Source organism: Acinetobacter sp. Ac_3412 (genome assembly GCF_013072675.1).
Lineage (GTDB): Bacteria > Pseudomonadota > Gammaproteobacteria > Pseudomonadales > Moraxellaceae > Acinetobacter > Acinetobacter higginsii.
In genome coordinates, this window is record NZ_LXUJ01000004.1 from 115,344 (window position 1) to 173,014 (window position 57,671).

General features: G+C 40.4%; 52 protein-coding genes and 1 pseudogene (1 of these 53 only partly in view). 22 read left to right on the forward strand and 31 right to left on the reverse strand.

The features are described 5' to 3' along the window. Nucleotides 1-71: 71 nt before the first annotated feature. The 4 genes from dld to lldP form a co-directional block, all read right to left on the reverse strand. A complete protein-coding gene (dld, locus tag A7P54_RS03135; protein ID WP_171548616.1) occupies nt 72-1,778 on the reverse strand; it encodes a D-lactate dehydrogenase in 1,707 nt (568 codons plus the stop codon). Nucleotides 1,779-2,067: 289 nt separating this feature from the next. After that, nucleotides 2,068-3,219, reverse strand: a complete 1,152-nt coding sequence (gene lldD / locus A7P54_RS03140; protein WP_004801823.1) for an FMN-dependent L-lactate dehydrogenase LldD — start codon at nt 3,217-3,219, stop codon at nt 2,068-2,070. Continuing rightward, nucleotides 3,216-3,968: a transcriptional regulator LldR gene (gene lldR, locus A7P54_RS03145; protein ID WP_171548617.1), complete on the reverse strand. Its 753-nt coding sequence runs from the start codon at nt 3,966-3,968 to the stop codon at nt 3,216-3,218. The genes lldD and lldR overlap by 4 nt, the downstream gene beginning before the upstream one ends. 19 nt (nt 3,969-3,987) lie before the next feature. Further along, nucleotides 3,988-5,655 (reverse strand): L-lactate permease, encoded by a 1,668-nt coding sequence (gene lldP / locus A7P54_RS03150; protein WP_171548618.1) that lies wholly within the window; start codon nt 5,653-5,655, stop codon nt 3,988-3,990. 382 nt (nt 5,656-6,037) lie between these two features. On the opposite strand from lldP, the gene A7P54_RS03155 reads away from it, so the two are divergent. After that, nucleotides 6,038-7,408 carry a phosphomannomutase CpsG gene (locus tag A7P54_RS03155; RefSeq protein ID WP_171548619.1) on the forward strand — a complete coding sequence of 457 codons (1,371 nt, stop codon included), beginning with the start codon at nt 6,038-6,040 and terminating at the stop codon, nt 7,406-7,408. A 51-nt stretch (nt 7,409-7,459) separates the two neighbouring features. Here the strand turns inward: A7P54_RS03155 and galE are convergent, their stop codons facing one another. The 15 genes from galE to rfbB form a co-directional block, all read right to left on the reverse strand. Next, complete coding sequence (gene galE / locus A7P54_RS03160) at nt 7,460-8,476, reverse strand: UDP-glucose 4-epimerase GalE (protein WP_004801812.1); 1,017 nt, start codon at nt 8,474-8,476, stop codon at nt 7,460-7,462. Beyond that, nucleotides 8,469-10,142: a glucose-6-phosphate isomerase gene (pgi, locus tag A7P54_RS03165; RefSeq protein WP_171548654.1), complete on the reverse strand. Its 1,674-nt coding sequence runs from the start codon at nt 10,140-10,142 to the stop codon at nt 8,469-8,471. The genes galE and pgi overlap by 8 nt, the downstream gene beginning before the upstream one ends. Before the next feature lie 2 nt (nt 10,143-10,144). Beyond that, nucleotides 10,145-11,404 carry a nucleotide sugar dehydrogenase gene (locus A7P54_RS03170; protein WP_171548620.1) on the reverse strand — a complete coding sequence of 420 codons (1,260 nt, stop codon included), beginning with the start codon at nt 11,402-11,404 and terminating at the stop codon, nt 10,145-10,147. A gap of 16 nt (nt 11,405-11,420) precedes the next feature. Further along, nucleotides 11,421-12,296, reverse strand: coding sequence for a UTP--glucose-1-phosphate uridylyltransferase GalU (galU, locus tag A7P54_RS03175; RefSeq protein ID WP_005319906.1), 876 nt, complete (start codon nt 12,294-12,296; stop codon nt 11,421-11,423). A 32-nt stretch (nt 12,297-12,328) separates the two neighbouring features. Continuing rightward, nucleotides 12,329-12,946: a sugar transferase gene (locus A7P54_RS03180; RefSeq protein ID WP_171548621.1), complete on the reverse strand. Its 618-nt coding sequence runs from the start codon at nt 12,944-12,946 to the stop codon at nt 12,329-12,331. Nucleotides 12,947-12,973: 27 nt separating this feature from the next. Continuing rightward, on the reverse strand, nt 12,974-13,798 hold the full coding sequence (locus A7P54_RS03185) for a glycosyltransferase (RefSeq protein WP_171548655.1): 825 nt from the start codon (nt 13,796-13,798) through the stop codon (nt 12,974-12,976). Next, nucleotides 13,798-14,625, reverse strand: coding sequence for a beta-1,6-N-acetylglucosaminyltransferase (locus A7P54_RS03190; protein WP_171548622.1), 828 nt, complete (start codon nt 14,623-14,625; stop codon nt 13,798-13,800). Before A7P54_RS03190 ends, A7P54_RS03185 begins: the two co-directional genes overlap by 1 nt. After that, nucleotides 14,622-15,872, reverse strand: a complete 1,251-nt coding sequence (locus A7P54_RS03195) for a hypothetical protein (RefSeq protein ID WP_171548623.1) — start codon at nt 15,870-15,872, stop codon at nt 14,622-14,624. Before A7P54_RS03195 ends, A7P54_RS03190 begins: the two co-directional genes overlap by 4 nt. A gap of 143 nt (nt 15,873-16,015) precedes the next feature. Then, a complete protein-coding gene (locus A7P54_RS03200; protein ID WP_171548624.1) occupies nt 16,016-17,089 on the reverse strand; it encodes a glycosyltransferase in 1,074 nt (357 codons plus the stop codon). Next, nucleotides 17,086-17,982, reverse strand: coding sequence for a glycosyltransferase (locus A7P54_RS03205; protein ID WP_171548625.1), 897 nt, complete (start codon nt 17,980-17,982; stop codon nt 17,086-17,088). The genes A7P54_RS03200 and A7P54_RS03205 overlap by 4 nt, the downstream gene beginning before the upstream one ends. A 2-nt stretch (nt 17,983-17,984) precedes the next feature. Continuing rightward, nucleotides 17,985-19,241 carry an O-antigen translocase gene (locus tag A7P54_RS03210; RefSeq protein WP_171548626.1) on the reverse strand — a complete coding sequence of 419 codons (1,257 nt, stop codon included), beginning with the start codon at nt 19,239-19,241 and terminating at the stop codon, nt 17,985-17,987. 1 nt (nt 19,242) lies between these two features. Next, complete coding sequence (locus A7P54_RS03215) at nt 19,243-20,361, reverse strand: DegT/DnrJ/EryC1/StrS family aminotransferase (protein WP_171548627.1); 1,119 nt, start codon at nt 20,359-20,361, stop codon at nt 19,243-19,245. Further along, the gene (locus tag A7P54_RS03220; RefSeq protein WP_171548628.1) at nt 20,358-21,215 is read right to left on the reverse strand and encodes a WxcM-like domain-containing protein; all 858 of its coding nucleotides are present in this window, start codon (nt 21,213-21,215) and stop codon (nt 20,358-20,360) included. Before A7P54_RS03220 ends, A7P54_RS03215 begins: the two co-directional genes overlap by 4 nt. Beyond that, nucleotides 21,212-22,087 (reverse strand): glucose-1-phosphate thymidylyltransferase RfbA, encoded by an 876-nt coding sequence (gene rfbA / locus A7P54_RS03225; protein ID WP_004801792.1) that lies wholly within the window; start codon nt 22,085-22,087, stop codon nt 21,212-21,214. The genes A7P54_RS03220 and rfbA overlap by 4 nt, the downstream gene beginning before the upstream one ends. After that, entirely contained in the window at nt 22,087-23,145 is a 1,059-nt protein-coding gene (gene rfbB, locus A7P54_RS03230; protein ID WP_171548629.1) for a dTDP-glucose 4,6-dehydratase, read from the reverse strand. The genes rfbA and rfbB overlap by 1 nt, the downstream gene beginning before the upstream one ends. Before the next feature lie 452 nt (nt 23,146-23,597). On the opposite strand from rfbB, the gene A7P54_RS03235 reads away from it, so the two are divergent. The 4 genes from A7P54_RS03235 to A7P54_RS03250 all read left to right on the forward strand — a co-directional run bounded on the left by A7P54_RS03235 (nt 23,598) and on the right by A7P54_RS03250 (nt 28,572). After that, nucleotides 23,598-24,725: a polysaccharide biosynthesis/export family protein gene (locus tag A7P54_RS03235; RefSeq protein WP_171548630.1), complete on the forward strand. Its 1,128-nt coding sequence runs from the start codon at nt 23,598-23,600 to the stop codon at nt 24,723-24,725. Between the two features lie 78 nt (nt 24,726-24,803). Further along, the gene (locus tag A7P54_RS03240; RefSeq protein ID WP_171548631.1) at nt 24,804-26,924 is read left to right on the forward strand and encodes a GNVR domain-containing protein; all 2,121 of its coding nucleotides are present in this window, start codon (nt 24,804-24,806) and stop codon (nt 26,922-26,924) included. 208 nt (nt 26,925-27,132) lie between these two features. Then, a complete protein-coding gene (locus A7P54_RS03245; protein WP_171548632.1) occupies nt 27,133-27,840 on the forward strand; it encodes an FKBP-type peptidyl-prolyl cis-trans isomerase in 708 nt (235 codons plus the stop codon). A 48-nt stretch (nt 27,841-27,888) separates the two neighbouring features. Further along, complete coding sequence (locus A7P54_RS03250) at nt 27,889-28,572, forward strand: FKBP-type peptidyl-prolyl cis-trans isomerase (protein ID WP_171548633.1); 684 nt, start codon at nt 27,889-27,891, stop codon at nt 28,570-28,572. On the opposite strand, the gene A7P54_RS03255 is transcribed toward A7P54_RS03250, so the two are convergent. From A7P54_RS03255 to ampD, 3 genes are all read right to left on the reverse strand, one after another. Continuing rightward, nucleotides 28,569-29,504 (reverse strand): acyltransferase family protein, encoded by a 936-nt coding sequence (locus A7P54_RS03255; RefSeq protein ID WP_171548634.1) that lies wholly within the window; start codon nt 29,502-29,504, stop codon nt 28,569-28,571. The two genes, A7P54_RS03250 and A7P54_RS03255, sit on opposite strands and share 4 nt — an antisense overlap. 28 nt (nt 29,505-29,532) lie before the next feature. Continuing rightward, nucleotides 29,533-31,083 carry a murein biosynthesis integral membrane protein MurJ gene (gene murJ, locus A7P54_RS03260; protein WP_171548635.1) on the reverse strand — a complete coding sequence of 517 codons (1,551 nt, stop codon included), beginning with the start codon at nt 31,081-31,083 and terminating at the stop codon, nt 29,533-29,535. Between the two features lie 82 nt (nt 31,084-31,165). Beyond that, nucleotides 31,166-31,738: a 1,6-anhydro-N-acetylmuramyl-L-alanine amidase AmpD gene (ampD, locus tag A7P54_RS03265; RefSeq protein ID WP_171548656.1), complete on the reverse strand. Its 573-nt coding sequence runs from the start codon at nt 31,736-31,738 to the stop codon at nt 31,166-31,168. A 413-nt stretch (nt 31,739-32,151) separates the two neighbouring features. On the opposite strand from ampD, the gene nadC reads away from it, so the two are divergent. After that, nucleotides 32,152-32,997, forward strand: a complete 846-nt coding sequence (nadC, locus tag A7P54_RS03270) for a carboxylating nicotinate-nucleotide diphosphorylase (RefSeq protein WP_171548636.1) — start codon at nt 32,152-32,154, stop codon at nt 32,995-32,997. On the opposite strand, the gene A7P54_RS03275 is transcribed toward nadC, so the two are convergent. Next, nucleotides 32,994-33,179, reverse strand: a complete 186-nt coding sequence (locus A7P54_RS03275; protein ID WP_171548657.1) for a hypothetical protein — start codon at nt 33,177-33,179, stop codon at nt 32,994-32,996. The genes nadC and A7P54_RS03275 overlap by 4 nt on opposite strands. A gap of 197 nt (nt 33,180-33,376) precedes the next feature. Here A7P54_RS03275 and A7P54_RS03280 point away from each other — a divergent pair, with 197 nt between their 5' ends. Then, nucleotides 33,377-33,616 carry a hypothetical protein gene (locus A7P54_RS03280; RefSeq protein ID WP_171548637.1) on the forward strand — a complete coding sequence of 80 codons (240 nt, stop codon included), beginning with the start codon at nt 33,377-33,379 and terminating at the stop codon, nt 33,614-33,616. A gap of 64 nt (nt 33,617-33,680) precedes the next feature. On the opposite strand, the pseudogene A7P54_RS03285 reads toward A7P54_RS03280, so the two are convergent. From A7P54_RS03285 to A7P54_RS03300, 4 genes and pseudogenes are all read right to left on the reverse strand, one after another. Continuing rightward, nucleotides 33,681-35,861: pseudogene (locus A7P54_RS03285) on the reverse strand (phosphocholine-specific phospholipase C). A 311-nt stretch (nt 35,862-36,172) separates the two neighbouring features. Beyond that, nucleotides 36,173-36,889, reverse strand: a complete 717-nt coding sequence (rph, locus tag A7P54_RS03290; RefSeq protein WP_004801766.1) for a ribonuclease PH — start codon at nt 36,887-36,889, stop codon at nt 36,173-36,175. Between the two features lie 108 nt (nt 36,890-36,997). After that, nucleotides 36,998-38,140, reverse strand: a complete 1,143-nt coding sequence (locus tag A7P54_RS03295; RefSeq protein WP_171548658.1) for an acyl-CoA desaturase — start codon at nt 38,138-38,140, stop codon at nt 36,998-37,000. Nucleotides 38,141-38,173: 33 nt separating this feature from the next. After that, entirely contained in the window at nt 38,174-39,199 is a 1,026-nt protein-coding gene (locus A7P54_RS03300) for an iron-sulfur cluster-binding domain-containing protein (RefSeq protein ID WP_171548638.1), read from the reverse strand. A gap of 312 nt (nt 39,200-39,511) precedes the next feature. On the opposite strand from A7P54_RS03300, the gene A7P54_RS03305 reads away from it, so the two are divergent. Both A7P54_RS03305 and A7P54_RS03310 read left to right on the forward strand, forming a co-directional pair. Next, the gene (locus tag A7P54_RS03305; RefSeq protein WP_171548639.1) at nt 39,512-40,162 is read left to right on the forward strand and encodes a TetR family transcriptional regulator; all 651 of its coding nucleotides are present in this window, start codon (nt 39,512-39,514) and stop codon (nt 40,160-40,162) included. A gap of 107 nt (nt 40,163-40,269) precedes the next feature. Further along, entirely contained in the window at nt 40,270-40,905 is a 636-nt protein-coding gene (locus A7P54_RS03310; RefSeq protein ID WP_004801761.1) for a TetR/AcrR family transcriptional regulator, read from the forward strand. 50 nt (nt 40,906-40,955) lie between these two features. Here the strand turns inward: A7P54_RS03310 and A7P54_RS03315 are convergent, their stop codons facing one another. Further along, complete coding sequence (locus A7P54_RS03315; RefSeq protein ID WP_004801760.1) at nt 40,956-41,576, reverse strand: thiol:disulfide interchange protein DsbA/DsbL; 621 nt, start codon at nt 41,574-41,576, stop codon at nt 40,956-40,958. A gap of 421 nt (nt 41,577-41,997) precedes the next feature. On the opposite strand from A7P54_RS03315, the gene ubiG reads away from it, so the two are divergent. The 11 genes from ubiG (at nt 41,998) to A7P54_RS03370 (ending at nt 52,202) form a co-directional block, all read left to right on the forward strand. Continuing rightward, nucleotides 41,998-42,714, forward strand: coding sequence for a bifunctional 2-polyprenyl-6-hydroxyphenol methylase/3-demethylubiquinol 3-O-methyltransferase UbiG (gene ubiG / locus A7P54_RS03320; RefSeq protein ID WP_004801759.1), 717 nt, complete (start codon nt 41,998-42,000; stop codon nt 42,712-42,714). After that, on the forward strand, nt 42,711-43,409 hold the full coding sequence (locus A7P54_RS03325; RefSeq protein ID WP_004801757.1) for an HAD-IA family hydrolase: 699 nt from the start codon (nt 42,711-42,713) through the stop codon (nt 43,407-43,409). Before ubiG ends, A7P54_RS03325 begins: the two co-directional genes overlap by 4 nt. A gap of 30 nt (nt 43,410-43,439) precedes the next feature. Continuing rightward, complete coding sequence (locus A7P54_RS03330; RefSeq protein WP_004656765.1) at nt 43,440-44,186, forward strand: YciK family oxidoreductase; 747 nt, start codon at nt 43,440-43,442, stop codon at nt 44,184-44,186. Between the two features lie 181 nt (nt 44,187-44,367). Next, entirely contained in the window at nt 44,368-44,751 is a 384-nt protein-coding gene (locus A7P54_RS03335) for an RcnB family protein (protein ID WP_004801755.1), read from the forward strand. A 112-nt stretch (nt 44,752-44,863) separates the two neighbouring features. After that, a complete protein-coding gene (gene argA, locus A7P54_RS03340; protein WP_171548640.1) occupies nt 44,864-46,216 on the forward strand; it encodes an amino-acid N-acetyltransferase in 1,353 nt (450 codons plus the stop codon). Nucleotides 46,217-46,533: 317 nt separating this feature from the next. Further along, a complete protein-coding gene (locus A7P54_RS03345) occupies nt 46,534-47,526 on the forward strand; it encodes a sulfonate ABC transporter substrate-binding protein (RefSeq protein WP_005200938.1) in 993 nt (330 codons plus the stop codon). 12 nt (nt 47,527-47,538) lie between these two features. Next, the gene (locus A7P54_RS03350) at nt 47,539-48,525 is read left to right on the forward strand and encodes an aliphatic sulfonate ABC transporter substrate-binding protein (protein ID WP_171548641.1); all 987 of its coding nucleotides are present in this window, start codon (nt 47,539-47,541) and stop codon (nt 48,523-48,525) included. Between the two features lie 32 nt (nt 48,526-48,557). Further along, complete coding sequence (gene ssuD, locus A7P54_RS03355; protein WP_171548642.1) at nt 48,558-49,733, forward strand: FMNH2-dependent alkanesulfonate monooxygenase; 1,176 nt, start codon at nt 48,558-48,560, stop codon at nt 49,731-49,733. Then, a complete protein-coding gene (ssuC, locus tag A7P54_RS03360; protein WP_171548643.1) occupies nt 49,730-50,533 on the forward strand; it encodes an aliphatic sulfonate ABC transporter permease SsuC in 804 nt (267 codons plus the stop codon). Before ssuD ends, ssuC begins: the two co-directional genes overlap by 4 nt. Nucleotides 50,534-50,546: 13 nt before the next feature. Continuing rightward, complete coding sequence (locus A7P54_RS03365) at nt 50,547-51,347, forward strand: ATP-binding cassette domain-containing protein (RefSeq protein WP_005186373.1); 801 nt, start codon at nt 50,547-50,549, stop codon at nt 51,345-51,347. 243 nt (nt 51,348-51,590) lie between these two features. Further along, a complete protein-coding gene (locus A7P54_RS03370) occupies nt 51,591-52,202 on the forward strand; it encodes a TetR/AcrR family transcriptional regulator (protein ID WP_005200942.1) in 612 nt (203 codons plus the stop codon). A gap of 180 nt (nt 52,203-52,382) precedes the next feature. On the opposite strand, the gene A7P54_RS03375 is transcribed toward A7P54_RS03370, so the two are convergent. From A7P54_RS03375 to A7P54_RS03385, 3 genes are all read right to left on the reverse strand, one after another. After that, nucleotides 52,383-53,321 carry a bifunctional helix-turn-helix transcriptional regulator/GNAT family N-acetyltransferase gene (locus tag A7P54_RS03375; protein ID WP_171548644.1) on the reverse strand — a complete coding sequence of 313 codons (939 nt, stop codon included), beginning with the start codon at nt 53,319-53,321 and terminating at the stop codon, nt 52,383-52,385. Between the two features lie 166 nt (nt 53,322-53,487). After that, entirely contained in the window at nt 53,488-54,054 is a 567-nt protein-coding gene (locus tag A7P54_RS03380) for a 5'-nucleosidase (protein ID WP_171548645.1), read from the reverse strand. Between the two features lie 62 nt (nt 54,055-54,116). Beyond that, on the reverse strand, nt 54,117-55,250 hold the full coding sequence (locus A7P54_RS03385) for a TDT family transporter (protein WP_171548646.1): 1,134 nt from the start codon (nt 55,248-55,250) through the stop codon (nt 54,117-54,119). Between the two features lie 207 nt (nt 55,251-55,457). Between A7P54_RS03385 and ribF the strand changes: the two genes are divergently transcribed. Continuing rightward, nucleotides 55,458-56,459: a bifunctional riboflavin kinase/FAD synthetase gene (gene ribF, locus A7P54_RS03390; RefSeq protein WP_171548647.1), complete on the forward strand. Its 1,002-nt coding sequence runs from the start codon at nt 55,458-55,460 to the stop codon at nt 56,457-56,459. A gap of 62 nt (nt 56,460-56,521) precedes the next feature. Then, on the forward strand, nt 56,522-57,671 hold the 5' portion of the coding sequence (gene ileS / locus A7P54_RS03395) for an isoleucine--tRNA ligase (RefSeq protein WP_171548648.1). The gene runs 1,688 nt beyond the window's last position; only the first 1,150 of its 2,838 coding nucleotides appear in the window; it begins with the start codon at nt 56,522-56,524; the stop codon falls past the right edge of the window.

Consider the following 57,671-nt stretch of genomic DNA (forward strand, 5'->3'; position numbering starts at 1 on the left):
GTTATCACGCATAAAAAAGGCGCTTGAAGCGCCTTTTTTATTGCCTGTTTGATTTCCTGTTTTATTTAAAGTCAGGACTTGGCCTTGCCCCAATACTTCAATTTAGAGGTCTGTCCAATCCCGACATTAAAACAGTTATTCGGATCAAGTTTCTGATAGAAATTCGCCAAAGCAGGCTTGGCAATATATAGATGACCGACATTATGTTCGGCAGGATATTCCGCACGGCGGGCGTCCAGCAACTGCCACATTTGATGTTCCATCGCTAAAGGATCATTGCCCTTTTTAAGGATGTAATCCTGATGAAAGACATGGCAGAAAAAGTGTCCATAATAGAGTTTATGAATGATCTGTTGTTCCATCTGCGCAGGCAATTGCTCGACCCATTCACGATCATTACGACGTAAGGCAATGTCCAAAGCCACAATATCTTCAACCTCATCTCGATGGGTATCACGATAACGAATTGCTGCACCTGCCACTGCAAAACGATGTAAAAAGGCTTTACGTCCCTCCTCAGTATCGCAAAGGAAGAAATTACCCGAAGCATGTACCGCGAAATAGTCTTGTAAGAATTGCTCGGTCTGGGCTTTGCAATTGTTCTCGACTCGTAACATCAGGTGATGTTCATAACGATCACGATACTCGGTCATCCGTTTGGGTAAATGACTCGGTAACAAGGCCGTGACCGCTTGTAAAAGATGATCCGTCAGCCCTTTGATTTTAAATCTTTCTAGAAAACCATCGACCTTATCCTTGAGCGCAAAGGCTTTGGGCACATTGGCGGTGCCAAATTTCTCAATAAACAGGAAGGTATCTTTACCGTATTTTTCACCGATATGATACGCATCACGATGGATGTATTCCCCTGCAATCGGCAGGCTTGGCAATGACGTGAGTAAATAACGACGAATCGCGGTCAAGTCGTCGGCATCATTGCTGCCAATATAAAAGACACTGCTCTCCACCTTTTCATAAGTATCCAGACGCACCGCAAACACACAGACTTTTCCTGCCGAGCCTGAGGCTTCAAACAGGCGTGAAGGATCGGCATTAAAACGTGCCGGACTGTCGGCATCGACTTGAGTGACGTCTTGCGCATAGCGTTGATCGGATGCCTGCTTTTCAGCATCATCCAGAATATCTGTGGCTTGATAGCGTTGCTGTTCTAAACGAGTCAGGATTTCTTCAGGAGTTGAGCCCAAGTTGACGCCCAGATGATTCACCAATTCCAGCTGACCTTGGGCATTGACCTGTGCATACAGCGCCAGTTCGGTATAGGCAGGGCCACGACGAACCAAGGCACCGCCTGAATTATTACAGACCCCACCCAATACCGAAGCACCGATGCAGGAAGAACCAATCACCGAATGCGGTTCACGATCATAGCCTTTGAGCAACTGTTCCAGATTGTCCAAAGTCGCCCCAGGTAGACAAATCACCTGCTTACCCTCATGAATCACTTGAATGCCTTTTAAACGACGGGTACTCATCACCAACACAGGTCGGTCATAATCATCGCCATACGGTGTTGAGCCACCCGTCAGGCCCGTATTGGCCGCTTGCATGATAACGATACAGTCCGCTTCAATCGCGGCTTGTAGCACCTGCCATTGTTCCAGCAAGGTACCTGGGATCACCACCGCAAAGACTTTACCCTCACCAAACCGACGACCTTGTCGATACTGGCGGGTACTTTGATCATCACTCAGCACATGTTGCCGCCCAACAATTTGCTGTAAACGATCAATCACCACTTTGGGAGAAAATGTTTGCATGATGGCTCCTTTGGATCATCCATTTATAAACTTAGACCAACACGGCAGAATCTTAGTATGTGTCATTCGAGTAGCTCATTCTTCAATTTGAATCAGCCCTTTATTTGCTATCGCGGATAGGCGGCAAGGATGCCGCCTGTTGAGCAACCGTACATGGGAGTACGGTTTGCTCAACAAAAGGTTTTTGGTTACTTTTGACCTTTCAAAAGTGACAAAGGCCTCTACACTAGAAACACGCAAGTCACCCAATGATGAGGCAATGACAACTACATCACTTAGCAAATTATTCTTAAAAACCTTGTTTAATGGCTTGTACCAAACAATCCGCATTAATCTCTTGAATCGACTTAGCACCCGTCAACGTCATTGCTACCCGCATTTCCTTCTCAATTAAATCCAGCAAATTCGATACCCCTTGCCCACCTGCTGCTGCCAAGGCATACACAAAGGCACGGCCCAATAACACCGTATCTGCACCAAGCGCCAACATGCGCACCACATCCAGACCATTACGGATGCCTGAATCTGCCAGAATCGCTAGATCGCCTTTCACTGCATCGGCAATCGCAGGCAAGGCCCGTGCAGAAGACATCACCCCATCCAACTGACGCCCACCATGATTGGATACCACGATGCCATCGGCACCAAAACGCACCGCATCTTTGGCATCTTCAGGGTCCAGAATGCCCTTGATCACCATCGGACCATCCCAAAACTCACGAATCCACTCCAGATCTTTCCATGAAATAGACGGATCAAAATTAGAACCTAACCAGCCGATATAATCTTCAAGCCCAGTCGGTTTACCCAGATATTTTGAGATATTGCCCAAGTCATGCGGACGACCACACATCCCGACATTCCATGCCCAATGTGGATGCAACATCGATTGCAGATAACGACGCATCGCTGCATTGGGACCGCTCATACCTGAATGGGCATCACGATAACGTGCCCCTGGCACAGGCATATCCACGGTAAATACCAATGTTGAACAACCTGCCGCCTTGGCACGTTCCAAAGCATTGCGCATAAAGCCACGGTCACGCAACACATACAGCTGGAACCACATTGGACGCTGAATCGCAGGTGCCACTTCCTCAATCGGACAGACTGAAACCGTCGATAAAGTGAATGGAATGCCCTTTTGATCTGCTGCCACTGCGGCTTGTACCTCACCACGACGTGCATACATACCAGTTAAACCCACAGGCGCCAAAGCCACTGGCATCGATAAGGTTTCGTTAAACAGCTTGGTTTCCAGACTCAATGCCGACATGTCATTCAACACCCTCTGACGCAAGGCAATTTCAGAAAGATCCTGCACATTACGTTTTAAGGTATGTTCCGAATATGCTCCACCGTCAATATAGTGAAATAAAAAGGGTGGTAAACGACGTTGCGCCGCAGCACGATAATCATTGCCAGAAGAAATAATCATTTTGAATCAACTCTAGTTAAACGTGTTGCACGTTTCTGGCGAGCTTCATCTTCGCCCAGAGCACGTACATGATTAATCACAAATTCAATATGACCACACACGGCTTGGCGTGCGGCCTCGGGATCTTGACGATCAATCGCATCCATCACCTGAAAATGCTGCTCACTGAGTAAGTCACCATTGACAGGATGGTTATAAACTTTGTTACGCCCAAGCAAGACGTTGTATTGCAACAAGTCAAACAGACTACGCATCATTTGGATCAGCACAATATTGTGTGAGGCCTCAGCAATTGCCAGATGAAATTCAGCATCCGCCACCGCCGCCCGAGCTGAATCGCCTGCATTTTGATAACGGCTGATCTCATCAAAACAATGATGGATTTTGGCACGATCTTCAGGGGTCGAACGCAGTGCGGCATACCATGCAGTGCCACCTTCTAGCAAAAGCCGTGCTTCCTGTACATCAAAACGGTACAGTGGATCTTCTTCAATCAAATGACTGATCGGATTAACGATGAGCTGTTTCGGCCACTGCTCAGGTAATTGTTGGATATAGGTGCCATCACCACGGCGACTACTGAGCACGCCCTGACTATTCAACTGTTGGATTGCTTCACGTAAGGACGGACGAGATACGCCTAAGCTGGTCGCAAGTTGACGCTCGGCAGGCAAGCGATCACCTTGTTTCATCTGGCGTTGCTCAATGAGTGCCTGTAATTTCATGACCACTTGATCGGAGATTCTCATCACATTTCCTTGATTAGAGTTATGGAATCATCCACGGCACCAGATAAGCCTGAACCGTGACAATGATGCCAACAAAGACTGTAAATATGATGCTATGTTTTACCGTGAAACGGAACAGGTCCGATTCTTTTCCAACCAAGCCCACGGCTGCACAGGCAATCGCAATCGATTGCGGTGAAATCATCTTGCCGGTTACCCCACCACTGGTATTGGCGGCCACCAACAACACTTCTGGAATACCGATTTGCTGGGCTGTAGTCGCTTGCAATGCCGAAAACAACGCATTGGATGAGGTATCTGAACCTGTTAGGAATACCCCCAGCCAGCCCAAGAAAGGCGAGAAGAAAGTAAAGGCATGGCCCGTATGCGAAAGTGCTAAAGCCAAGGTTGCAGATAAACCTGAATAATTGGCAATAAAGGCAAAGGCCAATACCATGCCGATCGAATAAATTGGCGTTTTTAATTCATTCAATGTTTCGCCAAAGGTACTGACCGCATCACGGGTTTTCATCTTCAGGAATATGATGGTGATAATTGCGGCAATAAAAATCGCTGTACCTGTCGCAGAGAACCAGTCAAATTTATAGATTGCTTCATAAGCCGTACTTTCAGACACAATCGGTGGCATTTTTTCCACCAGCTTATGTAGATAAGGCACTTCGATTTTAAAAATCCAATCAGCCAAGGCACCGTCTTTGGCAAAGAGTGCTTTAAACGGTTGTACACTCCAAATGGTCACCATCAGCGTCAAAATCATAAACGGCGACCATGCTTTGGCAATCTGGGCAATGCTATAACGCTGTTGTGATGAGGCTGCATGACTGGCTGCTTGTTCATCGGTCATTTCAAAACGGAAAATATGTTTCGGTTTCCAGACACGGAACAACAAGGTCAAACTGACCAATGAGGCAATCGCAGCGGTAATATCAGGCAGTTCTGGTCCCAAAAAGTTCGAGGTCAGATATTGTGCAATGGCAAAGGCACTACCACCGACCAGTACCGCAGGCCAAGTTTCTTTCACGCCACGCCAACCGTCCATGATCGCCATAATCCAGAACAGCACAATGAGGGTTAAAAAAGGCAATTGGCGGCCTACCATCTGGCTGATTTCCATAGTATCGACACCAGACACCTGCCCAGCCACAATAATCGGAATACCCATGGCACCAAAGGCCACAGGCGCCGTATTCACAATCAGACAGAGCCCCGCAGCATAGAGCGGTTTAAAGCCCAAGCCGACCAATAGAGCTGCTGTAATGGCGACTGGCGCACCAAAGCCTGCCGCACCCTCTAAAAAGGTTCCAAAGGCAAAACCGACCAAGAGCATCTGTAGGCGCTGATCTTCAGTAATCGACAAAATACTGGAGCGAATCACATCAAACTGCCCCGTTTTTACCGAAATTTTATACAGAAAAACCGCCCCGATAATAATCCACGAGATCGGCCATAAACCGTAGAAAAAACCATAAACCACTGAAGCAAATGCCATTTCAGCTGGCATTTGATAAAAGAATAAAGCAATCAACATAGCAATGATTACGGTACAGGTTCCCGCGACACTGCCTTTTAAACGAAATACAGCCAAAGCCAAAAAGAAGAAAATAATCGGGATCAATGCTACAGCACTGGATAGCCAGATATTGTTTAAAGGGTCATATAGTTGTTGCCACACATTTAGCATTCTCATCTCCTTGAAATGCTGGGCGTCATTTTGTTTTTACTTCGATATTTAACGAATCTTCACAATATTGGTATGACCAATATTTAATAAATCAGCAAATCTTACTTATTCGTAATCTTCATGCATCTTAATTATATGAATTATCAGGATCAACCCTATCACCGCAATCATAATTGGTATGACCAATAATAATTAAAATAAATCAATCCTTTTCTGTTCATGTGCGCTTTCGGCATTCGACTAAAGTCTGATAAAAATTTTCCAATCAGCATTCGATTTATGTAGCTCAGGTCCTCAACCGCTGAAGATAAAACAATAAATATGACTTTGTAGCGATATCTGTATAATCTGTTCACAACTCAAATCACATCACTATGAATTGAACAATATGACTCAACTGACTTGCTTTAAAGCCTACGATATTCGCGGCAAACTCGGTACTGAACTGAATGAAGAGATTGCTTATAACATTGGTCGTGCCTATGGGCAGATCTATCAACCGAAAACCGTGGTGATTGGTTGTGATATCCGTTTAAGTAGCGAAGGCTTAAAACAGGCCACAATTCGAGGCTTGAATGATGCAGGTATCAATGTGCTTGATTTGGGCATGACCGGCACAGAAGAAGTCTATTTCGCAGCTTTTCATTTGGATGTACAAGGCGGTATCGAAGTGACTGCCAGCCACAACCCAATGGATTACAACGGGATGAAATTGGTGCGTGAAAATGCACGTCCAATCAGTGCAGAAACAGGCTTAAAAGAAATTCAGGCACTGGCTGAAACAGGGCAATTTGTAGAGGTCGCACAAAAAGGTACGACCCAACCCTACAATATTTTGCCTGAGTTTATTGAACACCTACTCACCTATATTGACCCACAAAAAATTAAACCCCTTAAACTTGTGGTCAATGCGGGCAATGGTGCAGCAGGTCATGTGATTGACGCCATCGAACAAAAATTCCAGCAACTGAATATTCCAGTAGAATTTATTAAAATTCACCACGAAGCTGATGGCAACTTCCCAAATGGTATTCCGAACCCAATCCTGATTGAAAACCGCGATAGCACTCGTGATGCTGTGCTGCAACATCAGGCTGATATGGGTATTGCTTGGGATGGTGACTTTGACCGTTGCTTCCTGTTTGATGAAAAAGGACAGTTCATCGAAGGTTATTACATCGTTGGTTTATTGGCACAGGCCTTCCTGATCAAACAATCAGGTGAAAAGATTGTGCATGATCCGCGTCTAGTCTGGAATACCTTTGACATCGTCGATCAATACCAAGGCATCGCAGTACAATCTAAATCTGGACATGCTTTCATTAAGGATGTCATGCGTGAACACAATGCCGTGTACGGCGGGGAAATGAGTGCGCACCACTATTTCCGTGACTTTGCCTATTGCGATAGCGGTATGATCCCTTGGTTACTGACCATTGCCCTGCTTTCGGAAACGGGTCAATCTCTTTCAACTTTAGTTGAAAACATGATTGCCAAATTCCCATGTAGCGGTGAAATCAATTTTAAAGTGGCGGATACACAAGCCACTGTACAAAAGATTTTTGATCATTATGCCGATCAGAATCCACAGGTTGATCGTACCGATGGTGTGAGCCTTGATTTTGGTGCATGGCGCTTAAATGTCCGTGCGTCGAATACCGAACCGTTACTACGTTTAAACATTGAAAGTCGTGCCGATCAAAACCCGCAACCGATGCAACATTATGTCGATGAATTAACTGGGTTAATTCAGGGTTAATTCAGTCCAATAAAAAAGGAGCCTATCGCTCCTTTTTTATTTGCTTGGTATTTAGTTAAAACCGTTTGGATTCTGTTTCTGCCAGTTCCAACTGTCTGCCAACATATCTTCCAAAGTATATTGAGGCTGCCAACCCAACTCTGTAATCGCACGGCTATTGTCTGCAAATGAAGTGGCGACATCACCTGCACGACGTGGTGCAAATTCAAATGCAACAGGTACAGCATTGATTTGCTCAAAGGTATTTTTAACTTCTAATACAGATGAACCATTGCCTGTCCCAATGTTCCAAGCACGACAGCCTTGAGCAGATAAGCGATTATTTAAGGCACACAAATGCGCATTGGCCAAATCGACCACATGGATATAATCACGAACCCCTGTACCATCGACGGTGTCATAATCATTGCCATAAATTGCCAGCTTTTCACGACGACCGACTGCGACTTGTGTGACATAAGGCATTAAGTTATTTGGAATTCCTTGCGGATCTTCTCCAATCTGACCGCTTTTATGCGCACCGACAGGATTAAAATAACGAAGTAAAGCTATCGACCAACGCGAATCTGCCTGCGCCAGTTTTTGCAGCATTTGCTCAACAATCAGTTTGGTATAACCATAATTGTTATTTGGCATGCCTGTTGGCATATCTTCATTTAACGGAGAACTATTGGCTTCATCATATACCGTGGCAGATGAACTAAATACCAAGTTAAATACGCCAGCGCGTTCCATCGCCTTGACCAATTGAGCACTGCCGGCAATGTTATTATCAAAATAAGTCAATGGAACCTGTTGGCTCTCACCGACAGCTTTGAGACCTGCAAAATGAATGACCGCATCAATAGAATAGGCCTGAAAGACCTGATCTAACGCATCCTGATTACGAATATCACCTTTTACAAAAACTAAGCTTTTATTGGCGAGTTTTTGTACACGACGTAAAGCTTCTTCAGAACTATTTGAAAGATTATCAAATACAACAACTTCATGACTTGCATTGAGTAGTTCTAAACAGGTATGTGAGCCAATATAACCCGCACCACCTGTGACTAAAATTTTAGCCATCTATTTTTCCTAACAATATTTTCAACAAACCTTGCGTCGATGTATCAAAAGCAGATAAATCATCTTGCTCACGGTTTAAAATCGGTAACAGTTGATTGGCAATCTCTTTACCTTTTTCAACCCCCCATTGATCAAAGGGATTAATATTCCACAATACCGACTGCACAAAAACTTTGTGTTCATACGTCGCAATCAGCATCCCTAAACTATAAGGATTCAGCTCTTTGAGTAAAATGGTTGAACTTGGCTGATTGCCTTCGTATTGCTTATAAGCAGGTAAATCTTCAAGTTCATCTGCTGCCAAAGCTTGATTACCAAAGGCCAATAATCGCGACTGTGCCAAACAATTCGATAAGGCCAGATGATGCTGTTCAACCAAAGCCTCTGCGCTTTCAGCATAAGTAAATTGATTGGCATTATAGCGTTTCACAGGGGCAATAAAGTCACAACTGACTGAATGCGTGCCTTGATGTAATAGCTGATAAAATGCGTGTTGTGCATTCGGTCCAACCTCACCCCACACAATCGGGCAAGTGGCTGTATTCACCTTTTCCCCATTACGCTGGATCGATTTACCATTGGACTCCATCTCAAGCTGCTGCAAATAAGCGGCGAAATATTTGAGTCGACCGTCATAGGGCAACACAGCATGGGTTTGGATTTCAAGGAAATTATTATTCCACGCCCCTAACAACCCCATCAATACCGGAATATTCTGCTGAAATGGTGCTATTTGAAAATGTTGATCAATCTCGTGCGCACCCGCTAACAACTGCTTAAAACCATCAACCCCAATCGTCAGCGCAATCGGCAGACCAATACACGACCACAGCGAATAACGGCCACCAACCCAGTCCCATAGCAACAACTGCTTATCAGCGGCAATGCCCCATTCCGTCATTTTTTCAGGTTTGGTCGAGACCCCAATAAAATGATTCTGTAGAATTTTTTCATTCTGTCCAAGCGACTTTTCTAACCATTGACGCACAGTTTGTGCATTCGACAAGGTATCAATGGTGCCAAATGACTTCGAGGAAATAATAAATAATGTCGTTTCTGGGCGCAGCTGATGTAGTAGGTCAGACAGTTGACTACCATCCATGGTCGAGACAAAGTGCACATCTAAAGGCTTTGTACTCGTCACCTTAAAATCAGACAATGCATGTGTCACCATTAAAGGGCCTAAGTCAGAGCCTCCGACACCAATATTGACCACATCCTGAATGACTTCACCTGTTGCGCCACGATATTGTCCAGCATGGATTTTATCCACCAAAGCATACATCCGCTCCAGCTGTTGCTGTACCTGTTGATTCTCCTGAGGAAAATCTGGACTCGATTGCGGCAAGCGTAGAGCCCAATGCATTGCTGCACGATGCTCGGTATAATTAATTTGTTCCGAAGAAAATAATGTCTTAATCCATTGTTTTAAATCTTGTGCCTGAGCTAAGTCGACCAAGCCATTTAAAATATTTTGATCAATACGATGTTTACTAAAATCTAGAACAATTTGATCATGTTCAACTGAGAACCGTTTAAAGCGTGAGGGATCTGCTGCAAATAAAGTCTTGAGATGGGCCTCTTTAATTTGCTTTTGCAAAGATGATAAATGCTCAAGCGCTGACGCTGGTGCCTTAACGGCAAAAGGCTGAATTTGCTTGATCATCATTAACGCCCCACGCCCATATATGCGAAACCTTGTAATTTCACATAGTCTGGATCATAAATATTGCGACCATCCAATATCAAAGGATGTGCCATCAGTTGTTCGAGCTGTTTAAAGTCCGGACTCCAGTATTGTTTCCATGCGGTTAACACACATAGACCGTGCACATTTTTCACCGCATCATACTGATCATCACAGAGGACTAAATCGTCACGCTGCCCATACATCTGTTTAATTTCATCCAAAGCCTGCGGATCATGTAGATGAACCATCACCCCTTGCGCCCATAGTGCCGCAAGCATTTGGTGAATGGGTGATTGCTGAATACTTGAGGTATTTTCTTTAAAAGAAGCCCCCCAAATTGCAACGGACTTACCCTTTAAATCACCATGATAATAGTTCCAAAACTTACGGAACAGGATTTCTTTTTGTTGCTCATTGATATCCCATACTTGTGCAAGCAATTGGCTTTTAACGCCTGTATTTGCAACTGTATTAGAGAGTGTCAAAATATCATGAGAAAAATTTTCACCGCCAAAACCAGCACCAGGGGCTAAGTAAGCTGAACCAATACGGTTATCCGCCGCCATACCCTGACGGACTGAAGCAATATCAATCCCGAGTTTCTCAGCAACCACGGCCAAGTCATTAATATAGCTAATTCTTGTCGCCAACATGCCTGAAATACTGAGCTTCGTAAATTCAGCATCCAAAATTGGCATAAACAGATACTGTTGTGTCAAAGGAAAAAGAGGCCTTAGCAATTCTTTTACTTTACTCTGAACGTCAACTTGCGTGCACCCTACAATCATTTGTTTTGCTTGAGTTAAACTCTGTAAAGCATTTCCTTCTTGAATCGTATCTGGTAAATAAACCCAGTCATCTTCGGAAAGGATTTGTTTAAAGTGATCAGTCCCCTGCAAACCAAAGGTTGAAGCATTAATCATCAGTTTTGGATGAATAATCGGACGCTGTTTTAACGACTGTAGCAGTTGAAAAACTTGTTGTTCTTGTGTTTGATTAAAACTAAATAAATAGGCATCTATATCTAAAGGAATAGCATCCAAATCACGATAACTGAGAAAACCACTGTTTAACTGTTGTTCCAGTAAGCGGCTAACATTTTCATCATGAAATGAGTACTGCTGATCAGCGGAATTATCATTGAGATGTGAGCACCAATACACAAAGTGCCCAGATTCAGACAATAATGCAGACATCACGCCTGCATATAATGTATTGCCAAAGATTGCAACTTTCATAACCACATGCCCTAAACTACAGGGCCAATTCTTGAATTAAGCCCTTAAAATCTGCGCCCAATTTGGGATGCTCAATACCATAGTGTAATACAGCTTTTAGGTATCCAAGCTTACTACCACAATCGAAAGTCTGCCCTTTCATGCGATACGCTTCAACAGCTTCTGCTTGCTGTAATGCTGCGATGGCATCAGTGAGCTGAATTTCATTTCCAGCTCCGCGTGGGGTATTTTCTAAAAGCGCCATAATCTGTGCTGGTAAAATATAACGACCAACCACAGATAAGTTTGAAGGTGCTGCACCCACCGCAGGTTTTTCAACGATTCCCTGCATCACAACGCTTTCACCTTCATTCGGTGAAACCGCGACATCCACAATACCATATTGATCAACCAAATGATCAGGTACTGCTTCAACCATAATCTGTGCTGCTTGAGATGTCTCAAAGCGCTGGATCATCAGAGACAAATCATTTTCAGAGACTTGATTCTTGACTAAAACGTCAGGTAATAATACGGCAAAGGCTTCATTCCCCACGATATCTTTTGCACAAAGCACAGCATGCCCAAGGCCTAAAGGCTGCGGCTGACGCACACTCACAACGCTAACATGCTTCGGTAAAATATCAGTAATTTCTTTGAGTAGATCAAATTTCTTTTTTTGTTCTAAAGTTGTTTCTAACTCGAAATTACGATCAAAATAATTCTCAATCGAGGCCTTAGAGGAATGTGTGACCAAAATAATTTGTTCAATCCCAGCATCAACTGCTTCACGTACCACATATTCAATGGCTGGACGATCAACAACAGTCACCATTTCCTTTGGAATAGATTTGCTTGCTGGTAAGAATCGTGTACCTAAACCTGCGACAGGTAAAATTGCTTTCTTGATCATTACATTACTACTTCATTGATTTAGATAGATCTTCAAGAGTTAATTTTATCTTGTTCTTGTAAATTATTCCCCTTAAATAAAGAGGGGCCAACATGTCCAGGCGCATTAATCCCTTCACGTTTCAACATAACACCTAATGTTTTCCACATGATTTTAAAATCAACGAAGGTATTATGATGATCGACATACCAAACATCACATTTAAAGCGGTCTTCATAATCTAATTCGTTACGACCACTCACTTGCGCTAGACCGGTCATCCCAGGTTTTACATCCAAACGACGTGCTTGCTCAGGTGAATAAAGTTCAACAAATTCTTTTAACATTGGCCGAGGCCCAACGACGCTCATATCGCCTTTTAGCACATTAAATAGCTGTGGCATTTCATCCAAGCTTGTAGAGCGTAATTTTTGTCCAAATGGTGTAATCCGCTGCTCATCTGGTAAGGCATTACCCGCAGAATCTGTAGCATCTTTCATCGAGCGGAACTTAATCATTTTAAATAGCTTACCGTCTTTACCAGGGCGTTCCTGATAAAAAAAGATAGGAGCGCCTAAGTTCTTCCTGACCTTGTAAGCAACGAGAATAAATATTGGAGAAAGTAATAAAATTGCTACAGATGCAACAACTATATCAACAAGCCTTTTCATTGTTTGAAACCCATATATCAAAATAATTTAGACTTTCTTCCTAAGAAAATTATTATAAATTTTCCCCAACATCGTGGATGGTAGTAGTCGAAACACTGACCGTAACAAAAAAACTATATTAGCACGAATTGGATCTTGTAACTTCAACTCTTTTTTTAAATCCAACAACTTTTTTTCACTTTTAATATATTCCAAGCCTTTACGTCGAGCATGCATTCCATTTCCCACGCGAGCAAATAAAATTACATCGGGTAAATTAGCAACTTTATAACCTGCACCAATCACACGTAGCCAAAGATTATAATCCTCCATGAATAAATGATGTTGATAACCACCAAGTGCAGTAATGACATCATGACGATAGGCAACAGTCATATGATTAAATGGACAGCGATTTTGTGCAAAAGCCTTAATTTCATTATGATTCTCAGGCACAGCTTTTAATACGTGAGCGTCTGAAACATCTTGATTAAACTCTAGAATCTGTCCACCAAATAAAACTACATCAGGGTTTTCTTTAATAAAAGCAACCTGCTTAGAAAAACGATCTGGAGTACAGATATCATCCGTATCCATACGGAAAACCCATTCATTCGTACAATGCTTTAAGCCTTCATTTAAAGCCTTACCTAAACCGACATTTTCTGCCAAAGTAACTATTTTTAAAATATTACCGAGTTTCTGCTGCCAATGTTCTACAGATTTCGTAAGCCCTTCTCCAATAGGACCATCTAAAACCAATACTATTTCAGTAGGTTTTAAAGTCTGTTGATCCCAGATACTTTCAAAGCACTTTTCTAAGTACTCAACTTTTTCCTTATGATATAAAGACAATAAAATAGAAAACAGTATCACAATGAGTTTACCTTTTCATAATATTCAAATTGATCGTTTTCTTTTACTTTTCTAGCGAAAAAGAAATCCCTAGCATTCTTCAAAATTAACAAATTTTCTGCATCAAAATAAAGAGGGTTATTACCATTATTGTATTTTTTATCAAAAATAATATACCTCTTATTTTTATCCGCACTAACAAGATGCTGCAAACCAGATTTAACAACTAGATGCTGAAAAAAATGTTCGTCAGGATTGAGTCTATGTTGAAACAAATTAATATCTTTCTGACTTATTGATTCTAACAGGATTTTTAGTTCGTTTCTTCTAATTGAAAACCAGTTACTTCCAAACCAAAATTTTTTATTAGTAAACAGAATCCTATCTAAAATTTTCAAAGCAAATGTAAGAAGTTTCCCAAAAGGTTTTCGTTGCCATGTGGTTTCAACATGTGGAGCAAAAAAACGAACACGAAACCTATGGCTCAAAGAGTTGTTAAGCTCCATAAAAATATCAGAACTTTGCCAAGTCAAAGAGTCATAAATATTATTATTGCTTGAAAGTAATATATCCTCTCCACTAACAAGATGAATATAATCACATTCAGTATTCTCAATTACAAATGAAAATAGATTCAATGTTGCTTGTACTTGTGAAAATCCACCCCACCTAACATCCACTCTTAGATCATCATTTAGAAACACTAGATTTTCAATATAGGAATTTTCAAAATTTGTTTTCTTATCCATATGAACAAAAAAATTAACACTTTTATTTTCTTTAGCAAGTGCTTCAAAATATTTGATAGGTTTATGCGCCAAAATCAAAATAGCAACTTTGTTCATACTAAAACCTTCTTATCATTATTGAATTGATTTTTATCAAAACTAAAATCAACTAAGAAAAACAAAAAGCAGAAAAAATAAACATTAGCCACACCTTTTAAATTCAGAGCAAGGAAGCACACCAACAGTAAAAACACCAAAGCTCGGCTAAAGTAAAAAGATTTCTTCAAAAGGTAAAAAGTCATTAAAAAAAACAAAAACAAACCAACCAAACCATTATAAAAAATCACTCTAAAATAACCTACATCTGTATCCTTATAATATGCCAAAAAATCACCACTTTGTGAAACAACTTTATACTTAGCATCCCCTAGAACCCAGGTTTTTACATTATCTGGTAATATTTCATACATTTCTTTAAGTCCACCGAATGATGATGATGCTTGGGAGTCTTCAAAATTAAATAAAAAATCTAAACCAAAAGCAATTTGGTTATTCTCTTCTGCTAGGCTCTTACCATATATTACTAATAAAATTAAAGAAGGCACGACTAGTACCAAGACTTTAAATAAACTCTTATAATTTATAAAAAATAATGAAGACAATAAAATACCAATAATAGTTGTCCTTGAAAATAGAATACCAACTATTGAAATGATTAGATAAAGCATCAATAAAACATAATAATTTTTTTTATCACACAAATAATTAACATTATAAGCTAGTAGTATTAAAACAAATGAATTTAATATTCCTGAAGCAAAAAAAGAAGCACCAATTCCAACTAATCGGGCTTCACTAAAGTCTTGAAGTACATCTGAACTTAAACCATCAATGCTAACAATCTGAATAACCGCATTAAAAAGTGATGGTATAAAATTGACAATTAAGGAAAAAATTAGTTGAAAAGCCAATGCTAAACTTGCAAAAAAAACAATATTTTTAAAATTAAAATCAACACCAGATAATTTATATATATATTTTATAGAAAAGGCCGAAAAAAAGAAAATCAAACTCAATATTAAATTTTCTTTTACAAAAAAAAGATCGGAATCTACATTATATATATATGAGAAAGAAGCCCACACCGTAGAAAGTATAACCAAAAAAAAGTAATAAAAATACTTTTTCTCCAAGCCCCTTCTAATGACTTCGAATATAAAAATACATAATCCTAAAAAAAGATAGGGCAATATTAAATACACAGGGAAAAAATTTATTTTTAAAAAATAAATATAAACGATTAAAGAAAAAACAATAAAAGGATAACCAATTATTTTTCTTAAATCAAAATCAATATTTATCATAAATCAAATTCCACTTAAACCTTAGAAAACCTTATACCAACTCTTCCTCTACAATGAAAAAAATACTATAGAATTAAGTTAATTTCTCAATGTAGTTACATCTAAAAACCTATTTCATATCAATAACATTACATAGAGTACAATTATTCACTGCACTCTAATAACAAAGCATTCCATTTCTTTAAAATCTCTGAAAAATCATATTCTTCTATACTTTTATATATTAGAGAACGATCCAGAGAATGTAGAGCTGAAATCTTTTCACTAAAATCTTCAACTGAGTCTTCAAAAAAATATCCATTTATACCATTTTTTATAATATTTAATGGTCCATATGGTATCCTAAAACTTAAACATGGAATGTTTTTGGAAATTGCCTCCAATAAAACCAATGGGAAGCCTTCTATTTTTGATGTTAGTAATAATGCAAATGCATCTTTATAAATCACATCTAAATCTGTTTCTCCTGAAATAACTTCCACATATTCAGCATAGTTATTAGATTCTATATAGTCATTTATTTCCCATTTAAGATCACCATGTCCATACATACGTAAAATGATTCCTTGTTTTGGCAAATCACTTTTTACAAAAAGATCTATCGCTTTAAAAGGTTGTTTTTCCTCATTAAACCTCCCAACATATAACAAATATTTGAATGCACTTTTTTCTCTTGCTATATTTTCTAAATCAATACCATTGGGAATCCATACTGACTTAATATTATTTCTTGAATAATAATCAACATCTTGCGGATTCAATCCGACCATACAATTTAATTTTGATAAAAATAAATTTCTGATTTTTTGAATGAAAAAATTCTTTTCATATATGGTTGAAGTATGATCACAGCCAATTACTTTAATATTTCTATTTATGATTTTGATCAGTGAAAATAGCAAAGATATTGGTGGCGATGAAGTAATCCAGATTACATTATCTTCTGAAATACATGGATAAATCTTATGATATGCATCTTTAAACCATTTCAATTTTGAAATACCATCATAAAATACAGTATTATAGTTTTCTAAATATAAAGAGGTAACTTTAACACGGCTATCCAAAGCATATGCTTCTTCCTCTACGATTCCAAAACTTATTATTTCAACATGATATTGATTGACAAAGTAATTCGCCAACATGCTCACTACTCGAAGAACTCCACCACGATTTGACTTATCGTACGTATGAACCACAAAGTTTATTTTTATCATACGACAATACTCTTTAAAAAGTGGAAGGTGAATCTTAGGAAATCTACTGAAAAAATGCGTATCGGACTTTCAACTATGATATCTTTAAAAAAAGCTAAAGCTTGTACTTTATTTATATAGCTATAATCCGTGGCTTTTAGCCATTGAATTTTCAATTTTGCATCATTATATAACTTATTGTTTTTGAAGCAATCTATTACTTTCCTCCTCTCCACATTCATGATTTCTAAATTTTTAGATATATTTGAACCATGTGAACGATAGTTAACAAAAACTTCGTTTAGATATATTAATGAATTACCCTTCTCAGTCAACTTTAACCACATATACCAATCTTCAATCTTGAGGTTCTCTGCATAACCCCCAACCTCTTTTACTGCATTCAACCTTAAAAGTGCAGTAGGAGCTGGTAAATCAAAATTATGTAAAAAAACATCGTTGAAATTATATTTTTTTTGATCTTTCAATGCTGTTTCAATGACATTATTATCATCATCTATTAGATGATATCCACCAAAAACACCTGCAACTTTATGATCAGATTCCTTTAAAAAGTTAGCTTGCTTCATGATTTTCTCAGATAACATCATGTCATCAGAAGCAATGATCGAGTAATATTCGCCACGACACCAACTCAAGGCCTCATTTAAGGTCGCACTTAAGCCTTTATTCGCTCTGTGCCTAAATTCAAATCGAATAAATCGTTGCTCGCATATATTGATTAATTCCCTAATTTTTTCAATTGAATGATCTTTAGAGCCATCATCAATAATAATTAGCTCAATATTCTGATAAGTCTGATCAATTACACTTTTTATGCAATCATGTACATAATGCATATGATTATAGCAAGGGATGACAACTGAAACTAAAGGTTGGACATTCGATTGCATCTCTATATAACTCTCATCCGCAAATGTTTAAATACAAAAATACTCATTACCGCCCAATAGATTGCATAGTTTACTAAGTGAGCAATAGAAACTCCTTCAAAACCAAACATCTGGGTACAAGCATAAGTTAAAAGAATTGAACTTATTGCAAATATAATTTCTGTCGTTACAAACAGTTTAATCATTGCTTTGCTTAACATCAAATAAGCAAGTATCCAGCTTCCAATTTTTAAGGCATCTCCGATCATTTGCCATAAAAATAAGTCTGCCATTGGAAGAAATTTTTTGCTGAATAGTACAATAATAATCCAATCTCTCAATAGGTAGGCAAATATCCCTCCTAAAATTGCGAGTGGAAATATAAATTTATAACCCAAATAGACTTCTTTTTTAATTTCAACCAAGTTGTTTAATTCTGATAATCTTGGTAAATAATAGACACCTAAGGTTGTTGTTACTAGCATTAGATATGCAGCACTTAAACGGATCATCGCTTCCCAATAACCTGCATAGTCTGCACCAAAAGTCTGACTTAAATATGTTCTTATTACTATTTGAGAAAGTGGTACACAAATCGCACTGACTAAAGCCATTAAGGCAAATGACATAAACTTATGTGCAATATCAGAATCAATTCGACCAAACAAGTAAGAAACTTTAAACCAATCTGCTTTATAGCAAAGATACAAAGTTACAAAAAAAGCAAGCGATTGATAAACAGACAACGCAATCAATGCACCATACAAATGATATTTGACTGCAAGGGCTGTCGTGATGACTAAAGATACTAGGCTACCCGCTATATTTGCCAATACTAATTTTAGTATTTCCTTTTTTCCATTTAATATCGCCAAAAATAAAGTATTAAAATTAAAAAAAACTAGAAAAATGGCAAACCAAATAAATACCGATTGATATTCTAGGCTATGAAAAATATAAAGGGACAATTGCTGCTGAAAAATAATAATGAGTAATGCAAAAAGCACACTTAGAATAAAAACTATGCTCCCTGCATTCTGCCATATTTTTTTCTGCTTTTGCTTATCTTCATAATATTCTGCTGTATATTTTGTGACAGCAGTATTAATCATACTTCCTGAAAAGGTTGTAATCATTTGAATAAAATTTTGAAACTGGCCAATCATCGCATAGCCAGAAGGGCCAACATAAATAGCTAAAATTTTATTCAAAATAAATAGAGTAGCTGTTTTAATTAAAACGGCTACTCCATTTAAAGCACTTGTTTTCAGCAGATTCATATCAAAGACTAAACGTGTTACAGACTTCAACTATATGCTGAGCATCTTTTATACTTAAGACAGGACTCATTGGTAAACTAAGGACTGTCTCATGTATTTTCTCAGATATTGGGAAACTTAGATTATTCCATTCACGATAAGCTTGCTGTTTATGTGGCGGAATTGGGTAGTGAATTAAAGTCTGTATACCGTGTGCTGCTAAATGCTGCTGTAAAGCTTCTCTATGAAGAGTGCGAATGACAAACAAATGCCAGACATGTTGTTGATCTTCAATTGCTTTCACTTCAATCTTAGGGAGTTCAATCAAAGGATTACTAACTCCCTCTAAGTAAACCTGCGCAACTTCACGGCGATGCACAATTTCTTGATCTAAAAACTTAAGCTTAATATCAAGCATAGCCGCCTGAATTTCGTCTAAGCGACTATTTACACCCTGCACTAGATTCTTATATTTTTCATGCGACCCATAATTACGTAGAGCCCTAAGCATATTTGCAAGCTCTGTATCATTGGTCGTGATCGCACCTGCATCACCTAAAGCACCCAGATTTTTGCCAGGATAAAAGCTAAATCCAGATGCATCCCCCCAATTTCCAGCCTTTTTACCATCAATTGCAGCGCCATGGCTTTGTGCAGAGTCCTCTAAAACCAATAAATTATATTTTTCAGCAATTGCCATAATCTCAGGCATTGCCGCAAGCTGGCCATATAAATGAACCGGTAAAATAACCTTGGTCTTATTTGTAATAACAGCTTCAATTTTTGCTGGATCAAGATTAAACGTATCGGAATCTGGCTCAACCAGTACAGGAATAAGTTGATTGGCACTAATCGCGAGAATACTGGCGATATAAGTATTTGAAGGTACTATCACTTCATCACCGTCTTTTAACTTGCCAAGCTCTTTCCAAGCCCTCAAAGTTAAAATAAGTGCATCTAAACCATTGGCTACACCAATCGCATATTTCGTACCACAATATGCAGCAAAGTTCTGTTCAAACTGATCAAGTTCAGTGCCACCAATATACCAGCCAGAATCAATCACACGTGTGCAGGCTTCAATCAGTTGTTCACGATATTGCTGATTGATATTTTTTAGATCTAAGAAAGGGGTTGTCATTCTACATAACCTTTAATGATAGCTGGATTTCCTACGACAATCGCATTTTCTGGAACATCTTTGGTCACAACAGCACCCGCACCAATCAGTGCATTTTTTCCGATACGGATACCAGGTAAGATGGTTGCATTCGCACCAATACTGGCACCTTGCTCTACAATTGTTTGAGCAAAACTTTCTGGATATTGTTTAGAACGTGGTTTTTTATCATTGGTAAAAGCCACACAAGGGCCAATAAACACATTATCTTCTAAGGTTATACCATCCCAGATATAAACCCCTGATTTGACAGTAACATTATTGCCAATATGCACATCATTTTCAATTAAAGTATGAGCACAAATATTACACCCTGTACCAATTACAGCATCTTTTAAAATGACACTATATTGCCAAACTCGGGTATTTTGACCAATATTTTTAGAGTGTACATCAGATAATGGGTGAATGAATGGACGATTAACCGTAGTTAAAAATTCATCATAATCTCGAATATAATCACTTTCATCATAGTGTTCGCTAGCTAATACCAACAATACACAATCTTCCGAAAAGTCATGCATTTCACGCCAAGTCATACTTTCAATGATTAAACCTTGAGTAGGTGAACTCAAGGTAACTTCTTCTTTTTGCCGTCCGTTGTCTAAAACAAAGCGGCACTGCCCATGAAGGCAAATCGCAAGCTGTTTTAGATCTTTATGTGCATGAAATCCTCTAGGCTTATCTTTAGATGCAGCAAAAATATAATAGATCCGTTTAATGTCAAAGGGGATATGCTGATTAGCCTCTACCGAAACCAGCCCGCCTCGTTCATCGCCTAAGTCAGGTAAATCAATGAGTTTCTTTAAGCTCATACTTCATTCACCAAAGAAATCAAATATTGGCCATAATCATTTTTATTCATACTTTGACCAATTACTAAAACTTGCTCTTTGCTTAACCAACCATTATTAAAGGCAATTTCTTCTAAACATGCCACTTTATAGCCTTGTCGCTTTTCAATGGTTTCTACAAATTGTGCTGCCTCAAGCAAACTCTCATGTGTGCCCGTGTCGAGCCAAGCAAAACCACGTCCAAGCAATTCTACATTCAAGTCGCCACGCTCTAGGTACATTTGATTGACGGTCGTGATTTCTAATTCACCGCGCTCAGATGGTTTGACTTGTTTTGCAATCTCGACAACATCATTGTCGTAGAAATACAGACCGGTTACAGCAAAATGTGATTTTGGATTTTTCGGCTTTTCTTCTAATGAAACAGCACGTTTTTGCTCGTCAAATTCAACCACACCAAAGCGTTCAGGATCTTTCACTTGATAGCCAAAGACCGTTGCCCCTTTTTGACGAGCAACTGCTTGGCGTAACATCGGTGTAAAGCCTTGACCATAAAAAATATTATCACCAAGCACTAAACACACATTACTCGTGCCGATAAAGGCTTCACCAATAATAAAAGCCTGAGCTAAACCATCTGGACTTGGCTGAACGGCATAACTCAATTCAACACCAAATTGCGAACCGTCACCCAATAGTCGTTTAAAGCCATCAATATCATCTGGAGTACTGATAATTAAAACTTCGCGAATACCCGCTAACATCAAGACTGACAAAGGGTAATACACCATCGGTTTATCGTAAATCGGCAGTAACTGCTTAGATACACCCTTGGTAATTGGATATAAGCGTGTACCTGAGCCACCCGCAAGAATAATACCTTTCGTCGACATTAGACATTTACCCCTAATCTTTCACCTTGATAACTGCCATCTTGTACACGGCGACACCATTCTAAATTATTTAAATACCATTCAACGGTTTTACGGATACCCGTTTCAAAAGTTTCCTGAGGTTTCCAGCCAAGTTCACGCTCTATTTTTGATGCGTCAATCGCATAGCGTAGATCATGCCCAGGACGATCCTTTACAAAAGTAATTAAACTTTCATAAGCTTGAGCATTAGCCTGTGGTTTTAATTCATCTAGAATTTTGCAAATGGTTTTAACTACTTCAATATTCTGCTTTTCATTATGCCCACCAATATTATAGGTTTCACCAATCACACCTTGAGTAACAACTTGATACAGTGCTCTAGCATGATCTTCAACGAACAACCAGTCACGGATCTGATCACCCTTTCCATAGATCGGCAATGCTTTGCCATCTAAAGCATTTAAAATGACTAAAGGAATTAACTTTTCTGGAAAGTGATAAGGACCATAATTATTAGAACAATTGGTGACAATCGTCGGTAAGCCATAGGTACGTTGCCAAGCACGAACTAAATGATCTGAACTCGCCTTACTTGCTGAATAGGGAGAGCTTGGCGCATAAGGTGTTGTTTCAGTAAATAAGTCTGTTGTTCCCTCTAGATCACCATAGACCTCATCTGTTGAGATATGGTGAAAACGAAAGCTTGCTTTTTGATTGTTATCTAATGCCTGCCAGTACTTACGTGTCACCTCTAATAAGGTATACGTTCCTACAATATTGGTCTGAATAAATGCACTTGGTCCATCGATTGAACGATCAACATGCGACTCAGCCGCCAAATGCATGACTACATCAGGTTGAAATTGTTGGAAAATCTTCTCTAGCTTTGGCGCATCACAAATATCAATTTGTTGAAACTGATAGCGAAGATCCTCATCAATTTCTTTTAAGGATTCTAAATTTCCAGCGTAGGTCAATTTATCTATATTTAAAACGGTATCTTTCGTTGTTTTTATAATATGGCGTACTACAGCAGAACCAATAAATCCAGCACCACCAGTTAATAATATTTTCATATTTTTCCACTATACTACATCGAGTAGATTCTATCTAAACTTTCTATCTTCATACTCACCTTAAGACGCGCTGGAACAACCTGATAATTGGGCTTGCAAAATAACCATGCTATACTCTTCCTATTTCATTGAAAAAATTAGAAAAAATATTTTTTAACGTTTAAGGTAAGTTAAGGGGATACGATGCGGCATAATATAACAAATTTCATCAATTTGTTAGCAGTTCATTCTATTTTATTTAAATGATTGTCTCATTATTTTAAAGCGATCAACAAATTACTTTTCATCAAATACTGAATTAAATCAAATTATTTTATAAAGAACACTATATCCCTCAAATTTCCCTACACTCGCACAAAAAGATTATTATGTTTTTTTAATCTTTTGGGATAAAATCGCCTTGTTTTAGTGTTCTTTGCCGAATGACTTACTCAAAATGGCAAGTGATATCAATGAAAAATAAGACTATCCAAGGGTTTGATGTGAAGTATTACCAACTGTTTTCTATTCTTACGATCAGCATGAGCGCTGCGAGTTGTGCAATCACTTCAGGGCTTCAAACCCATGATCTTCCAGAAGAAGGAACGTATAAAACAGAACAAGGCGCAGACATTACCGTCATGCAATTAACACAAGATAGTTTACAATCGCTCAATATCTCTACGATCGCTTCTAATCAAAATAATCTATCCCTATTATTCCGCCAGCCCCATAGCCAATATCGCTTAAATACAGGCGATGTTTTATCTATCCAATTATGGGCCTACCCTGAAATCACTCCTCCGCTTCAAGACGGGAATAATACCAAAGGTATTGGTTATCCTATTGATAGTAATGGAAATTTACAACTGCCGCTAATAGGGCAAGTACATATTTCTGGGAAAACGCTAGCCGAAACAAATCGTTACTTACGCAGCCAATTTGCAAAATACTTAAAAACACCAGATGTCATTGTTCGTGTCTTGTCCTATGAAGGAAATCGCTATTTTGTAAATGGCCAAGTCATGAAAAGCGGGCAATACACCCTGAATGACCAACCAATTAGCCTGTATACAGCACTGGGGATGGCAGGCGGCATTAATCCTGAAACAGGCGATAATACTTCGATACAACTCATTCGTCAGGGTGCCACGTATAATTTAAATCTGGTAGATTTAGAAAAAAAAGGCTTTTCATTACATAAATTATTGATTCAGCCCAATGACACGATTTTTGTGAATACTAAACAAAATCAAAAACTGTATGTCATGGGTGAGTCTAGCCGTAGCCAAGCTTTACCCCTTCGAGATCAAGGTATGATGCTCAGTGATGTCCTCGGTGAAAGTGAAGGGATTAACCCCTATACCGCAAGTGCTGCACGGATTTATGTCATGCGGACTGATTTAAATACTCGACATTCAACCATTTATCAGCTGAATTTAAGTAACTTAGGTAATCTCGCTTTAGCCAATCAATTCGCTATGCAGAAAAATGATATTGTCTATATTGACGCAACAGGTCTTACGCGCTGGCAACGTATGGTCAATCAAATTATACCATTCTCGAATGCACTTTATAGTTTTGATCAGTTAGGTAAATAATACGACCTTTTCAATCTGATCATTTAGATTTCCAAGAATCTATAAGCGTTTTCCAAAATTTTAAATAGTTGTTCCCTTATGAATCAAAATACACAACTGACTGATGACACGATTGACCTTAGAGAGTTATTCTTCGCCCTTATCCTACAATGGAAACTTATTGTTTTCTGTACAATATTTTCTCTCGTCTGTGCAGCTATTTATCTTAAAACAACAGAAAAAACTTATGCTGTTGATGCAAAAATTCAAATCATTGATAACAAACAAAATGGCTTAGCAAACTTAAGTCCTCAATTAGCATCTTTGGGCAGCCTAGCTGGCATAAATATTGGTAGTGGTCAGCAATCCATTCAGACAGAGATAGAGATTCTAAACTCTAGATCTATTCTCGCAAAAACTATTCAGGATCTAAATCTTGATATTCAAATTCAATCTGAGCAATCCTTCTTTCAAAAACTACTTAGTTCAGATCAATTTCACACCAACTATCTTACGGATCAAGTACAAGTTAAAAATCATAAAACTGAGTTCTCTATTCGCCAATTTGACATTCCAAAACAATATTTAGATCAAAACCTACTTCTAAGCTTCCATGGACAAAACTTTAGCCTTATGTCAGAAAAAACTGGGCTAGAAGTTTACAAAGGCCCCCTAAATCAAAAAGAAAATTCTACTCCCCTTAGCTCAGCTTGGAAAATTAGTATTTCAAGCCAACATCCTCTAGAAGGTCAGTATATTGTTCAAAAACAATCAACACTTGCAGCGGTTAAAGCTATTTTATTAAATTTTAAAGCAGCCGAAGTTACCAAGCAAACAGGGATTATCACAATCAATTATGATGGGACAGACAAAACGCACATCATAAAAGTGCTAAATCACATCTTGGAAATTTATCAAGAGCAAAACTTAGCGACGAAATCAGCAGAAAAAGAAAAAACTTTAGCCTTTTTAAACCAGCAACTACCAAAACTGAAGCAAGAACTGGAAGAAACAGAACAAAAATTTAATACTTTCCGTGAAACCCATGGCACCATTGATATTCAGCAAGAAGCTGGGCTTTATTTAAAGCAGAGTGTCGAGTTGGAAACGCAAAAAATTCAGTTGGAACAAAAGCAAGCGGAATTAGCTGCGCAATACACAGAACAACATCCAATGATGCAAGAAATTAATGCACAAATTGGTGTTTTTAATAAAAAAATTAATGAATTGAATAGTGCATTAAAAAAATTGCCAAATACACAAAGCCAGTATTTGCAATACTATCGCGATGTACAAGTACAAACCCAGCTGTATACCAATTTATTAGGAACATACCAATCTTTAAGCTTAGCCAAAGCTGGAGAAACAGGAAATATTCGAGTTTTAGATTACCCTGTAGAGCCAACGAAACCAATCAAACCTCGTAAGCTAATCGTGTTAATCCTCTCAATTTTTATTGGCGGATTTATTGGTATATTGATTGCTCTAGTTCGCAATATGTTACAAACTGGCGTACGTCATCGTGATGAAATTGAACAGGGTGTCGGAATTGACACTTATGTTGAATTGCCTAAAGTGAAACATAAAACTGCTCCTGAGTTACACGCACTCAAGACATTTATCCCGACTTTACGTTTTAAGTTACAGCAAAAACAGCATAACGTTGCACTCATAACAAGTGTTACACCCGATCAAAATCAAGGTGTGATTGCTCAACATTTAGCACTTTATCTTAGTCAAGCTGGGCAGAAAGTTTTAGTCATTGATAGCGACCTTTATCGTGGTGAACTTGACCAACTTTTCAATAACACTTCCAAAGTGGGCCTAGCTGAATATTTACGTGGACAAGCCAATTTAGATCAGATTATCGTAAATACAACTTATCCGAATTTGAGTCTAATTGGTCGTGGACAAAGCAATGATGAGGCTTCTATTAGTTCACATCAATCAATTTTTGCACAGTTAATGCAACAGATCAGCAATCAATACGACTACATCTTGATCAGTTCAGCACCCGTACTTGCAACCTCTGATAGTTTAAACCTTGCTCAATTTACAGGTTTTAATCTTTGTTTAGTGCAATATGGTCAGACACAACTGAAAGATATTGAACTCGCAAAATCTTATTTTGTGAATGCGGGGCTTGAGATTGATGGCCTTATTCTAGATCAGATCCCAAGCTATCAAATTCCCCAGTATCGATATCAAACCAGTAAATAATCGGTCTTGATATTATGTTTTTAAAAACCAGAGAACTTTAAATCCTCTGGTTTTTTTATTTCAACAAGAATGCTCATTGATTTCACAAATGACTCAATCCTCATACAAAAAATCCAAGCATTTTTGCTGTTTATTATTCAATGCTTAAGCCTATACATGCTAAGATCAACGGCATATTTTTTATTAAAATCTCGCTTTGGGACATCTCATGAGTAAAGCTTTACCTTTCGTTGTCGCAGCTGTTTTAGGCGGTGCAGCGCTCGTTCCTATTTACTACGCTACTAAAAATCCAACCACTGAGTTTGGCGCAAAGGCTGACAAAAATGCAGCACCTGTGGCAAAAATCAGTTATGCATTAGGTTATGAAGTGGCAAAACAAACCCCACCAGAATTAGAAACCAGTGCATTTATTACTGGTTTCCGTGACGGACATGCACAAAAACCAGCAGCCTACACAGAAGAAGAGTTACAAGCGGCTTATATCGAGTTCCAAAAAGAGCTGCAACAAAAGCAAGCGAATGAGACCAAAAAAGTCGAAGCGACCAATAACAGCTTTTTAGCAGAAAATGCGAAAAAAGAAGGTGTGAAAACCACCGCTTCAGGCTTGCAATATAAAATCACTAAAGAAGGTACAGGTAAACAGCCTGCCGCAACTTCTGTTGTGAAAGTTCACTACAAAGGTCAACTTGCTGATGGTAAAGTCTTTGATAGCTCTTATGACCTTGGCGAGCCAATTGAATTCCCACTGAATCAAGTGATTCCAGGCTGGACTGAAGGTTTACAGCTGATGAAAGAAGGTGGTAAAGCAACACTTTATATTCCTGCAAACTTAGGTTACGGTGAACAAGGTGTTCCTGGTTCGATCCCACCGAATAGCACATTAATTTTTGATGTAGAATTAATCGCTGTTAAGTAAATGATCTTAAGGAGAGCCTATGCTCTCCTTTATTTTTTGGAAGAAATAATGAAAAGATTAGGTCTCATTTTAATTGCTTCAACTATCGGAACGGTTCAAGCAGCATCAATTACACAAAAAAGCCCACAAAAAGATCAACTCGGTTATAGCTACGGTTATCTCATGGGCAGAGGCAATGCCGAGACTTTAAAAGACTTAAATATCGAAACTTTTGTACAAGGCTTACAAGAAGCTATTCAAGGTAAAACAGCATCTTTAACCGATGAGGAAATGGCGACTGTACTCAATCAATATAAAAAGCGCCTAGAAGCCAAACAACTGGTTGAGTTTCAAGAACAAGCACAAAAAAATGATCAAGCAGGCAAAGCCTTTTTAGCTGAAAATGGCAAGAAGGCAGATATCGTGACCACGAAATCAGGCCTACAGTACCAAGTACTACAACAAGGCCAAGGGAAATCACCCAAAGCGACATCAATGGTTAAAGTAAACTATGAAGGACGCTTGCTCGATGGAACGGTGTTCGACAGTTCCATCGCACGCAACCACCCTCTTGAGTTCAAGCTCAGCCAAGTGATTTCGGGTTGGACTGAAGGTGTTCAAACCATGAAAGAAGGTGGCAAAACACGTTTCTTTATTCCAGCAAATCTTGCCTATGGTGATGTCGGTTCGGGCGATGCGATTGGCCCAAATAGCACGTTGATTTTCGATATTGAATTACTCGAAGTCCATTAAAGTAAATATTTGACTCTTTTGTTTAAAAGAGTCAAAAAATATCCCAATATGATTGATGCAAACAAAACATATGTAGTAAAAATCACCGTATTGTTTGCATCAAATCTCTTCGCCAATTCAACCATCATGATTGGATGAATAAGATAAATAGCAGTTGAAAGTACTGCAATATTTTTGCTGTGACTCTGAATATCTAGCTTGAGTGTATAAATAAAAATTGCTGGTGCAATTAGCAATAATATTACAAGAAAATCAAGAGATTCTCTATGGTTAACAAAGTAATAATGGATAAATGACTCAAACACTAATAATAACAGTAAGAGTGATATTAGATATAAATTAATATTTATTTTATGGTCTATCTTATACTTATTAATCCAAAAGCCAATCATCATAAATGGGAAACACATCATCAAAAAATTCCGATAACTATTAAAATTATTTAGAAGATGATCTGTTTCTCTAGGGAATAAATGTAAGTTTCCAGCAGTCTGTATCACATAACCAATAAGAAAGCATAGGACTGCTATGCTTAGCTGAAAAGCTAGCGAATAATTTCTAATCCAGTAGAGCAGTAAACCACCAAAGAAGGCTCCGATTAAATACCAAAGTACAAAATAGCCCCAAAAGAGATTTTTAATATTTTCTACTAAAGATGAGTAAGAAAACCAAAATGGTGAATAAACTAACATCCAAATTAAATAAAGAATAAGAAGCCTCTTCCCCCATTTAATTAATTTTTCTAAATTATTAATATAAAAGAAATAATACCCTGTAATAAGAAGAAAAATGGGAACTGCTATTCTGCATATTCCATTTACTGTTGTAAAATATAAAGTCTCATTAATATTCTTAAATAAGCTGCAATGTAGCATGACAACAAGAAAAGATAGACAAAGCTTTAATATGTCTAATGCTACATTTCTACACATTTTTATAATTTAACTCTTCCGGATTTTTCTAAGCTTTTAAATGTCTTGGTCGGAAACCAGTAACCAACAATGCTACAGCATAGGCAACGACACCAATGACACACAAGCCAATCACTTCAGCAATACGTAGCCATTGAGAAATATCGCCTTGGTACAAGGTTAAACCATACCAAAGTGCTGCAATCATGGTGATATTGGCAACCGCATATTGCAATGCCAGTTTTTTCCAATGTGCCCCAAAACGATAGATATTACGTTTATGCAAATAGAAATACAGCATACCCGCATTCACCAAAGCCGAGCCTGAAGATGCTAGTGCGAGCGCCATATGCTCAGCATGCCAATCGATTAACTTAAAGAAGCCAATAAAGACTACGTTTAGAATGGCATTGGCTGCCACTGCCATTAAGCCGACACGAACAGGGGTTTTAGTATCTTGTTGTGCATAGAAGCCTGGCGCAAATACTTTGATCAACATAAATGAGATGACCCCTGCACTCATACATTGCAGTGCTAAGGCAGTCATTCGTGTATCTTCCACGGTAAATTCACCACGCTGGAACAGTGCTTGAATAATCGGTGTGGACAACATAAATAACGCAATGCTTGCGGGAATACCGACCAGCATAATAATCTTGGCAGCCCAATCAATCATGCCTCTAAATTTGGCTTGATCTTGCTCTGCATGGCGTGCAGAAAGCGAAGGTAAAATTACCGTACCAATCGCGACACCAATTAAGCCCAGCGGTAACTCAGTCATACGTTCAGCACTATATAACCATGATACTGAACCATCTTGCATAAATGACGCCCAGATTGTATTGAGCAATAAGTTAATTTGCGTCACTGATACGCCAAACAAGGCAGGCAGCATCAGTTTTAAAATACGATCCACCCCTTCATGTTTGAAGTCGACTTTCGGTGGAATCAGTAAGTTCTTTTTCCATAGTTCAGGAATCTGAATCGCCAGCTGTAAAACACCGGCAGCAACCACAGCCCAACCCAAAGCCATAATTGGCTCCGCCATATACGGCGTCAGCCACCACGCCCCTGCAATCATCGCCACATTGAGTAATACAGGAGAAAATGCAGGTGAAGCAAATGAGCCATAGCTGTTTAAGATACTGCTGGCAAAAGCCGTCAATGACATAAACATCAAATATGGAATGGTCAAACGGAACATATCCACAGCGAGATCGAATTTCTCTGGGTCGTTATGGAAACCAGGCGCATACAAATAAATAATCGCAGGTGCCGCCACCATAGCGACAAAGGTCAATAACGACATGGCCGTAAGCAGACAGCCAAACACCCGACTAATGAGAATCTGGACTTCGGCATGGGCACGACTGGTCTTATATTCGGTCAGAACAGGAATGAAAGCCTGAGAAAAAGCCCCTTCCGCAAATAAGCGTCGGAAAAAGTTGGGAATACGAAAGGCAACAACGAAGGTATCGAAGTCCTTACCTGCACCAAATACATTGAGTAGCACCACATCACGCACCAAACCCAACACTCGAGATAACATCGTCATTGCACTGACAATTACAGTCGATCGCCACAATGCCATCGCATTCACCTACGGCTTATCTTTTAAAAAGCGTTATTGTAATGAAAGTCCGAATAGATTTCGTTATGAAATCTTAAATCTGGTCATATTTTTAGCGTGTTTTTTGTTTAGACAGCAAATTTCGAAATAATTGCCAATCAAAGTGTTCACCAGGATCGGTTTTCCGTTTTGGCGCAATGTCGGAATGGCCTGCAATATGATTTTGAATTTTTGGATATGCTTGGCGTAAACTATTCACAACTTCAACCAATGCTTGATATTGCTCAGCTTCGAAAGGTAGATCATCACTTCCTTCTAGCTCTATTCCAATCGAATAATCATTACATTCTTTCAATGCCAAATAGCTAGAACGGCCTGCATGCCACGAACGGTCATTAAAATTCACAAACTGAATCACTTCACCTGTACGCAAAATCAATAGATGCGCTGAAACCTCCATTCCCTCAATGGTTTGGAAGTAAGGATGTAATGACCAATCCAGCTGATTCTGAAAGAATTGTTGAATATAACCACCACCAAACTGTGAGGGTGGTAAACTAATATTATGAATAACAATTAGTTGAATATCGGTATCTGTAGGTCGGGCATTAAAATTTGGCGATGAAATTTGTGTTGCGCCAGCCAATATCCCATCTTGAACTTGAGTAAATCTAGATTGTTGCATGGTGACTCGAATCAGCAATTTAATATTTATCTTGCCCATTCTGACATGCTTTATCACGAATAATCGAGATGAAATACTTATTTTTTATGAGTAGAGTATTAGGGTCTATTGACAGTTCACAGATGCTTGCGACAGAGAATATTTTTAGACGATACAAGGCATGACTTGTGAAATTTAGTCATTCTAAATGAGCCAAGTCATAACGCAGGAGCGGCAAAAAATATTCCTGTCCCGAAGGGTTATGGATAAAACCTCCATAAACAGCGTTATGAAACTTGACAAGGGTGGCGCCATTGCCTACATTTCATGCCTTGTTTATGTCGTTTTAGCCAATAACGCAATGCATGGTTGAAATGTCAATAGACCCTATTATAACGCACACGTTTTTTAGTCAAACATACACTGGAACTGGTATGAGTATCCCTCAATCTTTGCTTGAACAATCTATTCAAATCAATATTCAACAAGCATTACAAGAAGATATTGGGGACGGCGATATTACCGCCATGCTCACACCTGAAGATGAACAAGCCACTGCAACCATTATTACACGTGAAAATATGGTGTTGGCGGGTCAGCCTTGGGTCAATGCCTTAATTCAAGCCTATGACAGCGCTGTTCAAATCACATGGCTCAAACAAGAAGGCGAACATGTTGCGGCAAATGAAGCATTCTTAAAACTTGCTGGTTCTGCACGTAGTTTACTCACCGTAGAACGCCCTGCTTTAAACTTTGTGCAAACCCTCTCAGCCGTGGCAACCAAAACAGCAAGCTATGTGCAACAACTGGAAGGTTTACATACCAAACTGCTTGATACCCGCAAGACCTTACCTGGCTTACGTATTGCACAAAAATACGCGGTTGCCGTCGGCGGTGGCCAAAATCATCGTTTAGGTTTATTTGATGCATTTTTGATTAAAGAAAATCACATCATGGCAACGGGTGGAATTGCTCAAGCAATCGCCAAAGCACATACCATTGCGCCTGGCAAACCTGTAGAGGTTGAAGTTGAGACCTGGGATGAACTCAATCAAGCACTTGAAGCAGGTGCTGATATTGTCATGTTAGATAACTTTAGCCAGCAACAAATGATTGATGCGGTCAAACATGTGGCTGGCCGTTGTAAATTAGAGGCTTCTGGTAATATTACCATTGAGAATCTACGCGAAGTGGCAAGCACTGGCGTGGACTACATTTCAATGGGCGTATTAACCAAAGACGTACGCGCAGTTGATTTATCCATGCGTTTTAACGCTTAAGCCTGATCAAGGTCTTTTTCTTGTTTCAAAGGCTTCTGTTCTAATAAAACCTCTGCTTTATTCAATTGTGTCGTTTCAACTTGCCACGCTGATTTGGCTTCGGTCGAATCAGTTGGACGGGGGTCAGCCGCCATTAATACAAATGTTACTGCAGTGAGTAATACCAAGAATACTTGTAGCATCATTATTTCCCCTTAAACTTGTTTCTTTCAATTTGACTCAATTTATCAAATTAAAATGAGTCAAATCAGCGGGCTGTGTTACAGGCATGTAAATGCTCAGTGAGCTATTTGTTGACGATGATGTGTTTGTGTCTACTTTCATTTCGATCTATGTAAGCTTAAAATGCTAAGCAGCTCAATTTATTAAAATAATAAGTATGGATACCGTATTCGAAGCCGTATTTCATGTGCTGTTTAAGCTGTTCCGTTTTCTAATCATTGACCTGATTTTTGAGATTATTTTTGAAGGTGTGATTCGTAGCATTGGTTATGGGGTTGTACGTTGCTATCGCCTTGGGCAGCGGGTAGATTTTGATAGTACCGAAGTATTTGTCGTCGGTTTGATCACGCTGCTCACATTGATATTTCTGTGTATCTACTGGTTTCTACTACGATAATCTTCAACCTATAAAAAGCAGCCTAAGATTGACTTAGACTGCTTTAGGCTCATATCAAATAACCTTAATTTCCTGAAAAGCCCATATACGGATCAGAGATTGAGTCCTCATTGGTTTCAATACGTCCAGCAAAGCGACGGCTATAGCTTGGATCATTTTCAATCGTGACGGTAAAATCGTACCATCCCCCAAACTCAGTCATGTCCCAGTTCAGTTCTTTTTCAGTCGCAGCCGTTTCAATTTGCCAGCTCTTATTTGGTAAGTAGGCATTGGCTTTGACCACCAGTTTTGCTGTTTGTGTAGCATCATTGCGGACTTTTAAGAAAATCTTTGGATCACACTCCTCCATACAGACACGAATTTCTGGAAGTGCTTGAATTTGTGCGGTTTGAGTTAGATTACCCGTAAAGCTGCGATGGAAACCATTTGGCCCCAATACCCATAGATCATATCGATTCTCTTTAGTCTGCCAAACATCATCCAGTTGCTTACCTGCTTCCACCATATAACGGCGTGGAACTGCTTCTAAATTCAATTTGTCATAGACATGAAACACGGCCGCATGTGTGCCCGTATTTGAGAACATCAATTTCACGGTTTTAGCCACAGCATCGACTTTGGCACTGCTATGCAAGACATAAGGCAGTGCACGCGATGGGCGAATCCCCATCTCCTGAACTGGATCGGTCTGGCTGAGCGGACGGCTGACCTGAGATAAACCTTCCTGTGCTTTGCGAATCGCATCCGCCTCTGCTTTGCTCTTCTTCCCAGATAGATCTGGCACAGGCAGTAAGTTTGGTGTTTTAAAATTAAATGCCGAGGTCAAGTCACCGCACACTGCTCGACGGTACGGACTGATATTCGGCTCTTTCACATCAAAACATTGTTCCAAGAATCGGATCACGGAAGAGTGATCAAACACTTGGGAATTGACCCAACCACCACGACTTCATGGTGAAATGATATACATCGGCACACGAATACCCGGTCCATAGACTCCGACTCCATTACTCACTTTTGGATCGGTGAAATTAGGCTGTCCATTCGAAGCCTTAGCATGCGTCGCATATTCATAAGATATCTGTTCTTTGCTGAGCGTCGATTTGCCATATACCGTGCCTGATGCATCCATTGAAGGGGCGCTTGGTGAAGGTACATGGTCAAAGAAACCATCATTTTCGTCAAAATTGATCAAGAAAACGGTTTGGCTCCACAGCTCAGGACGCTCGGTGAGTGCATTCAGCACTTCTTGGATATACCATGCCCCCTGCACTGGGCTTGATGGCCCTGGATGTTCACTATAAGTTGCAGGTGCCACCAACCAACTTACTTGCGGTAATTGCCCTTTAGCAATGTCTTCTTTAAATGTCCCTAAGAAACCACCATCTGGCATGGTATTGGCAATGCCTTTGTACAAGGGTTGGTTGGCATCAATTGCTGGATCATAGGCAGGGCAAATGGTGCTGTTATTGACAGGTTTGCCAGATAGCTCATTGGCACGGCGATACTGTTTAAATCCTGCTAATGGATTATCGGTAAAGTTATCTGGCATGTTTTGATACACCTTCCAGCTTACACCTGCTTGCTGTAAACGCTCAGGATAAGTGGTCCAGTCATAACCCGTGCTCGATGGGCCAATCGCATCTAGATCATTGACTACACTAGCAACATTGGCACCTGTTGGACCATTGGTTCCTGTCCAGATAAACATACGGTTAGAGTTAGTACCCGTATGCATAGCGCAGTGGTAAGCATCACACAGGGTAAAGGCATTGGCTAAGGCAAACTGAAATTCGACTTCTTGTTGTTTGTAATAGCCCATCGATTGGGGTTGCTTGTATTGTACCCAACTGCCCATACGACCATGATCCCAAGCATATTGTCCATCGGTCCATGAGTGCGGTGTACCGCTGACACGCTGTGCATTGCCGCGGCTGCTATCTAAGTGATATGGATAGACCTTATTCTTGTTGGCATCATACTGTTCCCAGACTTTACGACCTTGGCTTAAAGGAATAGTAAAACGGTCACCAAAACCACGTACACCTTTCAACGTCCCAAAATAATTATCAAAAGAACGATTTTCTTGGGTCAAAATCACCACATGTTTAACGTCTTTAATGGTGCCTGTTTCTACCTTGGCATCAATCGCAAGTGCCTTTTGAATACTCATTGGGAAACTGGTGAGTGCTGCAGTACCAAACAAGGCTTTGGTTGAATTTAATAAAAAATCACGACGATTCATTGATTTATTTCCTTATTGTTCTTGTTTATGGCGCGCAGTGAATTTTGCATGTGGATGTTGGCGGCTTTGGACTTGGCGTAGGATTATTATTATCACCATCACTGTCGTTACAGGCACTGAGTAACAAGCAACTGCTACTAAGCAACGCTAAAAAGAAATTTCGCATTTGACTATCCGTTAAATATCAGTGCAGATAGTCAATACAATCTAAATGACAATTCGATGATGATTTGATCGCAATTCGATGACAAAAAATGGATAAAAAAAAGGCGGTCTAAAAAAACCAGACCGCCCGCACTATCAACTGGAACTTACCAACCGAGTGCCTGCTGTTGCTTCTGAATCAATTCCGCGATTCCTTTTTCTGCAAGCTCTAACATGGCATTGCACTGCTGGCGCGTAAACGGTTTGTCTTCTGCCGTTCCTTGAATTTCAATAAATTCGCCAGCCTGTGTCATCACCACGTTTAAATCGGTTTGGCAATTTGAATCTTCTTCGTAGCATAAATCGAGTAAAACTTCGTCTTGATACATCCCGACAGAAATTGCTGCGACTAAGCTTTTTAATGGATCCTGTTTAATTTTCTTGTTGCTAAGCAATACGTTCATCGCATCAACCAAAGCCACTGCTGCGCCTGTAATTGCCGCTGTACGTGTTCCACCATCCGCTTGAATCACATCACAGTCAATCGTAATGGTGTTCTCGCCTAATTTCTTCAAATCCACCATGGCACGTAAACTACGACCAATTAAACGTTGGATTTCTTGCGTACGGCCCGTTTGCTTACCGCGTGCCGCTTCACGATCACTGCGAGTATGCGTTGAGCGCGGTAACATGCCATATTCAGCCGTCACCCAACCTTGTCCCTGACCTTTCAGGAAACGAGGTACCGAGTTCTCAATACTTGCGGTACACAACACTTTAGTATGACCAAACTCAACCAAAACTGAGCCTTCTGCGTAACGAGTAAAGTTACGGGTAATTTTGACCTCACGTAATTGGTCTAATGTTCTTTGGTCAATACGCATAACGATTCCTTAAAACTATGGCACAAATATCATTGCGCCATAGTATATCTCAATTACACGTGCTTCCAGTTTTACTTATTCGTTACAATTCACAGAATTAGTCATCGCTTAAGCAAACTTAAACTTCGATTTGAAATTCGTCCAAGTTTGAGCCACTTGTGCAGCCATATCATTTGGCAAAGAACATCTTGCTAAACGAACCCAAACCGTCCAGAACTGCTTCATAAAGTTAGCTTCGTTGTAGTTCACGCCATATTCAGCACATAAAGCTCTGATTTGTGGTGCAACTTGCTCATAACGATTGGCAGGCATATCTGGGAACAAATGATGCTCAATTTGATGGCTCAAATTACCACTCATAAAGTGCATCCATTTACCGCCGGTAAAGTTACTCGAACCACGAATCTGGCGCAGATACCACTGCGCCTTGGTTTCGTTCTCGGTATTATCCGCTTCAAAGGTTTCAGCATCTTCCGTAAAGTGACCATTAAAAATCACCGCAGATGACCATAAGTTGCGCATGATATTGGCTACGGCATTGCCTGCTAATACCGGAATAAAGTTGATGGTGGCAATTGCGGGAAAGAACACATAGTCTTTCAACACTTGGCGTTTGGCTTTTTTACGGAACTCGGCCGCATCCGCCCAGACCTGTTTCCAAGTTTTGGTTTTATACACCAGTGCATCTTCTAAATGCAGATTTTGCACACCGACATACCATTGGAAAAAGAACATCAACTGTAAAGCCAACGGAATATTGGCCAAATGACGCACTTCCCATTTTTGATCTTCTGTTACTCGTAAAATGCCATAACCGACATCATGGTCTTTACCGACAATATTGGTATAAGTGTGATGCATATAATTATGGGTATAGCGCCAGTCATTGCCTGAACAAGTATTGTCCCAATCGTAGTCTTCGCCACGCAAGCTTGGGTCATTCAACCAGTCAAACTGACCATGCATCACATTATGTCCAAGCTCCATGTTCTCTACGATTTTAGACACACCCAGCATGGCTGTCCCCAGCAACCATACGGGTGGGATCCAGCCACCGAACATCAACATGCCACGCGATGCGATTTCGGTATAACGTACGAAATTACGCACTTTGTAGATATATTTTGAATCCTGCTCACCGAGATTTTGCATCACATCTAGACGTATTTGCTCGACACGGCGACCAAACTCTTCAACTTGTTCAGGGGTTAAATGCGCTGACTTTGATACGGTTTTAAATTCTAATGCCATATTCATTGTACTAATCCTCAAATATCTTTGTTTTTATAGGTCAATCGTGACTGGGCTTAAGGCCTGGCTCACACATAACTTGATTGGACGATTCGGTTGATCATCAATTTCGCCTGTGATCACGTTCTGCGTCACACCACTGACTTTGGTACAGCTACAGCGGTTACAGACACCCATACGGCAACCATGTTGTGGACGTAAACCTGCTTGTTCTGCACTACTTAATAGATTGGTCGTTGCAATAAAATTCTGTTGCGCACGACGGAAACTAATGGGTTGAGCTGCACTTGAATGCTCAATCTGGATCGGTTGGAAAAACTCTTGATGAAAATTTCCAGCTGCATCCTGTTGTGTATAAATGTCTTGTGCTTGGCGCATCATGCTGTGGTGACCACAGGCATAAGCTTGCATCTCTTTAAAATTTGGGACTAATTTCTCTAACAATGCTGCATCTAAATGCTGTTTTTGCTCTGCGGTATTAAAGAAATGATAGTGCAACTGTGGATATTGCTCTGCCAAGGCCAAGATGTCCTGATGCAATACTTCGGCACGGTTAAAATAAACCACATGAATCTGTTCAAGCTGCTGTTGTAGTGCTTGTTGCAATAAAGAATAAATCGCGGTAATCCCTGAACCTGAAGCAATCAGTAATGCAGGTTGCTGACCTTGATGTAAGACGAAGTCACCTTGTGCCTGTGAGATCTCGAAACGATCGCCTACACACAATTGTTGTGCTACTTTCGATACCACACCTTGAACTTTAATTCCAAGACGAATTTCGCCCTGTGGCGTGACATCAATAATTGAGTAACTACGTTGTTGATATACCCCATTGATCATCAAGGTAATCAAAACACTATGACCTGCTTGGAATTGGCTAAAATCAAAATTATGATTTGGCTTTATGGTCAATAACACCATATCCGAGCTGAGTGGCTGTACGGCGGTCACTTCTGCAAGAATGCGTTTCCAAGCAAAGGTTGGCTTTATTTTTTGCAAAATAAAATCAACAAAATCTTCTCGAATCCAATGTGGCTGATAACTTAACTCTGCGTTCATACGTTCCTCGTTTTGTATCTGGCTATTTATTTTGAGTGAACAAATGTTCGTGTAGTGAACATGTGTACACTATATTTATTTGTGTTCACTGAGTCAACACTTGTTCACTAATTTTTTGAATATTTTTTATACTTTTTAATAAGCCATTTAAAACAAGGAAAAAATAAAAAAATTACGCAGGCTTTAAGCTCATATCTAGCAAGCATTGATCAGTGAAAGATCAAAAACATTGGCATTTAGCAATGGACAAGGACTAAAAAGTTTCTGTTTTTTTTGCTAGACTCTGCTGTACGGTTTCAACGAGTCTTATTCATGTCGATTAGAGATGAACGAAAACAACAGAGTCGGCAGGCTCTACTAGATGCAGCACTTCATCTCAGCACTGCTGGGCGCTCATTTAGTAGTATTAGTTTGCGTGAAGTTGCTCGCGAGGTTGGTTTAGTCCCAACAGCGTTCTATCGTCATTTCCAAGATATGGACACACTGGGCCAAGAACTGGTTGATCAAGTCTCTTTACATCTAAAAAGCTTGATCCATCAATTAGGGCAAACCTATTTGAAACACAGCGGCAGTGCCAAAACCCGTACCAGTATTGAACTTTTTGTACAGGCCGTGAATCATAGCCCTCAACAATGGCAGTTTATGATTGCAGAACGTTGGGGTGGCTCAGAAACAGTCCGCATTGCGATCGCACGTGAAATTGAGTTTCTGATTGAAGACCTCGCCATAGATCTATGCAAACTCGAAACCTTCAAACACATTAAAGAAGCCAAAGACTTGCAAGTCTTATCTACGATTTTGATTAATATGTCGTTTACATGGGCAATGACGTGGATCAATTTACCCAAACAATTCACGATTGATCATCTACTCGAACAACAAAACTTATTTATCGACAATGCAGCGACTCAAGTCCGTTTACTCTTCAGTGGCATTTCTAACTGGGAACCCCAAAACGCTTGACCTGATCCAAACCAAAGTTTGATATATAAAAGCATTGCTTCGCGTTATGATGCATTAGACACTAATGCAAACGCAGTCCAGAACACTATGAGGAGCTTATAAGCATCATGAATCCTGATCGTCATACTCAGTTCTTAATTCGTAAAGAAAAAATTTTGCAGGTTGCGGAAAAGCTATTATTAGAAAACAACCAAGAAATGACCCTAGATGAACTGGTTGCGGAACTGGATATTGCCAAAGGTACGCTATACAAACATTTCCGTAGCAAGAATGAACTGTTGCTGGAACTGATTATTCAAAATGAAAAAGAAATTTTAAAAATTTCAGATAAATACAATACTGATGTCAAAGAATATGCGCCGCGTTATATGCTTTATCACCTAACTTCGCCTAGCCGTACCATTCTGCTGCATCAGCTAGAAGAACATTTGACCATGACCGAATCGAAGTTAAAACATTTGTTTGATGAGCTGTATGCGATTCGTCAGCAGCGTATTGTTTCATTGAAAGATATGACTGAAAAATATTTAAAATCACAGAATTATGATATGTCGATTCGTGATTACCTATCTTATATCTGGTCTTTGACCTACGGTGCAGCATTATTATTAAACTCAAGCTATTACCAGCGCTCGATTGGTTCGCGTGAGAAGTTGATTAATCTTTATGTCAATCAGGCTTTGTCTCTACCGACACAGAAAGTCCAGATTGATTTAAAAGATTTACAGATTGACCAAAACTAAATGAAAAAGGACTGTCACTACAGTCCTTTTTTATTACAGATCGACGTAAATTATTTTGCTTTCCGTTCTTTTTCTAGCAAATAATCAACCACTTGAGTTACTTTACCGTCTTCACCTTGAACCACATATTTACCATTCACGACCACAGCAGGAACACCCGTCAACTGGTACTGCTGTGCCAATTTATTCGACTCAGCAATTTTTGCCGTAATTGGGAATGAATTAAACATGCTGTTAAATTTCTGCTCAGGTACACCATAACGCGCAAAGAATTTTGCTTGAGAGGCTTGGTCAAAGATTTGCTGACCGCCATCATGAATCGCATGGAACAATGGAATATGAGTTTTCTTGCGTACACCCAGTGCTTCTGAAACGTAATAACCACGTGCACCTTGTTCCCAGACTTTATTCATCGCCGCAGGGGTACGTAAGAAATAAACGTCTTTTGGAATTTGCTTTAACCAGGTTTGCATATGTGGTTCAAGCTTAAAGCAGTGCGGGCAGCCATACCAGAAGAACTCACGTACTTCGAGTTGTCCAGCAGGTGCTGAAGTTTTGCCTGGGTTGGCAATCACGGTATAGTCTTTACCGGCTACAAAATCTGCTGCCATCGCATTCATTGAGAATGCCAACGCAACTGCACTTAAACCACCTAATACTAACTTTTTCATTGGCTTTGCTTTTCCTCTAAGCATTTTTCGTAAGTTTATATGCTAAATATAAAACAAACACGAGCAATTCGTTTTGCTTCTGTGAAGTTTTTTATTGGATTTATCGCTTTTTTTGCCAGAATCGCTACACTAGGCTAAATTCAGACTCAAAACATTCTCTGAAACTAGATACTCGACAACGTCATCTGCAACCTGCGGGCTATCTACAATATATTGTTTTTGCAATAGATTGGATAAATGCAAGAAATGAACAGGTTTTGCAGATGACAATGGTTTTGCCTACTTGTCCCGAAAGAAAAGTAGGTCGAACCGAAGGTCTATCCTGAAGAGAGATGAGAACTCAGCAAGACACTGCTGAGTTTAATATTCTAAGGATTCGATCAACAAAACATCTCCATAAAATATTGATAGAGGTACTTCCATGTCGCAATTGAATGTTGACCCACAAGAAATCGCAAAATTTGAAGCATTGGCTGCCAAATGGTGGGATCAACATTCTGAATTCCGCCCGCTGCATCAAATCAATCCTTTACGTTTAAACTGGGTGGATGAGCGTGTCGGTGGCTTGGCTGGCAAAAAAGTACTGGATGTCGGCTGTGGTGGTGGCATCTTGGCTGAAAGCATGGCACGTCGTGGAGCCGATGTCCTTGGTATTGATATGGGCGAAGCCCCTCTCGCTGTGGGTCGTTTGCACGCACAACAAGACAATGTACAAAACATTGAATATCGCCAAATCCCCGTTGAGCAATTGGCACTCGAGCAAGCAGGTCAATACGATGTAGTGACCTGTATGGAAATGATGGAACACGTGCCTGATCCTGCTTCAATCGTGAAAGCCTGCCAAACCTTGGTGAAACCAGGCGGTCATGTGTTCTTCTCGACCATTAACCGTAATCCTAAATCGTATTTATTTGCGATTATTGGCGCGGAATATGTGCTGCGTTTATTGCCTAAAGGCACGCATGATTATCATAAATTCATCCGTCCTTCAGAAATGGCGCATGATATTCGCAATGCAGGTTTAACGCTGAAAGAAATGACAGGCTTGCACTACAACCCAATTACCAAACACTATTGGTTAGCACCAAATGTTGACGTGAATTACATGGTGCATACCACCAATACAGGTGCTGAATGAAAGCGGTTTTATTTGATCTAGATGGCACATTAATTGACACTGCCGCAGACTTCATTCGTATCATTCAACAAATGTGTCGCGATGAACAACGACCTGTAGTCGATGCGGATACCATTCGTACTCAAGTGTCGGAAGGTGCTCGTGCCATGGTGAAGCTGGTTTATCCTGAATTAGAGGTCACAGACCCTGTATTTCTAGCGCATCGCCAACGCTTTTTAGATGTATATGGTGATAATATTGTGGTCGATACCGACCTGTTTGTCGGCATGTACCCATTACTTGAAGAACTGGAAGCACATCAAATTCCGTGGGGCATTGTCACCAACAAACCTCGTGGTCTAAGCGAGTCTCTATTGGCAAAACTGGATCTGACTGAACGTTGTGCTGTCTTGGTTTGCCCAGAAGATGTCAGCAAAACCAAGCCTGATCCAGAACCGATGTATTTGGCTGCAAAGCAACTCGAGCTTGATGCGAAAGAGATTATCTATGTCGGTGATCATCCACGCGATATTGACGCAGGTCGTCATGCCGATATGTATACCATTTTGGCTGCTTACGGTTATTTGCCGGTCGAATCACGCGATGATCTTGCAGCTTGGCAAGCCGATGCCATTATTCAAACCATTCCTGAACTGCATCAGCTGATCAAACAGAAAATCACTGTTTTGTCAGAAAATCAGGGTATGATGAATTAAATTTTTAAGATAAGAATAGGAGGCATAACAATGAAATACTCAGAATATCAACCTCGTCCAGATTTATTGAAAGATCGTATTATCCTGATCACAGGCGCTGGTGATGGGATTGGTCGTGCTGCTGCGATGAGTTATGCCCTGCATGGTGCAACCGTTGTATTACATGGCCGCACCTTAAATAAACTTGAAGTTATTTATGATGAAATTGAAGGCTTAGGCGCACCACAACCTGCAATTTTGCCGCTACAACTGTCGACTGCATCAACACATGATTACGAGCTGCTCGTCAGTACGCTAGAGCAACAGTTTGGTCGTTTGGATGGGATCTTGCATAACGCAGGCATGTTGGGTGATCGGGTTGAACTGGCTCATTATCCTGTCGATGTTTGGGATGATGTACTCGCAGTAAATTTACGTGCACCGTTTGCCCTCACTCAAGCCTTGTTGCCTTTACTAGAGAAATCTGAACATGCCTCAGTGGTGTTTACCAGTTCGAGTGTCGGCCGTGAAGCACGTGCGCTTTGGGGTGCTTATTCAGTGTCTAAAGTTGCAACTGAGGCCATGAGCAAAATCTTTGCCGCAGAAAATACCTACCCAAACATTCGTTTTAACTGCATCAATCCAGGTGGTACCCGTACAGCCATGCGTGCCAAAGCCTATCCAGAGGAAGATCCAAAAGTCTTGCCAACACCTGACAGCATTATGCCCGCCTATCTGTATCTCATGGGCGATGACAGTTTAGATATGAATGGCCAAAGTATTGACGCTCAAGCTTAATTTCATCCTGACAATAATTCTAAATAACATTGGACACTGGCGTTAAAACTGCTTTTTTCAGAGAAATGTATGAAAAATCTTCATTGTTTTAAAGGAATAATGAATCGATCTTCACAGTTTCTCTGCATTTTTAACGTACAGTAGTTCACATGAGAGACATCCGAAGTCCATAAGGTGCATCATGAAAAAATTTTTCATTATCTTGGTTTTAGGTTCGACAACCCTGTTCAGTAGTCTGGGGACTTTTGCAGGTCCACATGATCGCGATGATGATTCGCGTGGTGGCGGCTGGCAAAATGGTCGTGGCTTTGATCGTCCAGATGGTGAAAATCGTCAACGCGAACGTCGTATGCGTGAAGAACGTGGTGTAGAGCGCCTAAAACAACATCGTTGGCAGGAAGGCTACGTCATGCCACAACATTATCGTGGTAACGGCTATAAAGTCGACTATAAGGACAGCAATCTGCCTCGCCCAGGTCGTAACGAACAGTGGTATAAAATCAACAATGACTACATTTTAGTCAACTCAGATGACAACAGTATTATCCGAATCATGGGCTTCTAAGCCCTTTTTCATGGTTCGTCAGAATTAAAGTTGAATAGATGCTTTAGGAATAGATTTATCTTTTGATTTTTTTCGTTAGAATCAGAGCAAGTGCTGCATATCTGAGATCAACATGGCGAAGCAAATGACTGAAAATTCACATAGTAAAACAAAAGATTATGTGCATTGGTTTCGCCACTCCGCACCTTATATCAATGCCCACCGTGATAAAACTTTCGTTTTAATGTTCTCTGGTGAAGCAGTCCAACACGAAAATTTCCAACATATTATCCACGATATTGCCCTATTACATTCTTTAGGGATTCGTTTAATTTTGGTCTACGGCGCACGTCCGCAAATTAATCAAAATCTACTCGAACGCAATATCGAAACGCCCTTCCATCAAAGCCGTCGCATTACCACACGCGAATCCTTACGTGGTGTCATGAATGCGGTGGGTTCTATTCGTCTCGAAATTGAAGCCCTTCTCTCCATGGGTTTGGCAAATTCACCAATGTATGGTGCTCGCATTGATGTCGTTTCTGGCAATTTTGTCACCGCCAAACCGTATGGGATTCGCGATGGCATCGACTTCCAACTGACAGGTGAAGTGCGTTCGATTGATACCGATGCCATTCAACGTCATTTAGACAATCACAATATTGTTTTGCTTGGACCAACAGGTTATTCAACCACAGGTGAAGTATTTAATTTACTGGCTGAAGACGTGGCCACCAAAACAGCAACAGCCTTAAAAGCAGATAAACTGATCTTCTTGGGCGAAAAACAAGGCTTGATGAATGAACAGCAACAGCTATTACGTGAATTAAGTCCACGCCAGCTTGAACCCTATATTCAACAAAACCAACAACAATACCCAGAATTTGCCTTACACCTCAAACAAGCGCAGCAAGCCTCTTTATCTGGCGTACATCGCGTACATTTGATTTCATATGCTTATGACGGCGCACTGATTGAAGAACTATTTACTCGCGATGGTATTGGTACCTTGATCACCGATGCGCACTATGAAGAAGTGCGTATTGCCAATATTCACGATGTCGGTGGCTTGATTAATCTGCTGCGTCCATTGGAACAGGAAGGCATTCTGGTGTATCGCTCTCGCGAACGTCTTGAAAGTGAAATTGAACATTTTGCAGTGATTGAACGCGACGGTATGATTTTGGCTTGTGCAGCACTGTACCCAATTCCCGCGGGAGCAGATGAAATTCGTTCTGCTGAAATTGCTTGCGTCGCAGTGGATTCAAGCTATCGAAAATCCAATCGTGGTAGCCAAATTTTGCAATTCTTGGAAAGCAGAGCCAAACAGCAAGGGATTCAGCGACTGTTTGTTCTGACCACTAGAACAGCTCACTGGTTCCTAGAGCAAGGCTTTAGTCCTGCTAGCGTAGATGATTTACCCAATGCGCGCCAAGTACTGTATAACTATCAACGTAATTCTCTCGTCTTTAAAAAAGCATTGTAGTCATCGCAACGCGTACGGAAGGAGATATTTTTATTTTTGATAAAGATATCTCCGCTTCATCATTATCTCTGCTTAAGTGAGTATGAAGAATAAATTCATCAACCGATAAAATAAAAATAATACAATTAAAACAATACCTTATTTAAATTAAAGCATTCAACACTTATTCAATCCATAGATAAGATTATGCAATTTTCTATTTTGCACTTTTCAGCATAAGCAAAGCCCGATTACTTATTTTTTATGCAATAAAAAAAGTTTTAGTTTAGTTGCTCATCTTATTTAAATCTTTTGATTTGTCGGGGAGCACAATCAACATGACCATTTCAATCAATCGTTCATGGGCAACATATAGCATCATCGCAGCAAGTCTTGCCAGCCTGATGAGTGTTGCAGGTTGTGCAAAAAAACCAGAGCAGCAAGAGACAACAAAACAAGAAACCACAACATTAAATATCGGCTTTCAAAAGTATGGCATCCTGCCGATTCTCAAAGCAAAAGGTGAATTAGAAAAAAATCTTGCTGCTCAAGGTGTCAATGTTAAATGGGTTGAATTCCCTGCAGGCCCACAACTGTTAGAAGGTTTAAATGTCGGCAGTGTGGTCTTTGGTGAGGCAGGCGAAGCACCACCAATCTTTGCTCAAGCAGCCAATCCAAACTTGGTGTATGTCGCCAACCAACCACCGGCACCAACAGCAGAAGCGTTAATTGTACAAAAAGATTCGCCAATTCAATCGATCCAAGATCTGAAAGGTAAACGCGTTGCGCTGAATAAAGGCTCAAATGTTCATTACCTCTTACTCAAACTATTAGAAGCGAACAATCTCAGCTTAAACGATATTCAACCAGTTTACCTGCCACCATCAGATGCACGTGCAGCATTTGAAAAAGGTGCAGTAGATGCTTGGGTGATTTGGGATCCTTTCTTCGCCGCAGCTGAACACCAAATACATGCCCGTGTGATCGCCACAGGTGAACACTTGGTCAGTAATCATCAATTCTATTTGGCTGACCGCCAATTTGCTGAAAGCCACCCTCAGGTTTTAACGACCTTAGTCACCACACTCAATCAAACCACGGATTGGGTCAAAGCACATCCAGATGATGCAGCCAAATTACTGGAAAAACCAACAGGGCTCGAGTTTGATGTTTTAAAAAGCTCAATTTCGCGCATGGGTTTCGGGGTTCAACCGATCTCTGCCAAAGTCGCAACAGAGCAGCAATATGTCGCTGATGCCTTCTTTGCGCAGAAACTGATTCCGAAGCAGCTTGTGATCCAAGATGCCGTATTAAAGAACGACGTTAAATAATTGAGGATCGCCATGAAGTTGCTATCTAAAGTTTCTGTTTTGGGGTTGCTGATCTCTACATTTTCACTGAGTGGTTGCCAGAAACCAGAGCAGAGTACGGAGAAGACAACTTCAGCAACTGAAAATACGGCTGTCAAAACCCTATCCATTGGCTTCCAGAAATCCTCCCTCAATTTGTTAGTTGCCAAACAACAAAAGCTATTTGAGCAAGAATTTCCGAATGCCAAAATTGAATGGCGAGAATTTCCAGCAGGTCCACAAATGCTTGAAGCACTTGCGGTTGGTGCAGTCGATTTTGGTTATGTCGGCAATACCCCACCCATCTTTGCGCAAGCCGCAGCTAAGCCATTGAGCTATGTGGCTTATGAAGTGGTTGCACCAACAGGCCAAGCTATTTTGGTACATGCCAACGATAAAATCAGCAGCCTTCAAGACTTAAAAGGCAAACGTGTCGCAGTTCAAAAGGGCTCCAGTGCGCACGAACTTTTGGCAAAAACCTTGCAGAAAGCGGGTCTATCTTGGCAAGACATTCAACCGATCTGGTTACCTCCTGCCGATGCACGCGCAGCTTTTGACAAACAGGCCGTTGATGCGTGGGCAATTTGGGAACCCTACTTAGGTACAGCAGAACTGCAAGGCCATACCAAAACCTTGGTCGATGGCTCTGCTTTTCCAACCACTTATTCTTTTTATATTGGTAATCCTGATTTTATTCAAAAACATCCTGATTCTGCGCCAAAGCTGATTAAGAGCATCAACATCGCGGATCAGTGGATTGTGCAGCATCAAGATCAGGCACTACAGATTTACGCACAAAGTACGGGGCTGAGCCTTCCTGTGGCGCAACGTGTTTTAGACAAACGACCAAAACCATCGCCTGTGCACATCCTCACAGCTGAGGTCATACAGAGTCAGCAACAAATCGCCGATTTATTTAAACAAGAGCAACTCATTCCTGTGCAAATTGATATTCAGCACAGTGTCTGGTCTGCCCAATAAACATTGATTTCATTTTCATAAGGAACATCGACATGAATATTTTCTGGTTTATCCCCACTCATGGTGACAGTCGTTATTTAGGCACCAGCAAGGGTGCTCGTCAGGTCGATCATGCTTATATGAAACAGATTGCAGTTGCCGTGGATAATCTGGGTTATGCAGGCGTACTCATTCCAACAGGACGCTCTTGTGAAGATCCTTGGATTACGGCAGCCAGTTTAATTGATGCAACCACCCAGCTTAAGTTTTTAGTCGCACTTCGTCCTGGGCTGACTACACCAGCACTTGCTGCACGCATGGCAGCAACTTTTGATCGTCTCTCCAATGGCCGTATTCTGCTCAACCTTGTCACAGGCGGGGATGAGCAAGAGCTGAAAGGTGATGGACTCTATGAAGATCACAGTACCCGTTATCAAACTGCTTCTGAATATGTCAAAATCTGGCGCGAAATTCTCACTCGCTCACATACAGGTGAACCGTTTAGCTTTCACGGCGAACGTCTCAGCGTGGATGATGCCAAACTACTCTATCCACCTATACAAAAACCTTATCCACCGCTTTGGTTCGGTGGCTCATCAGAAGCTGCAACCGAGCTTGCTGCTGAGCAAGTTGATACCTATTTGACTTGGGGTGAACCTCCTGCTGCCGTAAAAGAAAAGATTGAGCATTTACGTGCCAAAGCCGCAGCCAAAGGCCGTACCCTGAATTATGGCATTCGCTTACACGTGATTGTGCGCGAAACCAATGAACAGGCTTGGGCCGCTGCAGATGAACTGATTCAATACTTAGATGACGCAACCATTGCCGCAGCACAGAAAAAATTTGCACAAATGGATTCAGTGGGTCAGCAACGTATGGCTGCATTACATGGTGGTCGTAAAGATCAACTTGAAGTATCACCGAACCTATGGGCGGGCATCGGCTTAGTCCGTGGTGGTGCAGGAACCGCTCTAGTGGGTGACCCAGAAACCGTTGCTGCACGAATTCAAGAATATGCGGATTTAGGTATTGATACCTTTATTTTCTCAGGTTACCCACATTTGGAAGAGTCAATTCGCTTTGCCGAACTGGTGTTCCCTTTACTGCCACTCAAAACCCGTGAAAAACTGGCGCAACCGCATTTAACTGGGCCTTTCGGAGAAATCATTGCCAATAACTATGTCCCTGAGACCAAGGAAGCAAAAACCTTGATCAAGGAGGACGCATGAGTGCAAAACCTTTTTTGAATAATGTTTCACGTGGAACACAAAAAGTAGGCAAAGGTCTCCTGCCTTGGCTGTTTCCGATTTTATTGATTTTAATTTGGCAAGCAGCTTCTAGCTCAGGTTTGTTGCAAAGTCGGGTCTTGCCTGCTCCAACCGCTGTCGTGAGTGCCTTCTGGCACTTACTGATCAGTGGTGAACTTTGGCAACATGTCAAAGTGAGTGCTGGTCGTGCCTTACTCGGCTTATTGATTGGTGGTGGCTTAGGGTTGGTTTTGGGGCTATTGAATGGTTCATCCCGTATTGCCTCGACTTTACTGGATACCACCTTGCAAATGATCCGTAATATCCCTGCGCTAGCCCTGATTCCACTGGTGATTTTATGGTTTGGGATTGATGAAACTGCCAAGCTATTTTTAGTGGCCGTCGGTGTGTTTTTCCCAATGTACATCAACACTTATCACGGTATCCGCTCGGTTGACCCACAACTGATCGAAATGGGAAAAAGTTACGGACTCAATCGTTGGCAACTTTATAAAGACATTATTTTACCTGGTGCGATGCCCTCGATTTTAGTTGGGCTACGTTTCTCTTTAGGTCTGGTTTGGGTACTGTTAATCGTCGCAGAAACCATTTCTGCACAAGCAGGAATTGGCTATATGACCATGAATGCACGAGAGTTTTTACAAACAGATATCGTCTTGGTCGGTATTTTACTGTATGCCCTGCTGGGAAAATTAGCAGATGTATTGGCTCAAGTGTTGGAACGTTATCTACTGCGCTGGCATGCAGGTTATCAAAAATAATAAGGATATAAAGATGAGTAACTTAAATTTAAACTTCTATGATAACAACCTGATTCAACCCGTTACTGAACCAGAAACCGTAAGCTCGCCAGACAATGGTGCTCATATTCTGATTGAGCAGCTATATAAATTTTATGGCGAAGTTAAAGTCCTTGAAGACCTTGATCTGAATATTCAAGCGGGTGAGTTTGTTGCCATCGTTGGCCGTAGCGGCTGTGGTAAAAGCACCCTGCTGCGTTTGATTGCCCAACTCGAAAAAGCCAGTTATGGCGAAATTAAGTTCCAATCCGCTCGCAATTTCCGTGAAGGCATTACCAACCACGATATTCGTGTCATGTTCCAAGATCCACGCCTGTTACCATGGAAAAGCATAATACAAAACGTACAATTGGGTTTGCCTAAAAATCAGCATCAGCTTGCAGAAGCATTGCTAGAAAAAGTCGGGCTAAAAGACAAAGCTACGCAATGGCCAGCTCAGCTCTCAGGTGGACAACGCCAACGCGCTGCGCTTGCACGGGCGCTTTCCCATACACCCCGTATTTTGTTGTTAGATGAACCACTCGGCGCCTTAGATGCACTGACCCGTTTGGAAATGCAGAACCTGATTGAGCGCCTTTGGAAAGAACAAGGTTTTACCGCCATCTTGGTTACGCATGATGTTAGTGAAGCGGTACAACTTGCCGATCGAATTATTCTTTTGGATCAAGGGCATATCGCCCATAGTTTTCAGGTCAATCTACCACGACCACGCAAAAAAAGTATTGCATTCGCTCAACTCGAGCAACAAGTCCTCGATGCGGTTTTAGCTACCTAAAGCCGCATTCATTTGCACTAAAATGTGACCAAAATAATAAAAACCTAGTGCTCTTTTCTCCTGATCAGAAAAAAATTATTTACAAAATATGTATGCATTTTTTTAGATTTCAATAATTATCAAATACATCGTTTGCATTGGCCTAAAAAGTATATTTTTTTCGATAAAAAATTTTCGCAATTGTGCACAAATCCGACAATTTATCTTACAATGTCAATGACATTTTTTGAATCAAGCTCGCAGATGGAACAGAAGAAAAGTACACAAAAGCGCAATCAACTGCTGAATGCTGCCCTAGATGTTTTTTCCGTCTATGGGTTTAGTGGTGCCAGCCTCGATGAGATTGCACAGCTCGCAAATATGCATAAATCGAATATTTTCTATTACTATGAAAATAAAGAATCGCTTTATGTCGAAGTGCTCACCACTGTATTGCAAAAGTGGCTTGCACCCTTACAAACCTTAGAGTCTGAGCTTGAGCCAACTGAAGCACTCACTCACTATCTGATTCAAAAAATTGAAAGCTCACGAGATCAGCCTAAAGCATCACGTTTATTTGCTCTTGAGATTATTCAAGGGGCACCGCATATTTTACCGATCTTAAAAGGCCCTTTGAAAAAGCTATTTAAGCGTAAAACCAAGGTGATTCAAACTTGGCAAGAACAAGGTAAATTGTCGGCAGAGATTGACCCAGAATTGTTGATTATCAACATTTGGGCGATCACCCAAAATTACGCTGATTTTTCGACGCAAATGGAAATGGTCACAGGCAAAACTTTGCGTAACCGTAGCATGTTTCAACGCACGGTTGAGCACACTGTACATATGATGTTGTACGGCGTATTGCCACGTTAAATTTTCTTCTAAAAGCCTGAATTTTAGCGATTGAAATACAATAAAAAAGCGACTTTGTGAGTCGCTTTTTTCTATTCGATGCATGATGAAAAAACTGCTCTTGTGCGCTAAACCTTAGAATGGTTTAAAGTATTTCATGTAAGGCGTAGTATGTTAGTTTTATGAGATCTTCAAAAGTATCTATCGGGTAAATTGTTGCTCTAACATTGTTTTCCCCCACTGATTCCCTTCCCATTCCTTTGTCAATTTAAATCCAAATAATTCATAAAGTTTACGAGCTGCTTCAAGACCACTGAATGTCCATAAGTGCACAGCAGAGAATTCTTCTTGATCACAAAAAGCTATCGCTTCTGCTAATAGCCTTTTTCCAATGCCACTACCTCGGCATCCATCATCTAGAATAAACCAACGCAGATGAGCCTGTTTATTTCCTAAATCTTGCCCATCTATAGCGACTGAACCAACAATCTGATCATTCTGAATTACAAGCCAGATGTTATTGCATTCTTCATGTAGTCGTTCCGAAAACTCAGCAAGACCTGTTGCAACTTTACCTTCAAAGAAATGTCCAAACCCATAGTTTCTTGAATAGTAATTGCCATGCATCTCTGCAATACGACCAATCATTCCTGCACGATATCCAGATACTATTTCAATATTTTTATTTACCTCAGTAATCGGATCACTTCGGCAAGCAACTAGCGCGTCTGCATAACATGTGATCCCTTGAGCTATTTGTTTTTGTTGAGATAGTGCTAAATTTTCTATAGCTTGAATAACCCTCATTTCACCATATTCATTTATTTTTTTTGCCGTACTTCGCCCTTTATTGGTTAATTGAATTGACTTAGACCGGCCATCATTCACCGCTTGAATTTCTTTAATTTCGCCAGCATCAATTAACTTAGCCAGCATTCGACTTACACTAGATTTTTCTAAGCCTAGTATTTGTGCTAATTGGTTAGCAGTCATAGATCCACTATTTTCAATCTCCAATAATGCATGAACCGCTGAAGGTGAATATTCTGTAGCGGCGAGAGTTGCACTCATAAAGCCAAGTTCACGAACCATAATTCGGGAAGATCTACGAATTTCTTCAATCAATTTTTTATTTATCATAGTTACACCCTTAAATATAGTTGCATCATACAACTATATTTAAGGGTGTGAGTCAAATGTTTAAAATAATGTTCACTATACGGTTTAAAAATAATATTTTTTAATTTCAAAAATTATTAATCAATTCAAGTTCATCCTTGCATACAGCAACATTAACCCTTTGCATTTAAAAATGCGCTTGATACAACGCCAATAATTTTTGTGCGCCAAGCAGCAGATTTTCTTCCCAATCTAGATGCGCCGTATCATTCGCACCATCTGTAATATATTTGACTGAAATTAATCTTACACCCAGTTTTTGGCACACTTTGGCCAAGGCATAAGCTTCCATATCCACGAGATTACAACTGACTTTAGGAATCCCTGTTTCAAAAGAATCACCAGTGCCACAGATCCCTTTGGGTAAAAGCTCAAAATGTGGCTGGGTATGAATCTCCGCAGGAATCTCATCATCCATCGGGGTGACTCCAACTGCGAAACCGAGGGGAGACACATCCATATCGCGCTGCACGAAAGTAATCACCTCAACTAGACTATGGGCATCAAAATGAGAACTTCCCGCACTGCCTAAATTGATCAATGTTTTGCATCCGGTCTTTTGAATCACCTCAAAGGCTTTGAATGCCGCATTAATTTTGCCAATTCCACTGTAATGGACTTCTATGCCGGCCTGCTCAAACAAGCCTTTAGATTCATTCGGCAAAGCCATAATCAGAGCAACATCAGCATTCATAAAAAGACTCATTCAAATCAAAATAGAGACACAAAAAAGGTGTGCTTCGGCACACCTTGATATTATTGCATCTTCTGCTGTAAGGCGACCAAACAGGGAGAAAAAAATAATTGACCGCTATACGCTCCTGCCAGTGTTTTCTTCATCACCAATGCCCATAGGCTAACCAACAACAGACTTAAAACCACCGCCACATACTGTAAGAAGTCGATATGTAACTGATGCGCCAAATTAAAAATTGCCAAGATAAACACACCGAATGGGAAAGTCAGTCCCCACCAACCCAAGTTAAATGGAATGCCAGTACGCAGATGGCGCAGTGTGGTCAAAATCGCAATCCCAAACCACCATAAACCAAAACCTAATAACACCAAACTTGCCACAATGCCCAAGGCAGGCAGTAATGTCGCTAGGCCTTCGAAACCCATCGCCTGCATAATGCGTGGCGCTTGTTCACCCAGTAATAATAACGCTAATGCACCTGTTCCAATCGGCCCTAAACATAACCAGCTAGAAATCGCGACTTCTTTTTCTGGCAATTGGTGCAAGGCCAAACGCAACATCAAAATCGTTAAGATCGCAAAAGCAGGCAGTACAGAAATACCCCACAATACATAGCCTGTGATCAAGATCGTTAATGCATGTTGATCGGCAGCTAAATGTTGTAATAGCAGCCCCGCAGAGCTGGCAGCGACTTCACAGGCCACGATCGGGAGTAACCATACCGCAGTCATACGATGTAATTGATGATCTTGGCAGCTAAACATACAAAATGGCACCACCCACGCAATCACTACTGCAAGAACAACATCGATATACCAAAGGTAAGTGGCAATTTGAACGGCAATATCGCCATATAAATGCGTACCGAAACTGAGAAAACCATTGGCAATCGTCGCTAAGCCCATTGGAATCGCACCGAGGAATAAGCTCATGTTGGGGTGAGTAAAAATCTGCTTAGCTTCGGTTGGAAATAAAATCCAGCGTAAGATATACAGCACGCTAAAGGCACTAAATAACAGAATATTAAATTGCCATAATTTGGTCGCAAGCATAAATAAGACAGATGAGGCAAAAGGCAGTTGTGCTAAAATCATCGCCACCACACCTGTTCCCATGGTTGCAGTAAACCAGTTCGGGGTAAAATGGCGAATCACATCAGTGCTCTGCTCTAGCTGATAAAACGGCTTTTTCATCTCTTTCTCAATATCAAGCGACTATGCAGTTATTTTAGGTTAATCTTTAAATAAGAAAAATTTATTTATTTTTATTTAATGAATCAATTTAATTGATATAAAGCTTCTAAATATTGAAATTTTTCTGTGTAAAAACACAACAACAAGACGAAACGCTGAGAATATGGCAATATATAGCCTTTGCAAAAATCACTGTATTTAACGCTCATGAAGTTGCTTCGTCTTAATGCATTATCGCCAGATTTTCAGTTACCGCCGACTGCGGTAACGATTGGCAATTTTGATGGTGTCCATCTCGGCCATCAAGCGATGATTGCTCAACTCAAAACGTTGGCTGACGCGCAAGGTTTAAAAACCTTGGTAATGATTTTTGAGCCACAACCACTTGAATTTTTTAAAGGTTATGAAGCACCGCCTCGCATCAGCTCACTCAGAGAAAAAGTAGAATATTTAACTGAGCTCGGTGTAGACTACATTGCAGTTGCGAAATTTGACCAATATTTTAGAAGTTTAAATGCCACTGAATTTGCCGACCTACTTAAATTAAAACTCAATGCACAAAGCTTGGTGCTGGGTGATGATTTTCATTTTGGCAAAGACCGCCAAGGCAACAGTGAATTCTTACGTGACTATGGTTTTGATGTCACCAATTTAAATACCGTGGCTTTAAATGATGAACGTGTCAGTTCAACTCGTATTCGTCAGGTCCTTCAACAGGGTGATCTGGCATTAGCGGCAAAACTATTGGGCCGTCCTTATAGCATCACAGGCCGAGTGCAATATGGCGATCAGATTGGCCGTACCCTTGATTTTCCAACGATTAATGTTCGTTTAAACCGTCACAAACCCTGTTTAAACGGAATTTATGCGGTGGATGTGGTCTGTGAAAATGCCTCGCTGAATGCAAAAATAAAACATTCAAATCCTACCCTTAACGGTATTGCAGGCTATCAAGCTGACAGTTTGTTTGGTGCAGGTCATGTGGGGACTCGTCCAGCCATCAAACAAGACCAGCCAGAATGGCGATTAGAGGTACATTTCCCTGATGTTTCTGCTAATCTGTATGGCTTATTGATGCGGGTAACCTTTCTTCACTATTTGCATGGTGAACTGAATTACCCTTCGCTTGAAGCCCTCAAAGCCGGAATTGATGATGATGTGCAAAAGTTACGAGACTATCGTACTAACACAGCTGAATTTCCTTTTTAAATTTAATTTTCATTTGTAATACATGTCAGTTTACAAACTGATCAAACTGGAAGAAAACTTGCATGAGCGATAAGCAAACTCCTGAAAATGCAGTGGATTATAAAGCCACACTCAATTTGCCAGCGACTGAATTTGCCATGAAGGCAAACTTGGCTGTGCGTGAAGCCAAATGGTTAGAAGAGTGGTATGCCGACAACATTTATCAGCAGATTCGTGAAGCGCGTATTGGCAAGAAAAAATATGTACTGCATGATGGCCCTCCATATGCCAATGGTCAAATCCATTTAGGCCATGCAGTCAATAAAGTCTTAAAAGACATCATTATTAAAAGCCGCGTTTTAGATGGCTTCGATGCACCGTATGTACCGGGTTGGGACTGTCACGGCCTACCAATCGAACTGAAAGTCGAAGAAAAAGTCGGTAAAGTAGGCGTTAAAGTTGATGCCTCAACTTTCCGTAAGGCTTGCCGCGAATATGCATACACCCAAGTCGAATTACAGAAGAAAGACTTTGTGCGTATGGGCGTTTTTGGTGATTGGGACAATCCATACCTGACCATGAACTTCAAGCAAGAAGCGGATATCGTGCGTGCCTTGGGTGCCATTGCCAAAGCAGGTCATATCGAACCGGGTTTAAAACCAGTGAACTGGTGTATGGACTGTGGTTCATCATTGGCTGAAGCCGAAGTTGAATACGAAGACAAAAAATCAGATGCGATTGATGTTGGCTTCACGGTTGTTGATCTTAAAGAGCTCAGCACACGTTTGAATGTTAATGTTCAAGATGCCACGGATATCGTGATCTGGACCACTACCCCATGGACCTTGCCTGCCAACCAAGCCGTGGCGCTACACGCTGATATCGACTATCAATTGGTTCAAGTGACCACTGACCGTGGTACGCAAAACTTTATTCTGGCCAAAGACTTGGTTGAATCAGCGATCGAACGTTACAAACTGGAAAATCCAGTTGTACTCGCTGATTTCAAAGGTGCTGCAATTGAGAACCTTCTTTTACAACATCCGCTGTTGGCAGATCGTCAAGTCCCTGTGATTTTAGGCGAGCACGTGATTGCAACCAGTGGTACAGGTGCAGTGCACACCGCACCCGGCCATGGTGTAGACGATTACAAAGTCGGTTTGCTGTATCAATTAAAAGTTGAAAACCCTGTCGGCGGTAATGGTGTTTATTTACCAACATCGCCAATTTTTG

What these genes read in the sequence shown, in the direction of transcription:
- A7P54_RS03375 (WP_171548644.1), bottom strand. Translation starts at nt 53,321, where the DNA reads ATGATAAATAAAAAATTGATTGAAGAAATTCGTAGATCTTCCCGAATT.
- A7P54_RS03190 (WP_171548622.1), bottom strand. Translation starts at nt 14,625, where the DNA reads ATGAACAAAGTTGCTATTTTGATTTTGGCGCATAAACCTATCAAATAT.
- A7P54_RS03170 (WP_171548620.1), bottom strand. Translation starts at nt 11,404, where the DNA reads ATGAAAGTTGCAATCTTTGGCAATACATTATATGCAGGCGTGATGTCT.
- galE (WP_004801812.1), bottom strand. Translation starts at nt 8,476, where the DNA reads ATGGCTAAAATTTTAGTCACAGGTGGTGCGGGTTATATTGGCTCACAT.
- A7P54_RS03300 (WP_171548638.1), bottom strand. Translation starts at nt 39,199, where the DNA reads ATGAACGCAGAGTTAAGTTATCAGCCACATTGGATTCGAGAAGATTTT.
- ssuD (WP_171548642.1), top strand. Translation starts at nt 48,558, where the DNA reads ATGAATATTTTCTGGTTTATCCCCACTCATGGTGACAGTCGTTATTTA.
- A7P54_RS03365 (WP_005186373.1), top strand. Translation starts at nt 50,547, where the DNA reads ATGAGTAACTTAAATTTAAACTTCTATGATAACAACCTGATTCAACCC.
- A7P54_RS03245 (WP_171548632.1), top strand. Translation starts at nt 27,133, where the DNA reads ATGAGTAAAGCTTTACCTTTCGTTGTCGCAGCTGTTTTAGGCGGTGCA.
- pgi (WP_171548654.1), bottom strand. Translation starts at nt 10,142, where the DNA reads ATGATCAAGCAAATTCAGCCTTTTGCCGTTAAGGCACCAGCGTCAGCG.
- A7P54_RS03330 (WP_004656765.1), top strand. Translation starts at nt 43,440, where the DNA reads ATGAAATACTCAGAATATCAACCTCGTCCAGATTTATTGAAAGATCGT.
- A7P54_RS03155 (WP_171548619.1), top strand. Translation starts at nt 6,038, where the DNA reads ATGACTCAACTGACTTGCTTTAAAGCCTACGATATTCGCGGCAAACTC.
- A7P54_RS03385 (WP_171548646.1), bottom strand. Translation starts at nt 55,250, where the DNA reads ATGAAAAAGCCGTTTTATCAGCTAGAGCAGAGCACTGATGTGATTCGC.
- A7P54_RS03220 (WP_171548628.1), bottom strand. Translation starts at nt 21,215, where the DNA reads ATGAGCTTAAAGAAACTCATTGATTTACCTGACTTAGGCGATGAACGA.
- rfbA (WP_004801792.1), bottom strand. Translation starts at nt 22,087, where the DNA reads ATGTCGACGAAAGGTATTATTCTTGCGGGTGGCTCAGGTACACGCTTA.
- rfbB (WP_171548629.1), bottom strand. Translation starts at nt 23,145, where the DNA reads ATGAAAATATTATTAACTGGTGGTGCTGGATTTATTGGTTCTGCTGTA.
- A7P54_RS03345 (WP_005200938.1), top strand. Translation starts at nt 46,534, where the DNA reads ATGACCATTTCAATCAATCGTTCATGGGCAACATATAGCATCATCGCA.
- lldR (WP_171548617.1), bottom strand. Translation starts at nt 3,968, where the DNA reads ATGAGAATCTCCGATCAAGTGGTCATGAAATTACAGGCACTCATTGAG.
- A7P54_RS03215 (WP_171548627.1), bottom strand. Translation starts at nt 20,361, where the DNA reads ATGACAACCCCTTTCTTAGATCTAAAAAATATCAATCAGCAATATCGT.
- ssuC (WP_171548643.1), top strand. Translation starts at nt 49,730, where the DNA reads ATGAGTGCAAAACCTTTTTTGAATAATGTTTCACGTGGAACACAAAAA.
- A7P54_RS03295 (WP_171548658.1), bottom strand. Translation starts at nt 38,140, where the DNA reads ATGGCATTAGAATTTAAAACCGTATCAAAGTCAGCGCATTTAACCCCT.
- A7P54_RS03280 (WP_171548637.1), top strand. Translation starts at nt 33,377, where the DNA reads ATGGATACCGTATTCGAAGCCGTATTTCATGTGCTGTTTAAGCTGTTC.
- lldD (WP_004801823.1), bottom strand. Translation starts at nt 3,219, where the DNA reads ATGATTATTTCTTCTGGCAATGATTATCGTGCTGCGGCGCAACGTCGT.
- argA (WP_171548640.1), top strand. Translation starts at nt 44,864, where the DNA reads ATGGCGAAGCAAATGACTGAAAATTCACATAGTAAAACAAAAGATTAT.
- A7P54_RS03200 (WP_171548624.1), bottom strand. Translation starts at nt 17,089, where the DNA reads ATGATAAAAATAAACTTTGTGGTTCATACGTACGATAAGTCAAATCGT.
- ribF (WP_171548647.1), top strand. Translation starts at nt 55,458, where the DNA reads ATGAAGTTGCTTCGTCTTAATGCATTATCGCCAGATTTTCAGTTACCG.
- A7P54_RS03235 (WP_171548630.1), top strand. Translation starts at nt 23,598, where the DNA reads ATGAAAAATAAGACTATCCAAGGGTTTGATGTGAAGTATTACCAACTG.
- A7P54_RS03335 (WP_004801755.1), top strand. Translation starts at nt 44,368, where the DNA reads ATGAAAAAATTTTTCATTATCTTGGTTTTAGGTTCGACAACCCTGTTC.
- A7P54_RS03250 (WP_171548633.1), top strand. Translation starts at nt 27,889, where the DNA reads ATGAAAAGATTAGGTCTCATTTTAATTGCTTCAACTATCGGAACGGTT.
- A7P54_RS03180 (WP_171548621.1), bottom strand. Translation starts at nt 12,946, where the DNA reads ATGAAAAGGCTTGTTGATATAGTTGTTGCATCTGTAGCAATTTTATTA.
- A7P54_RS03275 (WP_171548657.1), bottom strand. Translation starts at nt 33,179, where the DNA reads ATGCTACAAGTATTCTTGGTATTACTCACTGCAGTAACATTTGTATTA.
- galU (WP_005319906.1), bottom strand. Translation starts at nt 12,296, where the DNA reads ATGATCAAGAAAGCAATTTTACCTGTCGCAGGTTTAGGTACACGATTC.
- nadC (WP_171548636.1), top strand. Translation starts at nt 32,152, where the DNA reads ATGAGTATCCCTCAATCTTTGCTTGAACAATCTATTCAAATCAATATT.
- A7P54_RS03205 (WP_171548625.1), bottom strand. Translation starts at nt 17,982, where the DNA reads ATGCAATCGAATGTCCAACCTTTAGTTTCAGTTGTCATCCCTTGCTAT.
- dld (WP_171548616.1), bottom strand. Translation starts at nt 1,778, where the DNA reads ATGCAAACATTTTCTCCCAAAGTGGTGATTGATCGTTTACAGCAAATT.
- lldP (WP_171548618.1), bottom strand. Translation starts at nt 5,655, where the DNA reads ATGAGAATGCTAAATGTGTGGCAACAACTATATGACCCTTTAAACAAT.
- A7P54_RS03195 (WP_171548623.1), bottom strand. Translation starts at nt 15,872, where the DNA reads ATGATAAATATTGATTTTGATTTAAGAAAAATAATTGGTTATCCTTTT.
- ampD (WP_171548656.1), bottom strand. Translation starts at nt 31,738, where the DNA reads ATGCAACAATCTAGATTTACTCAAGTTCAAGATGGGATATTGGCTGGC.
- A7P54_RS03315 (WP_004801760.1), bottom strand. Translation starts at nt 41,576, where the DNA reads ATGAAAAAGTTAGTATTAGGTGGTTTAAGTGCAGTTGCGTTGGCATTC.
- A7P54_RS03310 (WP_004801761.1), top strand. Translation starts at nt 40,270, where the DNA reads ATGAATCCTGATCGTCATACTCAGTTCTTAATTCGTAAAGAAAAAATT.
- A7P54_RS03325 (WP_004801757.1), top strand. Translation starts at nt 42,711, where the DNA reads ATGAAAGCGGTTTTATTTGATCTAGATGGCACATTAATTGACACTGCC.
- A7P54_RS03350 (WP_171548641.1), top strand. Translation starts at nt 47,539, where the DNA reads ATGAAGTTGCTATCTAAAGTTTCTGTTTTGGGGTTGCTGATCTCTACA.
- A7P54_RS03255 (WP_171548634.1), bottom strand. Translation starts at nt 29,504, where the DNA reads ATGTGTAGAAATGTAGCATTAGACATATTAAAGCTTTGTCTATCTTTT.
- A7P54_RS03305 (WP_171548639.1), top strand. Translation starts at nt 39,512, where the DNA reads ATGTCGATTAGAGATGAACGAAAACAACAGAGTCGGCAGGCTCTACTA.
- ubiG (WP_004801759.1), top strand. Translation starts at nt 41,998, where the DNA reads ATGTCGCAATTGAATGTTGACCCACAAGAAATCGCAAAATTTGAAGCA.
- A7P54_RS03240 (WP_171548631.1), top strand. Translation starts at nt 24,804, where the DNA reads ATGAATCAAAATACACAACTGACTGATGACACGATTGACCTTAGAGAG.
- rph (WP_004801766.1), bottom strand. Translation starts at nt 36,889, where the DNA reads ATGCGTATTGACCAAAGAACATTAGACCAATTACGTGAGGTCAAAATT.
- A7P54_RS03210 (WP_171548626.1), bottom strand. Translation starts at nt 19,241, where the DNA reads ATGAATCTGCTGAAAACAAGTGCTTTAAATGGAGTAGCCGTTTTAATT.
- A7P54_RS03370 (WP_005200942.1), top strand. Translation starts at nt 51,591, where the DNA reads ATGGAACAGAAGAAAAGTACACAAAAGCGCAATCAACTGCTGAATGCT.
- A7P54_RS03380 (WP_171548645.1), bottom strand. Translation starts at nt 54,054, where the DNA reads ATGAATGCTGATGTTGCTCTGATTATGGCTTTGCCGAATGAATCTAAA.